Consider the following 56,525-nt stretch of genomic DNA (forward strand, 5'->3'; position numbering starts at 1 on the left):
ATGATGCCCTTTTCGGCTGCCCGTTTTACATCCATACCGTCATAACCGACGCCGAAGCTGGCGATCACCTCGACGTCAGGCAGCTGGTCCATCCAGGCGCCGGGAAAAGCGCCGGAGACGGCGACGCCGCGGATGCGGCCGGCTGTCTCGCCGTCGAGTGCCAGCTTCTCCTCGCGGGCGACGGCAATGATCTCAAAACGATCCTTCAGCCTTTCGAGAACACGCTCGTGTATCTTCCCAGGAACGAGAATGGCGATGCGGGACATGGCTTTTCCTCTTGGACGGGGTCTGGTTCAGGCGCGTGGCCGATGGGGACTGGTCGACTGGCGGATGCGCATTTCCGGCTTGATGAGATGCATGCCGTCAGGTTCGTGGCTGCCGGCGAGACGATCGAGAAGCGCGCGCGCAGCCAGACGGCCGACTTCGGTCTGGCCGTTCCAGACGGTCGTCAGCGCCGGTGTGGCGATCGAAGCTTCCTCGAGATCGTCATAACCGGTGACGGAAATGTCGCGCCCCGGCACCAGTCCGGCACGGGCAATGCCGTTCATCAGGCCGATGGCGACGAGATCGTTCCAGCAGACGGCCGCCGTCGGCTTCTGCGGCAGCGAGAGGAAATGCACCGCGGCCTCGAAACCGCCCTGCTTCGAGCGCGGACCGGGAATACGCAGGTTCGGATCGACCTCGATGCCGGCCTTGCGCAGCGCATTGACATAACCCTGGTAGCGGTCGCGGCCGGTGGACGTCTGGTCCGTGCCGCCGATCATCGCGATCGAGCGGTGACCGAGGCCGATCAGGTGGTTGGTGGCAAGAGAAATGCCGTAACTGTCGTCACCGCGATAGGTCGGCAGTTCCAGACCGTCCATCGAGCGGGCGACAAGGATTGCCGGCATGCCGTTTTCCTCCGCCAGCTGCAGATCTTCCGGCGGCGTGCCGATCGCCGGCGACATGATGACGCCGTCGCCGCCGAGCTGCAGGAGCGTTTCGATGAAGGTGCGCTGCTTTTCGACATTGTCGTAATGGTTGGAAAGGATGAAGGTGTGGCGGCTGCGATCGAGCTCGCTTTCGATCGCCTTCAGGATCTCGCCGTAGAAGGGGTTCATGATGTCGTGCACGACGACGCCGATGATGCCGGAGCGCGAGGTGCGCAGGCTGGCGGCACGGCGATTGTAGATGTAGCCGAGCGCGCGCGCCTGTTCCTTGATCTTCTCCCGCGTATTGCCGGCAACCAGCGGACTGTCGCGCAAGGCGAGCGATACGGTCGCCGTTGAAATGCCGAGCGTTTCGGCGATTGTCGAAAGCTTGATCTTCTGGACCACGTGTCCTCCTCCAGGCAGCACGCAAGACAGCAGACCGCGTCGGAAAACCGGCGCGGTCCCTTAAAATGTTTAATTAAAAGATTTAACAGGCGGAAGCAATTCGTCTTTTCAGCGAAATTTCAGTCTTCATCAGGTTCTTCCAAAGGAAGCGCTTCGGCCTGCAGATTGGCGTCGATCGCCTTCAGCAGACGCACGAGATTGCGGATTTCCTTTTCTGAAAATTCCAGCGTCGCCAGCCGGTCGCAGGCCGAGGCCGCCATCTCGATCGCCCGCACGCTGTCACGGCCGAGCGCCGTGAGATAGACCTTGGTCAGGCGCGCATCCTCGGCATCGGGCTTGCGCTCGAGGAAGCCCTGCGCCTCCATGCGGCCGATCGTGCGGGTCATCGTCGGCGCCTTGACGCCGAGCTTTTGGGCAAGGCCGCCCGCCGTCATGCCGTCGCTCTCGGCGAGCGAGAGAATGACGCCGTCCTGGCCGGCATAGAGGCCGCTTTCGAACAGGTTGCGCGACAGCACCGTACGCATGGAACGAGCCGCCTGGGTCAGCGCCGGCGAGAGATCGACGAGCGTATACTCCGTCTGGTCCTTCTTCTTGGACTTGCTCTTCTTGCCGTCCTTATGCTTCTTTCCCATAGCCATCCCTTTGATCTTTAAGCCCCGACGCCGCTGCGATATGACATTGCCCAGGATCTCGTCATAAACAAGAGGCAACGACCGGATGATGACGCCTTCGCCCCGCTTCGACGAAAGCCGCCCGGCCTCGACCCCTGCCCCGCGCCGCCCGATCGCCGTGCTGCCGCTTGGTGCTCATGAGCAGCACGGCCCTCACCTGCCCTTCGAAACCGACACGCTGATTGCCGAAGGCATCGCCCAACGATTGAAGGCGGCCCTGCCCGCCGGTCTGCCGGTCACCTTCCTGCCCGCCGAATCGGTCGGCTACTCCATAGAGCATATGGATGTTGAAGGAACAAAGACGCGCGCCTTCGACGAGGCGGTCCACCGCTGGCTCGGCATTGCCGAAGGCCTGGCCAAGCAGGGTACCCGCAAATTGGTGATGCTGAACGCCCATGGCGGCAACTCGCCCCTGATGACCATCGTCGCAACCGAGGCGCGGGTCCGCTTTGCTATGCTGGCCGTGGCGACGAGCTGGACCCGCTTCGGCCTGCCGGACGGGGTGATCCCGCCGGGGGAAAAGGCGATCGGCATTCATGGCGGCGACATCGAGACCTCGGTCATGCTGGCGCTTCATCCTGACAGGGTTGATATGGCGAAGGCCGCAGATTTCCCTTCGCGACAGACGGAATTTGCCGAACGCTTCAAACATCTGCGCGCCTACGGGCCGCACGCCTTCGGCTGGAAGATGTCGGATCTCAATGCCGAAGGCGTGGCAGGCAATGCCATGGCGGCGACGGCTGAAAAGGGCGAGGCGCTGATTGCCCATGCGGTAAGGGGCCTGGTGGAACTGCTGGAAGATGTCGATGCCTTCGACGTCGGCGAGTTCCGGTGAAGACGGATCCGCACCGGCAGATGATGTGATCTTATAACATTATAAAACCCTTTGAACTGCCGCGCCCATGCCATTATATGAGACCAACCGTTTAAGCAGCCGATCCAAAACGCTCGGCCCACGCCTAATCCTAGAGGTTCTCATGACCGACGCGACAGCCACCCTGAAGCCCATTCCCGTCACCGTGCTCACCGGTTATCTCGGTGCCGGCAAGACGACGTTGCTCAACCGCATCCTGTCGGAAAATCACGGCAAGAAATATGCGGTCATCGTCAATGAATTCGGCGAGATCGGCATCGACAACGACCTGATCGTCGAGTCGGATGAAGAGATCTACGAGATGAACAATGGCTGCGTCTGTTGCACGGTGCGCGGCGACCTGATCCGCGTCGTCGAAGGCCTGATGCGCCGTCCCGGCCGCTTCGACGGCATCATCGTCGAAACGACGGGCCTTGCCGATCCGGTGCCGGTCGCCCAGACCTTCTTCATGGATGACGACGTGCGCGCCAAGACCGAGCTCGACGCCGTCATCGCTCTCGTCGACGCCAAGCACCTGCCGCTGCGCCTGAAGGACAGTCGCGAGGCCGAAGATCAGATCGCCTTCGCCGACGTCGTCGTCATCAACAAGAGTGACCTGGTGACCACCGAAGAACTTGACGTGATCGAAGACATCGTCCGCGCCATCAACCCGGCCGCCCGCGTTTACAAGACCAGCCGCTCGGGCGTCGACCTCGCCCGTGTGCTCGACCAGGGCGCCTTCAACCTGGAGCGTGCGCTCGAAAACGATCCGCATTTCCTCGAGCACGGCCATGACGATCATGTCTGCGGCCCGGATTGCGATCATCATCACCATGATCACGATCATCAGCATGATGATCACGACCACCACCATCACGACCATGAGCATCACCATCATGGCGCGATGTCGGCGATTCACGATGTCACGGTGCAGTCGGTGTCGCTGCGCGGCGGCGAGATGAACCCGGAGCGCTTCTTCCCCTGGATCCAGAAGGTCACCCAGATTCAAGGCCCGAACATCCTGCGCCTCAAGGGCATCATCGCCTTCAAGGACGACCCCGAGCGTTACGTCGTTCAGGGCGTGCACATGATCATCGAGGGCGATCATCAGCGGCCGTGGAAGGACGGCGAGAAGCATGAAAGCCGTCTCGTCTTCATCGGCCGCGATCTCGACCGTGAAAAGCTCGAGGCCTCCTTCAAGGCATGCGAGGCAGCCGCCTGATGCCGACAGTTGCACCGCTTGATCTCGACGGCCACGTTCTGGCCGTCGAATTTTTAGGTGACATCCCCTTCTTCGCAAACGCAAACGGCACGTTTCATCGGCTGGACGGCGGCGAGAGGGTTTGCGAGGCCCATCAGGGCATGCTCACCGCCATCCGCGATCCCTATAGCGACAGCCTGATCTCGGGCGGCGAGGACGGCAAGGTGCTGCGCATTGCCGCCGACGGCAGCGTCAGCGAACTCGCGACGGCGCCGCGCAAGTGGATCTCGCAGGTCGCGGCCGGCCCGCAGGGCGCCGTCGCCTATTCTCATGGCAAGAGCTCGCTCGTTCGCCTCGCTGACGGCACCACCAAGGAATTCCCGGAGGAACGCACCGTCGAAGGCATCGCCTTCGCGCCGAAAGGCCTGCGCATCGCCGCCGCCCGTTACAATGGCGTGTCGCTGCATTGGGTCGGCACGAGCGCCAAACCGGTCGATCTCGAATGGAAGGGCGCCCATACCGGCGTCACCTTCTCGCCTGACGGCAATTTTCTCGTCACTTCGATGCAGGAAAATGCCTTGCACGGCTGGAAGCTCGACAGCAAACCCGGCGCCGAGGCCCGGCACATGCGCATGACCGGCTATCCCGCCAAGGTGAAATCGCTGTCCTGGTCGGTGAAGGGCAAATGGCTCGCCTCATCGGGCGCGCCCGCAGCCATCGTCTGGCCCTTCCAGGGCAAGGACGGGCCGATGGGCAAGGCGCCGCTCGAACTCGGCACCCGCGCCAATATCATGGCGACCTCGGTCAGGTTCCATCCGCTGGAGGACATCCTTGCCATCGGCTTCATCGACGGCATGATTCTGGCCGTACGCATCGCCGACAGCAAGGAAGCGTTGCTGCGCCGCCCCGGCAAGGGCGCGATCACGGCGATGAGCTGGAGCGCAAATGGCAAGCTGCTCGCTTTCGCCTCCGAAGCCGGCGATTGCGGCGTCATCGATATTTCGGCGTGAGTTCCTGTTACCGGCAATGGGCGACGCCGTGACCGAACCGGAGATCGTGGCGCTTGGCGCCGAGCATATGCGGGCGGCGGCGGCAATCAGGCGCGTCGCCCTGTGGCGGCGATTGCCTTGGCTGCCGGATCTGCATACGCCTGAGGAAGAAGAGCAGTACTGGCGCACGCATCTCCTGCCGAATTGCACCATCCTCGGCGCCGAGATCGGAAACCGGCTGGTCGGCGTTATCGCCTATGGTGACGGCTGGATCGAACAGCTTTACGTTCTCCCTGATTTCCAGAATATCGGCATCGGCTCGTTGCTGCTCGGCTGCGCCCGGGAGGAGATGGATGAAATCAGGCTCTGGACGTTCCAGCGCAACAGCGGCGCCCGCGCTTTCTACGAGCGGCACGGTTTTTCCGTCGAGGAAAAGACCGATGGTCTCGACAACGAGGAAAAGGAGCCCGACGTGCTCTATCACTGGCGCCGGCTTCCGGAGCTGACGCCTGGCCTACAGCCGTCTGATCCAGGGCCGTAGAACATCGGACTTGCCAAATGCCCTAGAACAGGATGATTTTAGGCCCGGTCGGCCTAAAATCATCCTGTTCTAAATTAAAGAGTTAGAGCATGATGTCGTCCGAAAACCGCTCACACTTTTCGGCATCATGCTCTAGCCAGGCGAAACATGAACCGCGCGCAGCAAGTGGCTGCGCTGTCGCTGACAGAGGAAACGGGAATGCCGAAATCGACCGGCCTCGGTTTGGCCGAACAACAGCCGCCGTCCCCGGACAATGCCTCCGTCTGGGCGGTGATCCGCGCCGAGGCGGCCGAACTTGCCGTGCGCGAGCCGATCTTGCGACGGCTGCTGGCCACAGAGGTAACGGATGCCATCGGCAACAATGAAATCATCGCCCGGGTGCTGGCGGCGCGGCTTTCGGTAACGCAGGTGGAAACAGGCAATCTGTTCGATCTTATCCTCTCCACCCTCACCGACGATATCATGCGGAAGATCGAGGCCGATCTCGCAGCCGTGCGCGAGCGCGACCCGGCCTGCACGACGTTCCTGCACGCGCTCCTCAACCTTAAGGGTTTTCATGCGCTGCAGACGCACCGCATCGCCCACGCGCTCTGGAATGCCGGCCGGCCGGAAATCGCCACCTGGCTCGCCAATCTTGCCTCGCTGGTCTTCGGCCCGGATATCCATCCGGCCGCACGGATCGGCGCTTCCATCATGCTCGATCATGGCTCGGGCATTGTCATCGGCGAAACCGCAGTGATCGAGGACGAAGTATCGATCCTGCAGAATGTGACGCTCGGCGGCACCGGCAAGGAAACCGGGGACCGCCACCCGAAGATCCGCCACGGCGTGATGATCGGCGCCGGCGCCAAGATTCTCGGCAATATCGAAATCGGCGCTTTCAGCAAGATCGCCGCCGGCAGCGTCGTGCTGAAGCCGGTTCCCGAACATTGCACGGTCGCCGGCGTGCCGGCCACGGTCGTGCGCATTCACCGCGCCGATGAAATCCCGGCCGAAACGATGGATCAGAATATCTAGATGTTTCGCTACGCCGCCTGCTGACTTTCCCAGAAGGCTTCGACGCGGTTGCGGCCTTCGCGCTTCGAGCGATAGAGCGCTTCATCCGCCTTGTGGACCAACCGCTCGAAATCCCCGTCGCTTTGTGCGCGCGTGGCGACACCGATGCTCAGCGTCGGAAAGACGGCCAGATCCGGCTGTTGCATGACGGCGGCTGCGAAAGTGAGACGAATGCGCTCGGCGATCGCTACCGCCTCTTCTTGGGAAGCCTTTTTCAGCACCGCCAGGAACTCATCGCCGCCTTGCCGGGCGAGCAGATCATGGGGCTGCATGATGTTTCTCGAAACATTGACAAAGAGCCGCAGGATCTCGTCGCCGGCGGCGTGGCCGTGCCTATCGTTCAGCTGTTTGAAATGGTCGATATCGATGATCAGCAGCGAAACCGGCTGAGAGCCGAGAGCGGGCAAACGCCGGGCAAGTCCCCCGCGATTGAGGGCACCGGTCAGCGGATCGTGATGGGCGAGTTCGGTCAGCTGATTTCGGCTACGCTCGGCCGCCATCAGCACCATCGCCATGCTGCGCAGCATGATGAAGGCGACGGCCGACACCGCCATCCAGCTATGAGCCGCGCTGGCGCCGAAAGGATCCGGCCCGCCGATCTCGCCGGTTGCCGCAAGAATGCTGCGCGCGGCAAAAATCATCGCTGTGCAAATGTAAAGACCGACAAGCAGGGCTGCCGAATACAGCCTTTCGCGCCGGACGATGCTGACGGCTTCCCTCGCAATGGCAAGATCGCAGAGGCAGCAGATGACGGAGACATAGAGGAGCCTTGCCGATACCGCGGTGGGGTCGCTGACGATAAGCACGACAGGCACGCTGACGAGGAGGATCGCAAGCCAGAAATAGCGTTGGTCGAGACCCCGTCCGGAAAAGATGCGCACGGCAAAGAACATCAGCATGTAGCCAGCGATGGTGACGATATTGCCGCCGTCGACCGAAACCGAATAGGGAACGATACCGCGCAGCGCGACGAGGAAGGATCCGACGCCGACAAGCAGGTTGCTTAAACCCCAGCAGAGCGGCCACCTGTCGAAGCGGCCAGTGGCATAGGCTGCAAGCTGGAGAATGCCCAGCACGAAACAGCTCACGGCAACAATAAAATAGATCGTCCTGAGATCCAGCAGCATGACGCTTTCCCGAAATTCTCGCGGACCCTACAGGAAGCCTTTTGCGGTTTGATTGGAGGCTTTGCTAAAAATTTATCGATCACCGTTTTTTCAAGCGGCCCGCACCGCGCCGATGATATCCGCCAGCAGGCCGTGCAGCAGATCCCTGTAGCCGTTTCGCGCCGAGGGGCCGCTCTCCTCGGAAGTCATGACGACCGTCAGGTCGAGCGACGGCACGATATAGAGCATCTGACCGCCGTAACCCCAGGCAAAATGCACCTGCTCGCCGCCGATCTGCCGGGTGAACCAGCCATAGCCGTATTCATCGCCGGAGAAGCGTGAGTTGGTCCGATGCTGCCATGACTGGGAAATCCAGTCCCCGGGGACGACCTGGCGGCCTTCGGCGGTCTTGCCGCCGTTGCGATAGAGTTCGCCGAAGGCAAGCAAGGAGCGCGCGCTCATCGCCATCTGATTGCCGCCGAGATAGATGCCCTGCGGATCCTGCTCCCATGCACCGATGCGAAAACCCTCGACCGGGCCGAGCCAATCGCGCGCCAACGCCAGCGTCGAGCGGCGGCCGACCCTGGTGAGAATGGCCGAAAGCAGATGCGTGGATGCGGTGGAATAGAGCATTTCGCCGCCGGGCCGGTCGACGAAAGGCTGCGAAAGCGCAAAACGAACCCAGTTGCGCGAGGAGACCCAGCGGCCGTAATTCGGTCCGGACATGCGATCGAGCCCCGTCTGCATGGAGAGAAGATTGCCGATGGTGATGTCGTTGAGACGCGGATCCGGTGATTCAGGCAGATCGGCTTTCAGGATCGGCGCGATCTTCTGATCGGGGCCCTCAAGCAGGCCTTTGCCGATAGCGATGCCGACAAGCGCCGAAACGATCGCTTTCGAAGCGGATTTGATATTGGCCGATTCCGCCGGAGAATGTCCGCGGAAGCCGCGTTCGGCAAGCACGCGTCCGCCGCGCGCGACGATCACCGTTTTGAGCGGCCGCATCGCCGGGTCGCTGGCCGCCCGATCGAGACGTGGACCAAGCCCGGTGACGGCGCGGGCCGTGCTCTGGGCGGCAGCCGGCGCCGCTGCGGCAAGCGACAGAAAAAAGAAAAACAGCAGCGAGAGAGCGCGGACCATGCGGGGCAAGATAAGGTATTGCCGCGACAGGGTCGCGGGCCGACCGCATTTTTCACGCGATTGTGTTGCCAGTGCACCGGTGGCTGCGGTGCCCGCTTCGCCCACGCCGCCGTGCGGTAAGACAATCCGCGCCGCGACCACGCCAGGCCCGCCTGCCTGCATGGTCAAGCGGCGCGGATATTGCCGGCCGGAGGAAGGATGTCCGACCCCGGCCAGCCGATGGGCTAGGCGGCGCGGCGAACCGGCGCGCCGGTCAGCAGGCGCCCGGACGGGACGATCATGCCGGCCGCGCCGTCAAGCCAGCCTTCCGTAAGCTCGAGCGCAAGAAAGCGCGAGCGTTCGAACGGACCCGGCATGACGAGATGGCGAGCCTTTTCGGCAAAGAAGCCGAAACGCTCGTAATAGGCGGCGTCGCCGACGAGCAGGACGGCGCCATGGCCGCGGTTCTTTGCTTCGAGGATCGCTGCACGCATCAGCGCCGCGCCGATGCCCTTGCCGCCGTGACGGGAATCGACGGCGAGCGGACCGAGCAGCAGCGCGTTGATCGGCGTGCCTGCATCGTTGACGCCGGCCTCGACGTTCCAGAGCCGCACCGTGCCGATGACATGACCGTCGCGGTCACGCGCGACCAGCGCCAGGCCCTCGGCCGGAACACGGTTGCGGCGGATCTTCTCCGACGACTTCTTGCGGCGATCCGGCCCCATGACGCGGTCGAGCAGGTTTTCACGGGCAACGACATCCGACGGATTTTCGGCGTCGATGGCGAAGGTGGTGGGCGCAAAGAATGCGCGGACAGAATCAAGAACAGCGGCCATCTTGGCCTCCCGTACCCAATACCGTTATCAGCGGCGATGAAGGAAAATTGTGAAGTTGCCGCCCCGGCTGGTTACGGGGCCGGCGGAAACGACCTTAGATGACGTAGGCCTTCAGCGGCTCGAAACCGTTGAAAGCGACCGCCGAATAGGTCGTCGTATAGGCGCCGGTGCCTTCGATCAGGACCTCGTCGCCGATCGAAAGGGAGATCGGCAGCGGATAGAGGTTCTTCTCGTAGAGCACGTCGGCCGAATCGCAGGTCGGGCCGGCGATGACGCAGGGCTCCATCTCGTCGCCGTCGTGCTCCGTGCGGATCGGATAGCGGATGGCTTCGTCCATCGTCTCGGCGAGACCGCCGAACTTGCCGATGTCGAGGAAGACCCAGCGGGCATCGTCATTGTCCGACTTCTTCGAAATCAGAACGACTTCAGCCTTGATGACGCCGGCATTGCCGACCATGCCGCGGCCCGGCTCGATGATCGTCTGCGGGATCTGGTTGCCGAAATGCGTGCGCAGCGCCTGGTAGATCGACTTGCCGTAAGCTTCTGCGGACGGAACGTCGCGCAGATACTTGGTCGGGAAGCCACCGCCCATGTTGACCATCTGCAGGTGGATGCCCTGCTTGGCAAGCGAGACGAAGACGCGCTTGGCATCGGCAAGTGCCGAATCCCAGGCATCGACCTTGGTCATCTGCGAACCGACATGGAACGAGACACCGTAGGACTGCAGGCCGAGCTGATGGGCGTAGACGAGAACGTCGACGGCCATCTGCGGAACGCAGCCGAACTTGCGCGACAGCGGCCATTCGGCGCCTTCGCCATCGGTCAGCACGCGGCAGAAGACGCGGGCGCCGGGAGCGGCGCGCGAGATCTTCTCGACTTCCTCGTGGCTGTCGACCGCAAAGAGGCTGACGCCAAGCGCATGCGCGCGGGCGACGTCGCGTTCCTTCTTGATCGTGTTGCCGAAGGAGATGCGGGCAGCGGTCGCGCCGGCTTCGAGCGCCATTTCGATTTCGGCAACGGATGCGCAATCGAAATTGGAGCCGAGGCCTGCGAGCAGCTTCAGCACCTCAGGAGCCGGGTTGGCCTTGACGGCGTAGTAGATGGCGCTGTCCGGCATCGCGTGACGGAAGGCGTGGAAATTGTCGCGAACGACGTCGAGGTCGACCACGAGGCAGGGACCGTCGGGACGTCGGGTTGCGAGAAAGTCGCGGATGCGCTGGGTGGTCATATCGATTCCCTCTTCCAATTCCAGAGCTCCGGCATGAACCGGAGGACAAAGGGCATACGAGAACTCGCATTGGAACCAGCCGGTGGAGACCCCGGAACCATAGCAAGCGCTCGATGCGCGGATAGTGAACCAACGCCGCGGACGCGGTGTAAGTTCGGCTTTGTCTGCCATGGATTGGAGGGAGAATCCCAACCGCACTTCCGGCAATGATGGTGTGCCTCTTCAGTAACCCCCGCTGATGGAAAGCAGGGAGAGAACAAAAAGGCCCGCACCGTCGTTGCTTCAGGCGTCCTCGCATTTTCCGGTTGGCCGGAATAGCGACTGGAGGGGTTAATTCCAGGTACCTTACCGATTTCCTCACCAATTCGAGGGTTCGGCGGACACCCATGGGCACGTGCGACTTTGGGCTGAGGTGGAAATAAGAATATTCGCCTTCACAATCAAGCGTTTTTTTGATCTGGAGGTCAAAAAAATAATTGAACAGGTCGGGCCAATTTGTTCAATGTTTCGAAACAGCTTGGGGAAGCGCCATGGACACTCTGACCCGCATACGCGCCTTCATCGATGTCGTCGAGGCCGAAGGCTTTTCCGCCGCCGCACGGCGCACCGGCCGCTCGAAGGCGCTGCTTTCCAAATATGTGCGCGAACTGGAAGACGAACTCGGCGCTCTGCTGCTCGACCGCACCACCCGGCAGTTCTCGATGACCGAAGCCGGCCACACCTATTACCGCAGCGCCTCCGATATTCTGAAGGAGATCGACAATCTTGCCGATCTCGTGCGCGAAAACAACGCCCAGTTGAAGGGACGGCTGCGCATCTCGGTGCCCCGCACCTTCGTCGACGCCGACGTCGGCCAGTCGCTGATCGATTTTGCCGCCGAGAACCCGGACCTTTCGCTGGAGATCGCCGCCGATGACCGATTCGTCGACCTGATCGAGGAAGGCTTCGACGTGGCGATCCGGATTTCCAAGCTCGAAGATTCCGGCATGATCGCCCGCAAGATCTCCGATTTCCGCGTCCATCTCTGCGCCACCCCGGATTTTATCGAGCGCCATCCCGATCTTGAGCATCCGAGCGACATCTCCAATGTCCCCTTCATCGTCGATACCAATTCGCGCACCCAGGGGAGCATTCGCTTCTACAACCCCGATAACACAACCTTCACCGTCGCCGTCTCCGGGCCGATAGAGGTCAACAGTCCGCATGCGACATTGCGCGCCGCCCTCGCCGGCATCGGCATCGCTCTCATCCCCGATTTCGTCGCCCGCAAGCCGATCGAGAGCGGCGAACTGCTGACGCTGTTTAACGATTACATCCCGACCGACCGCGGCATCTATGCCGTCTACCCGCACCGGCGCTACCTGCCGGCCAAGGTGAGGATCTTCGTCGACTACCTGCACAACTGGTTCAAGAAGCATCCGTGAGGCTGGGCCGAAAGAACCCGCCCGACTGGGCGATCGGACGTCGACGATCGGCATCGGCCGCAAGCCGGTCCCAATTCCGTCCCAATTTCTGGCAAGAACTCGGGTCGAGCGAATAAGGCAGCGGGACGCATGAAAAAATCCATACCATTGATAGCCGCGCTTCTTTCGCTGGCGCCGGCCGCCGCCCTTGCGCATCCGCATATCTTCGTGGAGGCGCGGCTCGAAGTCGTCGCCGGCGCCGACGGCAGCATCGAGGAACTGCGTAATGTCTGGCGCTTCGACGAGGTCTTCTCCTCCTCGGTCGTCATGGATTTCGACAAGAACACCGATCTGAAGCTGGAGCCGAACGAACTCGCGCAGGTCGGGAAAACGGTGAAGCAGTCGCTTGCCGATTACGACTACTACATGAATCTGACGGTCAACGGGAAGAACGTCACCGTCCAGCAGCCTGACATCATCCATGTCGATTATAAGAACGGCCAGCTCCTGATGTTCTTCGCGGTCAAGCCGGCGGAGAAGATGCCACTCAAGGGCAGGCTCACTTTCGGCGTCTACGACCCGACGCTCTATACGTCGATCGACTTTCCGACCGACAACGAACTCTCCACGGTCGGCGACAACTTCAAGGCCTGCAAACACCAGGTGGTGAGACCGGATGCCGACGAGGTGATCTCGCAAAACAAGCAGTCGCTGACGGATGCCTTCTTCAACGATCCGACCGGCACCAACATGTCCAAGCTCTTCGCCACGCGGCTGGAGATCACATGTTGATGAAACGCCCCCTCATCCTTTCCGCAGCACTGCTTGCGCTCGTGACGGCGGCAAGCCTTGCCCACGCGCAATCGCCGCTCGGCATCGGTACGGCCGAACCGAGTTTTCAACCGACCGGCGGGCCGTTCGCACCGCTTCTGCTCTATGTGAACTATGAGCAGCAGGCCTTCTACCGGGCGCTGACGGATGCCTTGAAGGGCATGCGCGAGGATCCGTGGCAGCTGACATCGCTGATCGGTCTTTCCTTCGCCTACGGCGTCTTCCATGCCGCCGGCCCCGGCCACGGCAAGGCGGTCATCTCCTCCTACATGATCGCCAACGAGGTCGAGCTGAAGCGCGGCGTGGTGATTTCCTTCATTTCGGCCTTCATCCAGGGGGTCGTCGCCGTCGCCCTGGTCGGCGGCGCCTGGCTGGTGCTGCGCGGCACCGGCATCACGCTGACGGCCGCGACCCATGCGATGGAAATCGCAAGCTTCGTCATGGTCATCCTCTTCGGCGGCTGGCTGCTGTTTCGCAAACTGCGCTCGATGGCGGGCAATTTGCCGCGCCGCCGGCTGATGGCCACCTCCGCCGGTCCGGTCAGCATGATGCTCGATTGGAAGGACAACGCCGCCGAACGCCAGGCCTATGCCTTCAATGGCAAGGCGCAGGCCGTGGACGCCGGCCACACCTTCGTTCCGGGCATGGTCTGCGAGACCTGCGGCAATGCACATGTGCCGGATCCGGCCCTGCTCGCCGGCGACAAGTTCAGCGTCCGCGAAGCCTGGTCGGCGATCGTGGCCGTCGGCCTCCGCCCGTGCTCCGGTGCGCTTCTGGTCATGACCTTTTCGCTGCTGAACGGTCTCTATCTCGGCGGCATGCTGTCGGTCGCCGCCATGTCGCTCGGCACGGCAATCACCGTGTCGCTGCTTGCCACTCTCGCCGTCACCGCCAAGGGTGCTGCCATCCGCCTCTCCGGGCGCGGCTCGACCGCCTCGGTCTGGATCGGCAACGCCATCGAAATCCTCGGCGCCCTGCTGGTCATCCTGATGGGCGTCCTGCTGCTCGGCGCCTCCCTGCAAGGCTGACCTTATTTTTCTCGGCCGCGCTGGTAACGCGCCCTGAGCCAGAAGACCGCGAAAAACGCCATGATCAGGCAGACGCCGACGGCAATTCCCAGCACCGGCGAGAAATTGCCGATCCATAAAACGATGGTCGGCAGAAAATAGATGACGAGGCCGGCGCCGAGCAGGATGATGGCGGCGGCAGTCGCCTGCGAGCGGCTCTCGGGGGTCACGCGAGCCTTTCCTTCTCCAGATCGGCACGAATGTCGTGCAGGCGTCGGATCTGTTTGCCGGCGACGTCGAAATTATCGGGCGAAAGCCAGGCCTCGAAAGCATCGTTGATCAGCGGCCAATCGGCATCGATCATCGAGAACCAGGCGGTGTCGCGGTTGCGATGCTTGGAGATCATGTGCTGACGGAACACCCCTTCGAAGCTGAAGCCGTACCGCACCGCCGTCGTCTTGCTCGCCTCGTTGTTATTGTCGCATTTCCATTCGTAGCGGCGGTAGCCGAGATCTTCGAAGACATGTTTGGCCATCAGGTAGTGCGCCTCGGTGGACAGCGGCGAACGGCTCATATCGGACCCATGCGCCACGCCGCCGATCTCGACGACACCATTTGCCGGGTCGGCGCGCATATAGTTCGCCATGCCGACAATCTTGCCGCTGGCGTTGTCGCGGAAGATATGAGTGAGCCAGCCCGACTTGGTGTGGACGGCCTCCAGCCAGTTGGCGAAATCTTCGATACCGGAGAAATCGTCCTGCGCGAAATAAAGCAGCAGCGGGTTGATGCCCATGCCGCCGAGCCCGTCCCACAACGCCTCGAGATGTTCCGCGCGCCGATAGGGCTCGACAGTGACGAAACGGCCCTTCAGCGTGACCGGCTTCGGCGCCGGGCAGCCCTTGAAATTTGCAAGATCGCGCATGTTTCACTCCCCTTGTCTAGGAGTGGATAGGCCAGCCGCCCGACAAAGGCAACCGGCCGAGATGTTACTGTGACAAGGTGGTCTTGGCGGACGACACCGTCGCCTCGATATGGTCGACCAGCTGGTCGGCGAGACCGAGCCGGCCGGCAAGCAGATCGAGGTAGCCGCGTTCGGCGCGCGAATCCGGATCGATGGTGAGCCGCGAGGCGGTGTAGAGCTCGACGCGCTGCTCTTCCGTGACCGCCGCGGCGACGAGCGCATCGATATCCGTCGGCGACGCGAGTTCGCGCTCGATGAAGGCGGCGGCCTCGCCACTGACGTCGGCGGCGCTGATCTTGTCCATGATGAGCGCACGTTCGGCGGCGTCGATATGGCCGTCCGCTTTGGCGGCGGCGATCATCGCGCGGATCAGGACCAGCACAAATTCGTTGCTGCCGGCCGGTGAGGCCGGTCCGAAACCGGATTCGGCCGGCGGCGGCAGAAGTACCGGATTGTTTGCCGAGGGTGCATCCGAGGGGGCTGCGGGCGCCTGCCCCGCCTGATAATTCTTGTAGGCCTGGTAACCAAGGCCGGCAATGGCGGCAAGACCGCCGATCGCCAGGGCATTGCCGGCAATACTGCGGCCGGTCTTGGTGCCGAGAAGCGCGGCGGCGATCGCACCGGTCTTCATCGGATTGTTCTTTGCCGTCTGGACGGCATCGCCGGCCCTGTCGCGGACCGAACCACCGAGACCCGGCACCTGCGAACCCAAGAACTGGTCGAGAAGCTTCTTTGCGTCGAACATTCCTCGTCATCTCCCTGTTTGAAGCTGGAGGAGTACATAGGTTTGCGACGGTTGAAATACAAATGTGAGGGCTCGCCGAGAGGCGCACCCCCTCTGCCCTGCCGTGCAACTCCCCCACAAGGAGGGAGATTGGCTGGGCGTGAGGGCTTCCCCAAACAACTGACAGCCACGATGGGGAGGAAAGGCTAACCTCCTGCCGATCTCACCCCTTGTGGGGGAGATGTCCGGCAGGACAGAGGGGGGTTCACACCCACCCTAAGAAAATACGATCTCAGGCCTTCAGCGCCGCTGCTTCCGCCGCGAGCTTGGTAATGCCTGCCCAATCGCCGGCAGCGACCAGTTCCTTCGGCGCCACCCAGGAACCGCCGACGCAGATGACGTTCGGCAGCGACAGGTAATCATTGGCGTTCTTCAGCGAAATGCCGCCGGTCGGGCAAAACAGCGTGCCGGCAAGGGGTGAGGAAAGCGCCTTGAGGAAGGCGGCGCCGCCGGCCTGCTCGGCAGGGAAGAACTTCAGCACCTGGTAACCTTCTTCGCGCAGCGCCATGACTTCGCTGGCAGTCGCAGCGCCCGGAAGCAGCGGCACATCGGAATCGGCGGCAGCATCGAGCAGCTCCTGCGTCGTGCCCGGGCTGACGATGAACTTCGAACCGGCCTCGACGGCGGCCTGCCAATGGGCGGCATTCAGGATCGTGCCGGCGCCGACTTCAGCGCCCTCGACCTCGGCAGCGACGGCCCGCACCGCCTCAAGGGCCGCCGGCGTGCGCATGGTGATCTCGATTGCCTTCAGGCCGCCGGCGACGAGCGCGCGGGCCAGCGGCACTGCCGACTTGGCATCATCGACGATCAGGACGGGGACGACCGGCTGGAGTTTCAGGATGGAAAGGAGTTTTTCTGTTTTCTCGCCCATGGTCGCGCGACCTCCTTGAAACGATTGAAATTGCATCCCGAATAACGCCCCCGCCGACCCTTGTCGAGATAAAACCCGGTCGCATGAGAAGATGGGTAGGAAATGCGTGGAAATTGGTCTACCGTGCGACGATCGTCACAAAAGGTTCACTGACATGGCGAAAGAGATCGAGCGGAAGTTTCTGGTACGCAGCGATGGATGGCGATCCGCCGTCGAGACGAAATCCGTGCTCAAGCAGGGTTACATCGCCTCAATGGACGACCGCTCCGTCCGGGTGCGCACGCTCGACGGCCGGAAGGCGAAGCTGACGATCAAGATTGGCCGCAGCGCCATCACCCGCGACGAATTCGAATTTGACATCCCGATTGCCGATGCCGAAGAACTGTTGGAAAATGCGATCGGCATCGTCATCGAAAAAACGCGTTACCGCGTTCCGCATCAAGGTTTCGTCTGGGAGGTCGACGTCTTTGCCGGCGAGCATCGCGGATTGGTGATCGCCGAGGTCGAAATGACGTCGGAAACCGACGACCCGACCCTGCCCAGCTGGCTTGGCCGCGAAGTGACTGGCGATTTCCGCTATTCCAACCAGGCCCTCGCCACAGAATACGGGCATGACAGGCATGGCCTATCGCATTCGGCCTAACGCCGATTTCACCGAGGCGTTCCGCGACGTCGCGACCGAGCAGCTGGAAAGCGCTATCGCGGTCCTTGAGGAGCGGCCGGACGGCGCGCATGAGGCGATCCACTCCTTCCGCAAGAATCTGAAGCGGTTGCGCTCGCTCTACCGGCTCGTCGCGCGCGACGTGCCGGATTTTCAGGACCGCGAAAATGCAAGGCTGCGCGATGCCGCAGGCTCGCTGTCGGCAATCCGCGACGCCGCCGCCCTCATCGGCACGGCGCAATATCTGCAGCATTCAGCCCGCGGAAAAGAAGAGGGGGAAGCGCTCGGACGGATCGTCACCGTTCTCGAAGGCCGCCGTGACTGGATGGCGGAGGCCGAAAGCGGCCTGGAGCAGCGGCTCGCGGAAACCTCGGACGTTCTGAAGGAAGCGATCGCCGCACTCGATACAGTCTCATTTGATAGCGGTCATCGCAAGAATGCCCGCATGCTGGCGAAGAGCTGGCGCCGCACCGCGCGAAAGGCCGGGACCGCGCTGGCCGCCTGCCACGGCGAGGCGTCGGCCGACGATTTCCATGTTCTGCGCAAACGCACCTACGATTATCGACTCTATCACGCCCTGTTGCGCGATATCTGGCCGGGCGCGATGAAGGCCAAACGCGATGCGGCCAAGGAGCTCGTCGAGGATCTCGGCCATATTCACGACCTGGCAGTGCTCTGCGAACTGGTGGAAGCCGAGCCGCAACTCTTCACCCGCAATGACGATCTGGCGCATCTGCTCGACGCCATCATCTTCCGCCAGCAGGAAGACCGGCGGCAGGCGCTTGTCAAAGCCGAAGCCGTTTTCGCCGATGATCCTGATGACGAAGCGCAGCGCATCGAACTGCTCTGGCTGACGGCCGCAAATTGAGCGGCGGCGTCATTATTTCGATTGCGCCAGCGCCTCTGAAATGTCGAAAGAAGCCCATTGACCTCAACCAGACTTGAGGTCCTACCCTCCGGCAGTCGCGACCAAGCAGACCTGACCGCGAGGAAAAAATGATTTGCCGTAAATGCTGCAATGCCAAAGCTGCTCGGGCTCTACGAGACCCATCTGACCGTTGCCGACCTCAACACGTCCACGGATTTCTACCGGGATGTCGTCGGGCTCGAACCGGCGGCGTCATTCGAGGAGCGCAAAGTCGCTTTCCTCTGGGTGGACGACAGGAAGACCGGCATGCTCGGCCTTTGGGAAACCGGAACCGGACCCCTGAGGATGCGGCTGCACATTGCCTTCCGCATGACTGTCGAAGGCGTGCTGCAGGCGCTCGCCGCTCTCAAGGCAAAGGGTGTCGAACCTCTCGGCTTCACCGGCGAACCGGCGGCGGAGCCGGTGGTTCTCGGCTGGATGCCGGCCCTGTCGATCTATTTCAAGGATCCGGATGGGCACTCGATCGAGTTCATCAGCATTCTCGACGACACTCCCGACCGAAGCTTCGGCGTGCGGCCGTTTTCGGAATGGAAGGCGAAAGCATAATCGGTAATCGTCAAAGCCGCTACCGGCGAAGGCAATTGCGCGAGCCGCCGATTTTCTGTATTTCCCGCGCATGACCGACAGCCTGACACACCCCGGCCCGTTCCTCGTAGCGGCGCTCTACCATTTCGTTTCCGTACCGCGCTTTGCCAGCCTGCAAGCGCCGCTGCAGACGCTTTGCGAAGAGAACGGCGTCAAGGGAACGCTGCTTCTGGCGCATGAGGGCATCAACGGGACGATCGCGGGACCGGATGCCGGCATTGGCGCCGTGCTCGCCTTCCTGCATGCCCAGCCGGAATTTTCGAGCCTGGAGCACAAGGAAAGCCGCGCGTCGAAGATGCCTTTCCTGCGCCTGAAGGTGAAGCTGAAAAAGGAAATCGTCACCATGGGCGTCGAAGACATCGACCCCAACAAGGTGGTCGGCACCTATGTGGCGCCTCAGGACTGGAACGCGCTGATTTCCGATCCCGATACGATCGTCATCGATACCCGCAACGATTACGAGACGGCGATCGGCACCTTTCGCGGCGCACTCGACCCGAAGACGAAGACGTTCCGCGAATTTCCGGATTGGGTGCGTCAGAATACCGGCCTGCACAACAAGCCGAAGATCGCCATGTACTGCACCGGCGGCATACGCTGCGAGAAGGCCACGGCCTTCATGAAGGCTGAGGGCTTCGACGAGGTCTACCATCTGAAGGGCGGCATCCTGAAATATCTGGAGGACGTGCCGCCGGAGGAAAGCCTCTGGGACGGCGCCTGCTTCGTCTTCGATGAGCGTGTGTCCGTCGAACACGGCCTGAAAGAAGGTGAGCACCGGCTGTGCCACGCCTGCCGCAACCCGATCACTTCAGAGGAAATCACCTCGCCGCTCTACGAAGAAGGCGTTTCCTGCAGCCACTGCTATCACACGCGCACGGAGGAAGACCGGCTGCGCTACCGTCAGCGGCAGCATCAGATCGCGCTGGCAAAAAAACGCGGCCAGCGGCATATCGGCAGCTGACCCGTTGCCGTTGGACGGGCTTGCTATCCGCAAATGTCGTCGTCAGGCCGCGCCGAGACGGCGCTGGGCCGATGGCTCCGCGGCGCGCAGCTCGTTGAGCATGTCGGTAATTCGCTCGGCCACCATCGGCTTTCCGAACAGATAACCTTGCAGACAGTCGCAGCCGAACAGGCGCATGGCGACTGCCTGCCCCTCGGTCTCGATGCCTTCGGCCGTCACCGGAATATCGAGCGAGCGGGCAAGCGCCACCGTCGCCTGCAGCATTTCGCGCTGGCGTTTGTCCTCGTTGACGCCCATGACCAGCGAGCGGTCGATCTTGATGCGGTCGAAGCCGAACTGCCTGAGATAACCGATCGAGGAGAAGCCGGAACCGAAGTCGTCGAGCGCCACTTTGACCCCCAGCCCCTTCAGCCGTTCGATCGACTGGCGGGTCCGCTGCGGATTCTGGATCATGTAACCTTCGGTGATCTCCAGCGTGATGCGGCTGGCCTCGATCTCCGTCTGTTTCAACACGTAGCGCACATAGTCGGTGAAGGCGGGATTACGGAACTGTCCGGGCGAGACGTTGACCGAGACATTGAGTTCCGGCCATTGCTTGGCCGTCTCGCAGGCTTTGCGCAGCACAAACAGGCCGAGCGATTCGATGAGGCCGCTGGTCTCGGCGATCGGAATGAATACCTCGGGCGAAACAGGGCCGTGGCCCGGACGGTTCCAGCGCACCAGCGCCTCGACGCCGGTCAGCGCCTGCGTGGCTGCATCGACCAGTGGCTGATAGGCAAGCGTCAGGTCGCCGCTTTCGATGGCGATTCTGAGATCGAGCTCCAGCGCATTGCGCTGCTCGCGGTCCGCATCCATCGACGGATCGTAGAGCGTCATGCGTGCGCGACCGGCCTCCTTGGCCTTATACATGGCAAGATCGGAGCGGCGCACCAGCTCTTCGCGGTCGATTGCGCCGGCAGGCGACATGGCGATGCCGATGCTGGCGCCGACGACGACGACGCGGCGACCGATCTCCAGCGGATCGACCAGAAAATCGAGGATCTGCTCGGAAAGCTGCAGCGCGGCGGCATTCTCGCCGTCGGAGAGAAAGGCGATCGCAAATTCATCGCCGCCGATGCGGGCGAGAACCGCGCCTTGCGGGATCAACACCTTGAGCCCGGCCGCGACCGCGCGGATCAACTGGTCGCCGGTGCCGTGTCCATAGCTGTCATTGACTTCCTTGAAACCGTCGAGGTCGAGATAGAGGAGGAGCACATTGCGCTTGCTCTGGCGGGCTTCGGCGACGAAACGGTCGACGGCCAGCCCGAGACCGTCGCGATTGGAGAGCCCGCTCAGCCTGTCGCGCAGCGCCTCCTCGCGGGCGCTGTTCTCCTCCGCCTTCAGGCGGCGGCCGGCGAGCCAGCCGATGGCCAGCAGCACCACGAAAAACAAGCCGACCAGACCGAGAGCCTCGATGACCATCGGGCGCACCTGCGCATAGGCGATATTCCCCGGTGCGCGCGAGGTCCAGACGAGCTTGCCGAGCGTTGCCCCCATCGGATCGACGATAGGCACGAGATACTCGGCTTCGAAGGTCGGTGGCGCCAGCCGCAGGCCGCCGATGACATAGGTCTGACCGAGCGCGCTCACCCTGTCGTCATCGAGATGCCGGGCGAAAATAAGATAGCGATGTTGACCGGCCGGCACATCGAGTGCCCCGGATTTTTGCCGCACCAGCGCCACGCCGGCAGCGGCAATCCCCCGTTTGGTGCGAACGAAACTAACGGCCTGAGGCCTATCGGCCGGGCCGGCCGCCTTCACCGTGTCGAGCAGCTTCCAGAGAGACGGCGCGAAGAAATCTGCGAGCGGCTCCTCCATCGGCTTGCCGTCGCGATAGGCTATGATCGACTTCTTCGCGTCATCGATGACGATCGCCATATCGAAAAGCGAGCTATTGACCGACATCTCGCCGTAGTTGCTGACCGTCCACGCCATTCCATCGGCTGCATAGACGTTGGCGGCGGCATCGTCCCAGGCGGCATAATCGTCGAGCGTCGCACCGAGCTGATCCTCGAAGGTCTTCAACGCGCCGATCGTCGTTTCACGCGAGCGCGCGTCATCAAGGACATTGGCATTTTCAGCCACGCGTTCGATTGCCGTCAGCACCATGATGGTGGCAACCGCAACGATGAAAGCAAAGGAGAAGAGGACAGCCGTGACGGTGATGTGACGGCCTATTCCCGATCCCTTACCCTGCAACCTTCCGAGTATCTGCATTACCGCTCCCTGACCATCGGACTTTGCCAGCCAAGGGTTCAGAAACGTTTAAGCAACCGCCTGTTGCAGATTTTGTCGGTCTATTTTTTTGCCCGCCGCCGGTAGAATTCGCGCTTAGACAGACCGCTGACCCGGCCTGTGGTTTCCTTTCGGAAATTGCCCCGCGAGGTCGCGATACCATCTGCCGCTCTTCTTCACCGTGCGCAGCTGCGTTTCGTAATCGACATGGACGAGACCGAAGCGCATGCGGTAGCCTTCCGCCCATTCGAAATTGTCCATCAGGCTCCAGGCGAAATAGCCGCGCATGGGATAGCCGTCCTTGATGAGATCGGCCACAACGTCGAGATGGTCGCCGAGATAGTCGAGGCGCATCGTGTCGTCGACCTCGCCATCGGCGACATCGGTATTGTCGCAGGCACCGTTCTCCGTGATGTAGCACTCCGGCAGCTCGTAGCGGCGATAAAGGTCCTCGACCAGGAGCTTCAGGCCCGGCGCATAGATTTCCCAACCGATGTCGGTCTTGACGTCGCTTGCCGGCGGCGCTTTCACGGTCCAGGGAAAATCGCCCTTGCGGTCGGCATCGTCGGCGACGCGCTCGGGCGTGTAATAATTCAGACCCCACCAATCGAGCTTCTGGCTGATGAGCTTCAGGTCGCCGTCCTCGACGACGGGCATGCGGTCACCGAGCGCCTCGACGAATGCCTTTGGATATTCGCCCTTGAAGACCGGATCGAAGAAGGCGCCGTTGTGGAACTGATGCGCGCGCTCGGCGGCAGCAAGATCGGCCGGCCTAGCGGAGCCCGGGATGATCGAGACGGCGTTCAGCACAAGCCCGACGGGCACGTTCGGGGCCTCCGAACGGATCGCTTCGACGCCGAGGCCGTGGGCGAGGTTCATGGTGTGCATGGCGTGAAGGGCGGCCTGCATGTTGCGCTCGCCCGGCGCATGGATGCCGTAGAGGTGGCTAAGCCAGACGATGCACCAGGGTTCGTTGAAGGTCGCGACGGCGTCGAGACGATCGCCAAGCCGGCTCATCACCGTCTTGGCATAGCGCTGATAGGCGTAGGCGGTCGAACGCGCCGTCCAGCCGCCGTCACCGGCAAGCAGCAGCGGCAGATCCCAATGGTAGAGCGTCGCGAAGGTCTTGATCCCGCGCGCCTTGCAGCCGTCGACGAGCCGATCGTAGAAATCGAGGCCGGCCTCATTCACCGGACCCGTGCCGTCGGGAATGATGCGCGGCCATGCGATCGAGAAGCGATAGGCCTCGACGCCCATCTCCTTGATGAGATCGAGGTCCTGCTCCAGCCGGTTATAGTGATCGCAGGCAACATCGCCATTATCGCGATTGTGGACGCGCCCGGGCATGTTGCAGAAAGCGTCCCAGATGGACGGCTTGCGGCCGTCGGCCTTGCTCGCACCCTCGATCTGGAAGGCGGCGGTGGCGACGCCAAAGGTGAAATCGCCGGGAAAGCGGTCTGCAAGCGTCTTCGCATCGATCATCTGTAACTCCCGTCTCTCAGCGTGTGAATGAATCGTTTCGGCTCGGACTTAATACATGTCGCCCATTGGCGATCGCTTCTTTGATCAGCGGCACAGCGGAGCCTCCCGGCGGTCTTCTGATTGATGCCGTGCGCTTCGAAAGCGTCCTCAGGCTCTCTTGACTATGTTGTATCGCTCGCCGGACTGCCTCCGTCGTCGTGGCGCTCCCATGAAAAACCTGGCCTATAACGCATCCTTTGATTCGGAAGACAAGGATGCCCCATCAAAGCCTGGGATCAAACATCTAGCGACCACGACAACTTCAATCGCTTCGTGCCGGGCGTAGCCGCCGATCAAGCTGCTTCCCATTCGCTCTGCGGGTGGCGATCATTCTCAACGAACTTAAGGATTTGAAGCAGCTCGAAACTCATTGTATTTGTCGTGTCGACAAGAGGAGTTTTTATGTCCAATATTGACCCTAGCTCTCTCCCGGAACGCAAACGTGGCTCCGGCGTGAAAATGGTCTACGACCTGCTGCGCGATGAGATACTCGACCTGAAGCTCGCCCCCGGCAGCCCCATCGATGAGGTGCAGTTGGCGGAGCGGTTCAAGATGTCGCGCACACCGATCCGCGAGGCGCTGGTCCGCCTGGTCGGTGACGGGCTGATAGAAACGTTGCCGAACCGCTCGACCATGGTGTCGAACATCGATTTTCTCAATCTCAGCACGTTCTTCGACGCCCTCGTTCTCATGTATCGGGTAACGACGCGCTTGGCAGCGCAGAACCATCGCCTTGAGGACCTGCCCTCTATCCGTCGCTTCCATGAGGAATATTCGGCGGCGATCGATGCGCGCGACACGCTGGCGATGATCGCGACCAACGCCGCCTTCCACGCCGCCATCGCCGAGGCCGGACGCAACCCTTATTTCACCGGGCTTTTTCGACGGCTGCTCGATGAAGGCCGGCGCATTCTCCGCCTTTACTACCAGTCCTACGACGAACATTTTCCCCAGCAGTTCGTCGATGAACATGCGGAGATAATTGCCGCGATCGAGGCCCGGGATGTCGAGAAGGCCGATCGTCTGGGCAAAATTCACGCCGAACAGATTGTCGCCCAGGTGCAGAAGCTTTTCAGCCGCAATGGCAAGCTCGACATAGCGCTATAGGTCTTGTATTTTTCTTGTCGACAAATAGAACACAAGATGTTATCTCCATCATCGAACGGGTTGGCGACCTCTGCTGGTCGGCCTTCTCGCCGAGCCGCTGAAGGAGATCGACATGAAGGCAAAAATTTTTTCCGGCGTCATTCCCGCCCTGATGACGCCCTGCAGGGACGACCGCACGCCAGACTTCGACGCGCTGGTGCGCAAGGGCAAGGAACTGATCGAAAAGGGCATGTCCGCCGTCGTCTATTGCGGCTCGATGGGTGACTGGCCGCTGCTGACGGACGAACAGCGCATGCAGGGCGTTGAGCGACTGGTCAACGCCGGCATTCCGGTCATCGTCGGCACGGGCGCCGTCAACACCGCTTCGGCTGTCGCGCATGCTGCGCATGCCCAGAAGGTGGGCGCCCAGGGTCTGATGGTGATCCCGCGCGTCCTGTCGCGGGGCACGGTCGTCGCCGCCCAGAAGAACCACTTCAAAGCGATCCTTTCGGCCGCTCCGAACCTGCCGGCCGTCATCTACAACAGCCCCTATTACGGCTTTGCCACCCGCGCCGACCTGTTCTTCGCGCTGCGCCAGGATCACAAGAACCTCGTCGGCTTCAAGGAATTCGGCGGCGCGGCCGACATGCGCTATGCGGCCGAAAACATCACCAGCCGCGACGATGACGTTTCGCTGATGATCGGCGTCGACACCTGCGTCTTCCACGGCTTCGTCAACTGCGGCGCTGTCGGCGCGATCACCGGCATCGGCTGCGTGCTGCCGAAGGAAGTCATCCACATGTGCAAGCTCGCCGAGGCTGCGGCTGCCGGCGATCCGGATGCCCGCCAGCGCGCGCTGGAACTGGAATCGGCGCTTGCGGTGCTCTCCTCCTTCGACGAGGGCCCGGACCTGGTTCTCTACTTCAAGCACATGATGGTGCTGAAGGGCGACCAGGAATACACACTGCACTTCAACGAGACAGACGTGCTTTCCGAAAGCCAGCGCGGCTATGTCGAAGCCCAGCTGAAGCTGTTTGACACCTGGTACGCCGAGTGGAGCAAGCTGCCGGGCGCCGTGCAAAAGTATAAAGCCGCTGCATAATCCATCGATCTAAGCTGAAGGCCCTCCTCGCGGAGGGCCTTTTGTTTGTAAACCGGTGCAAAAGACGACGTCGTCACGAGACCGCTTCGAGACCTTTTTCGAAAAGACGGTCAAGCAGCTCCAACTCGGCGGCCGTCAGTACGACACCTTCCGTCTCGGATTTCTGGCGGGCGACGAAACGGCGCTGCGAAGGCAGGCGGGCGCCGCTGCCGACGATCGCCTCGAAAAGTACCTCGGCGCGGGCGAAGGGATCGCCGGGGCGGCCGGCGGCGAAGGCTTGCGGCGACATCGCGATGATGAGTTCGCCGTGGAAGGGGGCAAGTGTCGTCGTGCCGAGATAGTCGAGCACCTCGGGGCTCGTGAGATCACCGATCATGATGCCGGCGAGCAGTTCGATCATCGTGCCGATGGCCGATCCCTTGTGTCCGCCGAAGGGCAGCATGGCGCCGGCAAGGGCGGCTTCCGGATCAGTCGTCGGATTGCCGTCGGCATCGATCGCCCAGCCCTCGGGAAGCTGCTTGCCGGCGCGGCGGTGCAGCTCGATTTCTCCGCGGGCGGCGACGGAGGTCGCAAAGTCGAAAACGTATGGCGACGTGTCCTTGCGCGGCCAGCCGAAGGCGAAGGGGTTCGTGCCGAGCAGCGGCTTGTTTCCGCCAGCGGGCGCGACGGTCGCATAACTCGGGCACATGACGAGGCCGGCAAGGCCCTCTTTGGTCACCGCCTCCACCTCCGGCCAAAGCGCGGAGAAGTGGCTGCAATCGTTGATGACGAGGGCGGCAATGCCGAGTTTGCGTGTGCGTTCGGCCAGCGCCGGCACGCCGAGCTCGAAGGCCGCATTGGCAAAGCCGCCATTGGCATTGACCTTGACGATGGCCGACCCGTCGTTGAGGTCCAGTTCCGGCATCGCGTCCGGCTTCACCTTGCCTGATTTGACGGTGCGCAGCGCGCCCTCGATGCGGTAGATGCCGTGCGATTTGCAGGCGTCGCGCTCACCGGCGACGATGACGCGGGCAAGCGCCCCGGCCTGCACGGCATTGAGGCCGGCCTTGCGAAAGATGGCGTCGACACGGCCATGCAGGTCGGCAATCGTCAGGGTGGTGTTCGTCATGCTGCGTTTCTCCTCGCCGCAGTTTCATCGAAGGTTGATTTACTCTGCATACATATAGTATGCAAGATTTCAACTTTAGCAGTTCGCCCATTGGCAGTTTGGCAGGGCACTCCAGTTCCGCGAGAAAGGGTACGTCGAATGGCTTTCACTCCCAAGGGTAAACATCTGGTCGCCGGTGCATGGTTGCAAGGTGACGGCACCTTCACCTCGGCGCCCGCCATAGGCCCGGCACATGCCTTCGCTGTTGGCACGGTAGCGCTTGTAAACCGCGCCGCGGAAGCCGCGGAAGAAGCCTTCCTCAGCTACGGCTATTCCTCCCGTGCGACCCGCGCCGCGTTCCTGCGCGCCATCGCCGACGAGATAGAGGCCCGTCGGGACGCCATCACCGAAATCGGCACGCAGGAGACCGGCCTGCCGGTCGCGCGCCTGGAGGGCGAGCGCGGCCGCACGACCGGTCAGCTTCGCCTCTTCGCCGACCATATCGAGAAAGGCGACTATCTCGACCGCCGCTTTGACGCCGCCCTCCCCGACCGCCAGCCGCTGCCGCGCCCAGAAATCCGACTGGTCCAGCGGCCGATCGGCCCGGTCGCCGTGTTCGGCGCCTCGAACTTTCCCCTCGCCTTTTCGACGGCAGGCGGCGACACGGCAGCTGCGCTTGCGGCCGGCTGCCCCGTCGTGGTGAAGGGTCACTCCGCCCATCCGGGCACGGGTGAGATCATTGCCGACGCCATCGAGGCCGCGATCGGCAAAACCGGCGTGCATCCGGGCGTCTTCGCCCTCATCCAAGGCGGCAACCGCCAGGTCGGCGAGGCGCTGGTGCAGCATCCGCTGATCAAGGCCGTCGGCTTCACCGGGTCGCTCGCCGGCGGCCGCGCCCTCTTCAACCTTTGCGCCGCGCGTGCGGAACCGATCCCCTTCTTCGGTGAACTCGGCTCGGTCAATCCGATGTTCCTGCTGCCCGAAGCCATGAAGGCCCGCGCCGAAGGCCTCGGCCAGGGCTGGGCGGGCTCGCTCACCATGGGCGCCGGCCAGTTCTGCACCAATCCGGGCATTGCCGTCATCACGGACGGCGCCGACGCCGACCGCTTCACCGCCGCTGCCGTGGAAGCACTCGGCAAGGTCGGTCCGCAGACCATGCTGACCGACGGCATCGCGAAGGCCTATCAGAACGGCCAGGCGCGCTTTGAGAGCCGCAACACGGTAAAGCCGCTGCTGACGACCGAATCCAGCGGCCGCAATGCGCTGCCGAACCTCTTCGAGATCTCCGGTGAGCAATTCCTCGCCGACCATGCGCTGTCGGAAGAAGTCTTCGGCCCGCTCGGCCTCGTTGTGCGCGTCGGCTCGGTCAGCGAGATGGAAACCCTGGCCCGCAACTTCGAGGGCCAGCTCACCGCGACCATCCATATGGATGCCGGCGACCTTGCCGATGCCAGGCGCCTGCGCCCCATCCTTGAACGCAAGGCCGGGCGCCTGCTCGTCAACGGCTTTCCGACGGGCGTGGAGGTGGTGGACTCCATGGTGCATGGCGGCCCCTACCCGGCCTCGACGAACTTCGGCGCCACGAGCGTCGGCACGATGTCGATCCGCCGCTTCCTGCGACCGGTTTCCTATCAGAACATGCCTGAAGGCCTGTTGCCTGACGAACTCCTCGACTAAACTCAGGGCTCTAAAACATGGTCGAGGCTGAGATTGAACACAGCACCGTCGTAATCGGCGCCGGTATCATCGGCCTTTCGGCCGCGATCGCCGCACAGTCTCGAGGCCTTCGGGTCATCGTGCTCGAACGGGAAGCGCCGGCGGCGGGCGCTTCTGCAGGCAACGCCGGCGCTTTCGCCTTTACCGACATATACCGGCCGCATCCACGCTAGCCGCCAAACGGCAATGGGTGCCTATATGGCGAGGGTCGTATTGCCCTGTACGAGTTCGAGCCGGGCTTGCCAAAAATCCGGCATGGGCTCTGCCTCCGTCATCTGCAACAGCGCCTGTGCGGCCTTCTCTCCGATTTCCGTGCGGGGCACATCGATCGTGGTGAGCCGCGTTCGGACCGCATTGGCGAGCGATGTGCCGTTGAAGCCGACCGCGGAAATCCGCTCGGGCACCGGAAGCCCGGCTTGATGCAGATAGGAAAGCCCGCCCAGCGCCATAGCGTCGTTGAGGAAATGGATGCCATCGATTTCAGGATGCATCCGCATGAGTTGCTCCGTCAGGAAGCGTCCGGTGGCTGCTTGCCGCGGCCTGTCTTCGCAGGTCACGCTGACGAGATCGATGCCGGCGGCCGCAAGCGATGATTTCAACGCGAGATGACGCCGGCGGGCGCTGAGGTCCTTGTCGAGTTCGGCGCCTACATAGGCGATACGCCTCAGGCCGCGATCGAGGAAATGTTTGGCAACCAGGCGCCCCGCGTTCTCATGCGATGGACCGGCACTGAAATCCAGCGCATGCCTGTCGCAATCCCAAAGCTGGATCGCCGGGCAATTCCGTCGCGCCAGAAGCGCTTCCGCATCAACACTCCTTGCCATGCCGCCGTTCAGCAACAGCCCGGCCGGCTGGAACGACAGCATTGCCCGGATCAGGTCCGCTTCGACGGAGGGATCAAATTGCGACTCTCCGATGAATGTCTGGAACCCCCTTGGCCTGAGTATGGCGTTGACCCCGCTGAGGACTTCCGCATAGACGATGTCGCTGATCGAGGGGATGATGACCGCCACGATCCGGCTTCTGCGTGAACTCAGTGTACCGGCGAGGCTGTTGGGCAGGTATCCAAGCTCGTGCGCCGCCTGCCTCACCCTCTGCCGTGTTTCCTCCGAAATGTTGCCTACCTCCCGCAACACCTTCGAGACAGTCATTTTGCTCACCCCCGCCTTGGCGGCCACTTCAGCTAGGGTGACGGTCTTGGGGCGCTCTGAAGCCACGATTTTCTCCCGCTCTTCGATACTTATGAATTCGCTTGACGCAGCATTATGTTATCGATAACTTTGCGCAAGGTTAGCGATAACCTTAAAGCTGGCAGCATGCAATCTCAAGTCCTTCCGAAAGCCGCCCGGTCGGCGCAATGGAAGGCTCTTATGCTGGCGATGGGAGGTACGGCACAGGGGTTCGCAAGGCTTCGAAGCAGAAGCGAGCGAAAGCTTGACCGTTTGAAATCATCCAGAGGAGGAAGGTCAATGAAGTTTTCAAATAGCATCCGAACCGCACTCGCCGCGATCGGGATCGTCGCGGCCGGCTTGGCGTCTGCTGTCGAGGCGCATGCCGTCACGCTGAACGATATCATCTCGCGCGGCACCGTCCGTATCGGCGTCCTGACCGGCGCGCCGCCCATGGGAATGGTCGATGAAAAGGGCAACCCCACCGGCTACGATGTCGACGTCGCGAACCTGATCGGGGGCTATCTGTCGCTGCCGGTCGAGCTTGTGCCGTTAACGCCGCCGGCCCGCATTCCTGCCTTGCAGACCGGTAAGGTCGACTTCCTCGTCGCCACCCTGGCGCCGACGGGAGAGCGCGCCAAGACCGTGATGTTCACACAACCCTACAGCGCCTTCAACATGGACATTATTTCCGGTCCCGACCAGAAATTTGCCAAGCTTGCCGATCTCGAAGGCAAGCGCGTTGCCGCCAACCGGGGTTCGTCGCAGGAAACAGCGCTCCGCAAGGCTGCGATCCCAGGTCTGGAAATCGTTGTTTACGAAGATGATTCCACAAGCGCGCAGGCGCTGATCGCCGGCCAGGTTGATGCCGTCGCGCTGCCCTCGACGGTTGGCGATGCGATAATCAAGCAGCGCCCGGATGCCGGCCTGCAGGTCGGCTTCACTTTCTTCCAGCAGGGAAACTCGATGGCCACCAAGCTGGACGATTTCGAGCTGCGCCAATGGCTCAACACCGCTATCTACCTGATGAAGATCTCCGGCGATCTCGACAAGATTGCGACCAAGTGGACCGGCCGGCCGATGCCGACGCTGCCGACGTTCTGACCGCAGTTCTCGAGGATCCGCCGGCCAATGCTCCGGCGGATTTCCCATAACCACGGAGTCCTCATGTCCTACACATTTCAGTTCGGCGTGCTGGCCCAATACCAGGAGCAGATCTTCAGCGGTATCTGGCTGACGATCAAACTGTCGGTGCTGTCGATCATTCTCGGCTGCGCTGCCGGCATCGCGCTTGCCTCGGTACGCTCCATCTGGGGCGGTGTGGTCCGCCTTCTCGTCGATGCCTATGTCGAGATCATCCGCAATACGCCCTTCTTGGTCCAGCTGTTCATCGTTTATTTCGGCCTGCCGGGCCTCGGCCTGCGCGTCGGCGCCGATACGGCTGCGCTGATCGGCATGACAATCAACCTTGCCGCCTATTCGACGGAGATCATTCGGGCCGGCATCGAGGCAGTCCACAAGTCGCAGATCGAGGCCGGCGAGGCCTTGGGGCTTACGCGCTTCCAAATCTATCGCCATGTCATCATCGTGCCGGCGATCGCCAAGGTCTATCCGGCACTGTGCAGCCAATTCGTGCTGATGATGCTGGCCTCCAGCATTTGCTCAGCCATCTCGACCCAGGAACTCGCCGCCTCGGCTGCCTTCATCGAATCGCAGACCTACCGGTCCTTCGAAATCTATATTGCGGTCACGCTGATCTATCTTGCCCTGGCGCTGGCACTACGCGCCGCCCTCGCCTTGATCGGCATGTGGCTTTTCGGCCGTCGTGTCGCCCGGCGAGCGATGACGGCGCTTCCGGAGGTGCAGGCATGACCCTCACGACCTTTGGTGCCGATCAGTTCGGCTTTCTTCTTCTATCGCTGCAATGGACGCTCCTGCTGACGGTTATCGCGCTGATCGGCGGCGGTCTGCTGGGCTTTGCCGTTGCGCTGGCCCGGACGGCACAGCCAAAACCCGTGCGAATTGCGGCAGCCACCTACATCCAGATCATCCAGGGCATTCCGGTGCTGATGATACTGTTCCTCTCTTATTACGGTCTCAGCCTCGCCGGCTTGGAACTGCCGCCCCTCTTCGCGGCAGGAGCGTCTATGACGATTTACGCCTCCGGCTATCTTGCGGAAATCTGGCGGGGCTGCATCCAGGCGGTGCCGAAGCCGCAATGGGAGGCTTCGGAATCCCTCGCCATGACCAGATTGCAGCAATACCGCTATGTGATCCTGCCGCAGGCCATGCGCATCTCCTTGCCGCCGACAGTCGGTTTTGCCGTCCAGGTGGTGAAGAATACCTCGATCGCCTCGATCATCGGCTTCGTCGAGCTTGCCCGCGCCGGGCAGCTCATCAACAACGCGACGTTCCAGCCATTCCGCGTCTTCCTCGTGGTCGCCGCGCTTTATTTCGTCGTCTGTTATCCATTGTCCCAGCTCTCGCGCTTGCTGGAAAGGAGGCTTCATGCCGGAAGTAGTCGTTGAAAACGTCCACAAGAGCTTTGGTGCTCTCGAAGTCCTCAAGGGAGTATCTCTGACGGTCGGCCGCGGGGAAGTCTTTGCGCTGATCGGCCGTTCGGGCTCGGGCAAAAGTACGCTTCTGCGCTGCATGAACGGCCTGGAAAAGATCAATTCCGGCCGCATCGAAATTGCCGGCCATACACTCGGGCACGACGCAAAGGCGCTTCGCAAGCTCCGCACCGATGTCGGCATCGTCTTCCAGAGCTACAATCTCTTTCCGCATTTGACGGTGGGCGAGAACATCATGCTGGCGCCGAGGATCGTCAAGGACGTTGCGAAGGCGAAGGCCCGCGAGGTTGCCCACGAGGTACTTAAGCTCGTCGGCTTGTCAGAAAAGTTCGACTCCTACCCGGACCAGCTTTCCGGCGGCCAGCAGCAACGCGTCGCCATCGCCCGCTCGCTCGCGATGCGGCCGAAGGTCATGCTCTTCGACGAAGTGACATCGGCGCTCGATCCGGAGCTCACCGAAGAAGTGCTCACGGTGATGGAACAGCTCGCCCGCGATGGCATGACAATGATCCTCGTGACGCATGAAATGGCTTTTGCCCGGCGCGTCGCGACGCAGACGATCTTCATGCACAAGGGAAAAATCTGGGAACAGGGACCGTCTGCAGCGCTCTTCGCCGATCCACAGACACCGGAACTGCGGCAGTTCGTAAAATCCGACGTCAAATAACGGATTTTGCACCTTGTCGTCCGGCCATGAGTTGCGGCGACGCCTGTTTACGTGGCAGGCATCGCCAACCGGCGTGCGGGCGGGATAAAAGCCTGCGATGACGGGCGCGGAGGAACGGGCCTGGGATCCAAGGAGAATATTCAATGCACTCCCGCAGAGAGTTCCTGATCATGGCCGCCGGTGCCGGCGCACTTGTGTCGGTCGACGTTCCCGCGTTCGCGCAAGAGGATACAGAACATGTGAAGCGGGCAACGGCGATTACGCAGGTCTTCGGCGACGGCGCCAGGCTGACGGCGGTAGCTGTCGAATATGATGCAGCCGTCGATGGAAGGAGCCTGTCTCCCGACACTTTCCGGGTCGAGGGCCGCACGGTGACCGGCGTCTTCACGAGCGCCTCCGCCGATCCGGCCGGCCGGGCGGATGCCGGCCGTTTCGTGATCGTCACGCTCTCACCTGATGATGCGAAGGCCGGTCTGGCCACGAAGATCGTAGCCCGCTCTTGATGCCGTACCGTTCGGTACCGTGCCAGTCGTGTAGCCGGAAAACAAAGTGGAAAAACCGCAACGTTACAGCAGTCTGTGAAGCGGCGCGTCTGCAGCATCCTGTCGCCGTGACCCGCCGGACTCTCCGACGCTGACCGCTCTCATAACGTGAACGTCAGAAGTCGTGACTTGCCGCCGCGCCCGCGATCACCGACACAGCCAAGACATCGCAAACATGAAAGGAATCCGATGCTGTCTTCGATCCATTTGCTGCAGCCGCATCTGCTGAGCCTGCTGCGCGTCGTCTCGTCACTGGTGCTGTTCAGCTACGGAACGCAGAAGATCCTGCATTTTCCGGCTGCGGCAAGCGTGCCGCCGATGGGCTCGCTCTCCTGGATTGCCGGGCTGATCGAACTCACCCTCGGCTTCCTCGTCCTGGTCGGATTCCAGACCCGCATCGCAGCCTTCGTGCTTTCGGGCCTGATGGCCTTCGCCTATTTCATCGGCCATGCGGGAAAGAGCTTTTATCCCGCGCAGAATGGCGGCGTCGCAGCGATCCTGTTCTGCTTCGTATTTCTCTATCTGGTGGCGGCAGGTGCCGGGCCGCTCAGCGTCGATAGCCTGATGAAGCGCAACCGCGCTGCGGCCTGACGAATGACGGACAAGCCGAGGCGGCCATTGGCCGCCTCGGCATTTTCCCGGGCTCCGCGCCATTCCAGGCGCGGATCGCCAAGCTCAGAGCTTGACCCAGGCGCCGTTTTTCTTGGACGAGGCGACACAGGCCTCGACGAAGGCGACACCCTTCACGCCATCGTCGACCGTGGGATAGACCACCGCCTTGTCGACCGCCTTGCCCTTCTTGCGGGCATTGATCGCATGCGCGGCTTCCGTATAGATCGTCGCAAACGCCTCGAGATAACCTTCCGGGTGCCCTGACGGCACGCGCGTAACGCGGCCGGCGGCCGCTCCGGCGCCGGCGCCGCCGCGGGTGATCAGCCGCTTCGGCTCGCCGAAGGGCGTGTACCAAAGATAATTCGGATCCTTCTGCGTCCATTCCAGCCCGCCCTTCGTGCCGTAGACGCGCACCATCAGGCCGTTCTCATGGCCGGGCGCAACCTGGCTGCACCAGAGCATGCCCTTGGCCGGCTTCTCCGAGCCCTTCGCCTTGAAGCGCAGCATGACATGGGCATTGTCGTCCAGCCGCCGGCCGGGCACGAAACTGTCGAGATCGGCGGCCAGGCTGTCGAGTTCCAGGCCAGTGATGAAGGAGGCGAGATTATAGGCATGCGTGCCGATATCGCCTGTGGAGCCGCCAACGCCGGACTGGGCCGGATCAGTGCGCCAGGCGGCCTGTTTCTGGCCGGTCTGCTCGACCGCCTCGGTCAGCCAGTCCTGCGGATATTCGGCCTGGACGACTCTGATATCGCCGAGTTCGCCGTTGGCGATCATCTCGCGCGCCTGGCGGACCATCGGATAACCCGTATAATTATGCGTCAGCACGAAGAGCGCGCCGTTTTCGTCGGCGACCTTTTTCAGCTTCTTGGCATCGGCAAGGTTCGACGTCAGCGGCTTGTCGCAGATGACGTGAATGCCGCGCTTCAGGAATTCCTTGGCTGCGTCGTAATGCACATGGTTCGGCGTGACGATCGCCACCGCCTCAATGCCGTTCTTCAGCTTCGCCTCGCGGATCGCCATCTCGCGGTAGCTGGAATAGGTCCTGGACGGATCGAGGCCGAGATCGCGGCCCGACTGTACCGCCTTGTCAGGCGTCGACGACAGCGCCCCGGCGATAAGATCGTACTGATCGTCGATGCGCGCCGCGATGCGGTGCACCGCACCGATGAACGCGCCGGCGCCGCCGCCCACCATGCCGAGCCGGATGCGCGGCTCGCGGGTCTGTTCGGATGATGCTTCGATTGCCATTCTTGTCCTCCTGGAATTTAAACTCATGCGGATGCGCCCCTCCTCCGGCTGCCGCCACCTTCTCCCCGCCCGCGGGGAGCAGGGGATTTGCCGCACCGTCTCCGTCCCGCTCCAACATTTCGTGGGGCAAGTCCCCTCTCCCCGTCCGAACGGGGAGAGGGTTAGGGTGAGGGGCAACCTCCCGGCATGCCCGATGTCTCAGAGCCCCAGCATCCGCCGGTTCGCCGCCTGATCGGTGCCGCTGCCGGCAAAATCGTCGAAAGCTTTTTCGGTGACGCGGATGATATGGGCGGCGACGAATTCGGCTCCTTCGCGGGCGCCGTCCTCCGGATGTTTCAGCGCGCACTCCCATTCGACAACGGCCCAGCCGTCGAAATTATTGGCCGTCATCTTCGAGAACACCGCGCCGAAATCGACCTGGCCGTCGCCGAGCGAGCGGAAGCGTCCGGCGCGCTCCACCCAGCCCTGATAGCCGCCATAGACGCCCTGGCGCCCGGTCGGATTGAACTCCGCATCCTTGACGTGGAACATCTTGATGCGGTCCTTGTAGATGTCGATGTTGTCGAGATAATCGAGGCACTGCAGGACATAATGCGAGGGATCGTAAAGCATGTTGGCGCGCGGATGGTTCTTCACGCGCTCCAGGAACATCTCGAAAGTGATGCCGTCATGCAGGTCTTCACCGGGATGGATCTCGTAGCAGACGTCGATGCCGTTTGCGTCGGCATGATTGAGGATCGGCGTCCAGCGGCGGGCGAGTTCGTCGAAGGCTGTTTCGACCAGGCCGGCGGGACGCTGCGGCCAGGGATAGATGAAGGGCCAGGCGAGCGCGCCTGAGAAGGTCGCATGCGCCTTGAGGCCGAGGTTTTTCGATGCCATCAGCGCCATCTTGACCTGCTCGACCGCCCATTCCTGGCGCGCCTTGGGATTGCCGCGCACCTCCGGAGCTGCAAACCCGTCGAAGGCTTCGTCATAGGCCGGGTGAACGGCAACGAGCTGGCCCTGCAGATGGGTGGAGAGTTCGGTGATCTCGATACCGTTTTCGCGGGCCTTGCCGGCGAATTCGTCGCAATAATCCTTGGAGGTCGCAGCCTTCTTCAGATCGATCAGCTGGCTCGCCCAAGTCGGCACCTGGACGCCTTTGTAACCGATGTCGGCCGCCCATTTGGTGATCGCGTCCCAGGAATTGAAAGGCGCGGCATCGCCCGCGAACTGGCCAAGGAAAAGGCCGGGGCCCTTGATCGTCTTCATGTCAGATTCCTCCCTGAATATCGACCGTAAACGTTTCTGAAATGTTGTAGCACGCAATTTTGCGGGCGCAAGGCGCCTTTTCACCCTCGCTCGCGGATCTGGCGTGAGCCCGGATGCGATATGGCTGCGAGCTAATCATGATGGGCTTTGGCGGGCAAGAGGTACGTGCAGCATTTTCAGGCTGCATGCCGATGGAAAGACAGAAAGGCGCCCATTCTTTCGAATGGGCGCACGTCTCCGATCGCGATCAGAACGGCGAATCGGGGAAGTAGAAGTTCTTGGCATTCTCCTTGGTGACGAGCGTCGCATCGAGGATGTAGTTGCCATGAACGGGGACCTGATCGTAGAGCGCGGCGGCCGTCAGCTCCATCGCCGTGCCGACCATTGCCGGCGGATAGAGAACGTCGACCGGGATCAGCTTGTCGCCGTCCATGACCTTCTTGATCATGTCCTTGGAGCCGGCGCCGGCAACGACATACTGGATGTCGGTGCGCTTGGCCTGCTCGATCGCCTGCAGAACGCCGACCGCCATATCGTCGTCCTGGCACCAGACGACGTCGATCTTCGGGTACTTGGTCAGATAGTCCTGCATCACCTTGAAAGCGTCGTCGCGGTTCCAGTTGCCGTACTGGCGGTCAAGAACCTTGACCTTGGAGCCGGCGATACCCTTGTCGAAGCCGTCCTGGCGCTGCTGGTCGATCGGGATCGGCAGGCCGCGGATGACGACGACTTCAGCCTCCGGCGTCTTTTCGGCAATGTACTTGCCGGCGACTTCGCCGAGCGCCGGATTGTTGCCGGCGACATAGAGGTCGCGCACGGAGTTGTCGTTGTTGGACGGTGCGCGGTCGACCAGCGCCACGAACTTGCCCTTGTCCTTGACTTCCTTGATGGCGTTGACGAGCGGATCCGGATCCGATGGCAGGATGACGAGGGCGTCGATGCCCTGCGTATCAAGGTCCTGCACGGCGTTGGCCTGCGTCGCGGCATCCGGCGAAGTCTTGACGATGACGTTCAGGCCCGGATGTTCGGCCATCAGCTTCTTGGCAACGCGCTCGGCGTGGAACACGACCCCGGAAGTCCACCCGTGGTCGGCGGCCGGAATGGATACGCCGATCGTGTAGTTCTTGTCCTGGGCGTAGGCTGCGCCGGCAAAAGCCACCCCCGCAACCGCCAGACCCAACATGAGCTTGCGCATGCTATTTCCTCCCAAAAATATCAGGGACTTGTCCAATTCGAGCCGGGTGCCCTGTAAAGCCCGACCAATTCCAGAAGCCGGCTTGCCTTACGATTTGCGCACCAGTGACCGCTGCACCAGCATGGCGATGATGATGATCGCACCCTGGATCGCGCCGATCAGATATTCGCTGATGAAATTCGAAAGCAGCATGATGTTGCCGACGAGTTCGAGAATGAAGGCGCCGCAGATCGTGCCCCAGACGCGGCCGGCGCCACCCTTGAGGGCCGTGCCGCCGACGACGACGGCGGTAATGGCCTGCAACTCCCACAAGATGCCGGTCGTTGCCGAGGTGGAGCCGAGACGCGGCACGTAGAGCAGCACGGCGATCGCCACGCAGAGGCCCTGGATGACAAAGGCAATGGTGCGCACGCGATTGACCGCAATGCCGGAATAGCGCGCGACGTCGCTGTTCGAACCGACAGCGACGACATGACGGCCGTAACGCGTGCGGTACAGGATGAAGGCCGCAATCGCAGTCACGACGAGGATCACCACGATCGGAACCGGAAGACCGAGGATATTGCCGAAATAGGCCGGACGATAGAGCGTCTGGATGTCGCTCGAGCGCAAGGTGATTGCGCCGCCCTGCGACAGCCAGGTCGTCAGGCCGCGATAAATGCCCATGGTGCCGAGCGTGGCGATGAAGGGCTCGATCTTGCCGACGGTGGTGATGAGGCCGTTGGCGAGGCCGCAAAGAGCCCCGGCAATGACGGTGAACAGCACGGCAGCCGTCAGCATCAGCACCGGATCGGCAATGACCCCCGAATTGATGAGCAGGATCATCAGACTGGCGACGAAGGCCACCATCGAGCCGACGGAAAGATCGAGGTCTCCGGCCGAGATGACGAATGTTGCGCCGACGGCGATAATGGCGATGAAGGCGCAGCGCGTCGCGACGTTGGCCAGATTGGTGATGCCGATGAAATTCGGATTGACCAATGCGCCAACGATGAGAAGCAAGGCCAGGGCGGCAAAGGGTGCAACCGCGCGCAGATCGACGTCACGCCAGGATCTGCGCCGGATTTCCCTGGTCTCTTCGTTAACACTCATATCCAAAACCAACCTCCCGCCCCAGACTCTGGGTACGTTATCTATTGCCCGCTTCGCCGAAGTCCCGCTCCGCCTTCACGCGGCCGCCTTCTTTTTCAGCCCGGCGGCGTAGCGCATGATCTCCTGCTCGGAGATCTCATCTCCCTCGAGCACGCCGACGATATGCCCTTCGCGCATCACCGCCACCCGCGTGCAGAGACCGATGACCTCCGGCATCTCCGAGGAAACGACGATGATCGACCGACCGTCCCGGGCAAGCGCCGAGATGAAATGATAGATCTGCTGCTTGGTGCCGACGTCGATGCCGCGCGTCGGCTCGTCGATGATGACGATGTCGGGATCGGTCTCCATGACCTTGGCAAGCAGCAGCTTCTGCTGGTTCCCGCCCGACATGCGGCCGGCGATGATATTGCCGTCACGAACCCTGATGTCGAAGCGTCGCTTGGCCTTCGCCAGCGCCGCCGCTTCGCTGCTCGGGCTGAGATAGCCATGGCGAGAATGCCGCCCGAGCGATTGCAGCGTCAGATTGGCCATCATGCCGGAGCGCAGCAGCAGGCCCTTCGACTTGCGGTCCTTGGTCATGTAGGCAAGCCCGCAGCGATTGGCGGCATGCACGTCGCCGGAGGGAACGTTTTGCCCCTTGATGACCACTTCACCCTCAAGCCGGGTTCGCAATCCGGCGATCGCCTCCATCAATTCGGTGCGGCCGGAGCCGATCATCCCGGAGAAGCCGATAATCTCGCCCTTGCGCACCTCAAAGCTCGCATCCCTGATATAACCGGTCGACACCGAGGAAACTCTGAGGACGACCTCCTCGTCGACATCGGGCTCGACCTTGGCGGGATAGAGGCTGGAAAGCTCGCGGCCGACCATCAGCTGCGCGATCGATTCCCCGTCGAGGATTGATGTCGGCGACGTCTTGATCCACTGGCCGTCGCGCAGCACCGTCACCCGATCCGTCAATTCCATCACTTCATCGAGCTTATGGGAGACGAAGACGAAGCTGGTGCCCTGGTCGCGCAGCTTGCGCACCTGCTTGAAGAGCATGCTTGTCTCTTCCCGCGACAAGACGGCCGTCGGCTCGTCCATGAACACGACGCGCGCATCGCGGCTGATCGCCTTGGCGATCTCGACCATCTGCTTGTCGGCGATGGAAAGCGTGCTGATCAGCGCATTCTCATCGACATGCGAACCGAGCACGTCGAGAACCTTGCGTGTCTCGGCGCGCATATATTTGCGGTCGAGCACACCGAAACGCGTGACCTCACGCCCGAGGAACAGGCTTTCCGTCACCGTCAGATGTTCGGCGAGATTGAATTCCTGGTGGATGATGACGATACCGAGCGCTTCCGCCGCGCCATTGGGCGGCAGGATAACGGGCTGGCCGTCGAGCAGAATCTCGCCGGAGCTCGGCTGTTCAAAGCCGGACAATACTTTGACGAGGGTGGACTTGCCGGCGCCGTTTTCACCCATCAGCGCATGGATTTCGCCGGCACGGAGATCGAAATTGACGCTGAAGAGCACCTGCACGCCGCTGAAGGATTTGCATATGCGCCTGGCGGACAGCACCACGGGTGCGGTGTCGGCGATCTCCACGGTCATCATGCCCTCCCCCAAGAGCGCCTTGCATCCGGCAGAACGCACCGACGCCGCTCCATCACCTTGAACTAGCGCACATTTCCATTCTGAAAACCGCTCTCGATCCTCAGAGCTCTGCGCTTGCGGCTCCCGACCGCTTTGAGCCTTATGTAAACCTTTACATCAGGCATGTAAAGGTTTACATCGTGGATTTACACAGATCCGCTGAAGCTTGCCTTTGACCTCTCGGCGAGTCTGTGTAGTGTCGCGGCGAAGACAGCCCCAAGGCAGAACGCAGTGTCGAATTCCACGCCCGCAACAATCGAAGACGTCGCCCGGATCGCCGAGGTCTCCATCGCGACGGTTTCGCGGGCGATCCACACCCCGGAGAAGGTCGCCAACTCGACGCGGCTTAAAGTCAATCAGGCGATCGCCGTCACCGGCTACACCACCAATGCCATGGCGCGCAGCCTGAGGCTCGGTCGCTCCAACATGATCCTGGTGGTGGCGCCTGACATCGGCGATCCCAATTTCTCCAATATTCTCGTCGGCCTGGAGAACGAGGCGCGCGCCCACGGCTACGGCATCCTGATCGGCCACACCCAGAACGACGCCCAGCGTGGCCTGGAATATCTGAAATTCTTCAACTCCAACCAGGCCGCCGGGCTGATCCTGTTCACCGGCATCCTGCCCTTCGGCCATCAGACGATGACCGCCCGGCTGCCGCCGAGCGTCGGGGTTTTCGAACCGGTCTTCAACGGCGGCATTCCCTATGTCGGCGTCGACGATACCGAGGGGGCGCGAAAGGCGGTGGATCTGCTGCTGGCCGAAGGCCATCGCAAGATCGCCTTCATCGGCGATTCGCGCACCCGCCTTGCCTATGTCAGGCGCCGCATGGGTTACGATGCCGGCCTCGACGCCGCCGGCGTCCCGCCGGATCTCAGGATCGTGCTCGAGGGCGACGGCACGATCGAAAGCGGCCGGCATGCGGTCGAACAGCTCTTCATGCGCGACACGCTCCCAACCGCCTTCATGTGCGTGAACGACCAGACGGCAATCGGCGTGATGATCGGGCTCGGCGCGCGGGGCTATGATATTCCGCGGGATTTCTCGGTGACCGGTTTCGACGACGTGCCGCAGGCCGTCTTCATCTCCCCGGCGCTGACGACGATCCGCCAGCCGCGAACGGCGATCGGCAAACAGGCGATGGCGCTGCTGTTGGAACTCTTGTCCGATGGTCGGCCGGCCGAGACGGAAATCCTGCTGCGGCCGGATCTGGTGGTTCGAAACTCCGTCTCCGCACCGTCGCGCCAATGGTTGAAGCGCTGACGACGCTATAATAGCCGGCTACAAAGAGCTGCGCCGGCGACCGCTGGCCGCCGGCGCACCTTATCAGACGTAACGGTTGACGACGTTCTCGAGCAGTTCCTGCTGACCGGATCTCGGCTGCGGGTTGACGTCCTTGGTCTCGACCCAGTTGGTGATCTCATCCAGCGAGTATTCGCCGCGGAAGAGCTTCTGCGCCTCGGCGGTTTCCCAGCCGGCATAACGATCGGCGAGCGGCTGCGACAGGGCCTTGTCCTCGATCATCTTGGCGGCGGCCTTCAGGCCGCGGGCGCAGCAATCCATGCCGCCGATATGGCCGATCAAAAGGTCTGCCGGATCGAGCGACTGGCGGCGCAGCTTGGCATCGAAGTTGGTGCCGCCGGTCTTGAAGCCGCCGGCTGCCAGAACGTGGTAATAGGCAAGCGCCATTTCCGGAACATTGTTCGGGAACTGATCGGTGTCCCAGCCGGACTGATAGTCGTTGCGGTTCATATCGATCGAGCCGAAGATGCCGAGCGCATTGGCGAGCGCCAGCTCGTGCTCGAAGGAATGGCCGGCCAGGATCGCATGGCCCTGCTCGATATTGACCTTCACCTCGTTTTCCAGGCCGTGCTTCTTGAGGAAGCCGTAAACGGTCGCGACGTCATAGTCATACTGGTGCTTGGTCGGCTCCTGCGGCTTCGGCTCGATCAGGATCGTGCCCTTGAAGCCGATCTTGTGCTTGTATTCGACGACGAGGTTGAGGAAGCGGCCGAGCTGGTCGAGCTCGCGCTTGAGGTCGGTGTTGAGCAGCGTCTCGTAACCTTCGCGTCCGCCCCAGAGCACGTAGTTCTCACCACCGAGCTTCTGCGTGGCGTCGATGCAGGTCTTCACCGTCGCGGCGGCGAAAGCGAAGACATCGGGATCCGGGTTGGTCGCAGCACCCGACATGTAGCGCCGGTTGGAGAAGAGGTTGGCCGTGCCCCACAACAGCTTGGTGCCGGTCGCAGCCTGCTTCTCGGCGAAATAATCGACGATCTCGTTGAGGTTCCTGGTGTTCTCGGCGAAATTCTTGCCTTCAGGCCGCACATCGGCGTCATGGAAGCAGTAATAGGGCGCGCCGAGCAGCGAGAAGAATTCGAAAGCGACGTCGGCCTTGAGCTTGGCAGCCTTCATCGTGTCTTCGAACCACGGGCGCAGGAAGGTCTGGCCGCCGAAGGGATCGCCGCCCGGCCAGGTGAAGGTGTGCCAATAGGCCACCGCGAAGCGCAGATGGTCTTCCATGCGCTTGCCCATGACGATCTCGTCCGGCTGGTAATGACGGAAGGCCAGCGGATTGGTGCTGTCAGGGCCTTCATATTTGATCTTCTGGATATCGCCGAAAAATCCGGTGCTCATGTCAGGTCTCCTTGGGTTCTCGTAGTTCAGTCTGATCGTTCATGCCGTTCAGCCCCCTCATCCGACCCTTCGGGCCACCTTCTCCCCCAGGGGAGAAGGGGAACGAGGCGCCGCCGCGAATCTCTTCTCCCCAGCGGGGAGAAGGTGCCGGCAGGCGGATGAGGGGGCCGCTGGCTCCAGTTTCAACGCGCCAGCGATTTGATCGCCGGATAAAGCGCCCGGTAACGCGTATAGACCTCCTCGTAAGCGCCGCTCAGCGCCGACACCGGTTCGATCGTGCCTGATGTCACCGGCGGCGTGCAGACGGCAATCGGATCGGCACCCGTCGCGGCAATCAGGCCGAGGCGGGCTGCGCCGAAGGCTGCGCCGAAATCGCCGTCGGCGGGCAAATCGACCGGAACGCCGAGGGCAGTGGCGATCGACGCCAGCCAGTAGCGCGAGCGCGAACCGCCGCCGATCGCCGTGACGCGGGAGATGCCGGTGCCGGCCGACCGCAGCGCTTCGAGATTGTCGCGGATGGCGAAGGCGACACCTTCGAGCACGGCCTGGGTCAGCACGGCGCGGCTGCTTTCATGTTCCAGCCCGATGAAGGCGCCGCGGATGACGGCATCATTGTGCGGCGTACGCTCGCCGGAGAGATAGGGCAGGAAGGTGACGCCGGTCGGCGCCTTCAGCGTCTCGCCGAGTTCGCCGGTGAGATCGGCGGCCGACTTGCCGGTCACGCCGGAATGCCAATTGAGCGCATCGGTCGCCGACAGGATGACGCCCATCTGGTGCCAGGTATTCGGCAGCGCGTGGCAGAAGGCATGCACGGCGCTTTCCGGCTTCGGCAGATAGGAGCCGTTGGCGGCAAAAAGCACGCCGGAGGTGCCGAGCGAGACGAAGGCGGCGCCATCGCTGACGGTCCCCATGCCGCAGGCCGACGCGGCATTGTCGCCCGCGCCGCCGGCAACGACGACATTGCCCGATATGCCCCACTGTGCCGCGAGTTCGGACCGCAGCATACCGGCCTGCTGGGTGCCTTCGACAAGCGTCGGCATCTGCTCCTCGGAAAGGTGAGTGGCGGCGAGCAGATCGGGCGACCAGGCGCGCTTGCCGGTGTCGAGCCAGGAGGTGCCCGCCGAATCCGACATTTCGGAAATATATTCGCCGGTCAACCACAGACGCAGATAGTCCTTCGGCAGCAGCACCTTGGCGATCTTCGCGAAAATGTCCGGCTCATGCTGCCTGATCCAGGCGAGCTTCGGCGCCGTGAAGCCGGGGAAGACGATATTGCCGGTCAGCGCACGGAAGCGCGGATCGGCGTCGAGGGCGGCGGCCTCGACATGACTGCGCGTGTCGTTCCAGAGAATACAGGGGCGCAGCACCTTGTCGGCGGCGTCGATCAGCGTCGCGCCGTGCATCTGGCCGGAAAGGCCGATACCCCTCACCGCGGCAAGCTCTTTCGGGTGTTTCGCCATAAGACCGGCGACGGCCTCTTGCGTGGCGCGCACCCAATGGGCCGGCTCCTGCTCCGACCAGCCGGAATGCGGACGCGAAACGTCGAGCGAACCATTAGCCGAGCCGACGATCGTCTGATCGCCATCGATCAGCATCGCCTTGACGCCGGAGGTTCCGAGATCGAGACCGAGATACATGGGGTTGCTCCTTTGCCGTTACGGCAGATTGTCTTTCAGGAATATGTCGAGACGGATGCGCTCCTGCGCGTCGATGACCGGGAGCCCGTCCGCCTTGGCTTTCAGCACGCGGATCGCGCTGCGCACTTCGTGGCCGGCGTCCTGATTGAGGATCGCATCGATCGTATTGTCGATCAGCGCCGCCCGCGTATAGGTGGTCAGTTCATGGGCGATGACGGTCAGCGTCCGGTCGACGGCCTTTTCCTTCAGCGCCCGGATGAGGCCGCGATTGCCGGCGCCGAGGCTGTAGACGCCGACAATGCCGGCATTCCTGGCAAGCGCGCCGGCGACGAGCATATGGGCGATCTCCGGATCGTCACGGCCTTCGAGCACCGGCAGGATCGCCAGGTCGGGAAACTCCTCGGCCATGACTGCGGTGAAGCCCTCCAGCCGCTCGCGATGGTCGCGCACCAGCATGGATCCGGCTAGCACGGCGATCTCGCCCTTTCGCGGCCCGAGAAAGCGGCCGAGCAGTCGTGCGGCCGTGCGGCCGGCCGCGATATTGTCGACGCCGGCATAATGGTGGCGCAGCGAGCCCGTCAGGTCGGACACCAGGGTGACGATGGGAAAACCCGCATGCACCAGCCGGTCGACGGTGGCGCGCACCTCAGGTGCATCGGTCGCGACCATGGCAACGCCGCAAGGCTTTTCCCGAGAGAGCTCTTCGAGCACAGCGACGAGAGCGGCCGGATCGAAGGCCGACACCTCGACGGTGCGAATATCGGTGCGCTCGGCAGCCGAACGGAGGATCGCTTGCCGGATTTCCCCATTGAGCCCGTGCATGAAGGAATTGTCGCTGGCCGGCAGGATGAACACCAGCGGATAGGTGCGGCCCTTGGCGAGATTGGCCGCAGCCACGTCCCTGATATAACCGAGCTCGCGGATCGCGGTCTCGACCTTTTCGCGCGTAACATGGCGCACACCCGGACGCCGGTTGAGAACCCGGTCGACGGTTGCGAGACTGACCCCGGCAGCGGCAGCGATATCGTGAACTGTTGGCCTCATCATTCCTCCTGATGAGACCATTAACGCCAATTTTGATGTACGTAAATCAAAAAAACGAACGGGTGACTCGCGCATCGCGTTTCCCGCATCGCCGCCGGCCTGGAGCCGGTCAGCAGGTCGATTATTGGCTGATCGCATAGAGGCTGGAAAACTGCAAACAAAAAGGTCCTCCGGAGAGGACCTTTTCATGGGGCGGCAGGCCGGAGGTCAGTGGCCGCCACCGCCTCCCCCGCCTTGCGGCGCGGGTTTCTGGATCATCGCGACTCCAAGGATCATCGCGACGAAAAGTGCGGTCAGGATCAGGAAGACATCGCTGAAAGAGAGGATGACCGCCTGTTTGGTGGCAAGCCCGACCATCTGCTTGATCGCGACCGAGGCGCCGTCCATGCCGTAGCTGTTGAAATTGGCGGCCATGTTGTTCATCTGGTCGATCGCCGTCGGATTGCCCCAGTCGATATTTTCCCGCAGCCGCTCGTAATGCGCGTCCTGCCGGTTGGTGAGCACGGTATTGATGACGGCAAGACCGACTGCGCCGCCGAGGTTTCTGGTCAGGTTGAACAGGCCGGACGCGCCGCGAATGCGCGAAGGCGGCATCGTACCGAGCGCGATGTTGTTGATCGGCACCATGCACATCATCAGCCCGAAGCCGCGCAGGATCTGCGGGATGAAGAGCTCGTAGAAATCCCAGTCCGCCGTCAGATGGATCATGATGTAGGTGCCGGCGGCGAAGCTGACGAAGCCGATCACCATCATCAGGCGCAGGTCCATCTTGGTCGACAGCCGGCCGGCGATCGGCGCGGTGACGAACATCGCAAGGCCGGAGACGAACATCGTCTCGCCGATATCCAGCGAATCGTAGCCGCGGATGCGCTCGAGATAGACAGGATAGATATAGGTGAGGCCATAAAGACCGATACCCATGACGAAGGAAAACACCGAGCCGAAGGAGAAATTCCGGTTGGCAAAGGCCTTGAGGTCGACGACGGGGAAATCCACCGTGAAGGCGCGATAGAAGAAGACGATGGCCGCAGCTCCGGAGGCGACGGCGGCAATCGCGATGGAACTGTCGTTGAACCAGTCGTTCGAATTGCCCTCTTCCAGCACATATTCCAACGTGCCGAGGAAGAGGCCCATCGACACCAGTCCCCACCAATCGAACTTTTTGAACAGCGACAGTTCCGGCTTGTCGAAATCGATGAAGTTCCAGGTGACGATGGTGACGATGATGCCGGGAATGATGTTGACCAGGAACAGCCAGTGCCAGGAGAAGGCGTGGCTGAGATAGCCGCCGACCGTCGGGCCGATCGTCGGCGCCAGCGTCGCGATCAGGCCGATGATCGGCGAGACGATGCTGCGCTTCGACGGCGGGAAGATCGTGAAGGCAGCCGCGAAGACCGATGGGATCATGCCGCCGCCGATGAAGCCCTGAATGACGCGATAGACGATCATCTGGTCGATATTCGTCGCCGTTGCCGCAAGCGCGCTCGCCATGGTGAAACCGGCCGCCGAGATCGCGAAGAGATAACGCGTCGAGATGATGCGCGCCAGCGTGCCCGACAGCGGGATCATGATCACTTCAGCGATCAGATAGGCCGTCTGCACCCAGCCGATCTCGTCCGAGCCGGCCGAAAGGCCGGCCTGGATTTCCGCAAGCGAGGCCGAGACGATCTGGATGTCGAGGATCGACATGAACATGCCGAGCACCATCGCGAGGAAGGCGATGAGCTTCCTCGGATCCATGCGATCCTCAGCATGGGCAGGTAACGCCGGAATCGTCCCCGCTGTTGCTGTCGCGCTTCCGGCCATCGGACCACCTCCGCCTTGTCTAAAGGCTTACTTGCTCGGCGCCGTGCGGGTATCGACGTCGACGACGACGCTGAGGCCCGCGCGCAGACGCCCGCTGTCGAGCGCCTCCTGCGGCAGCGCGATGCGCACCGGCACGCGCTGGATCACCTTGGTGAAGTTGCCCGTCGCATTTTCCGGCGGCAGCAGCGAGAAGACCGAGCCGGACGCCGGCGAGATCGATTCAACGGTGCCGACGATCGGATGGTCGTCATAGGCGTCGACATGGACGTTGACCTTCGAGCCGGCAACGAGATGCTGGATCTGCGTTTCCTTGAAGTTGGCGTCGATATAGAGCTCACGAACCGGAACCAGCGCCATCAGCCGCTGGCCGGGCGAGACGAGATCGCCTTCCTGGACCGAGCGATTGCCGACGATGCCGTCGTAAGGCGCCTTGAGGACGGTGAAGGAGAGATCGCGGGTGGCCTTGTCGCGCGAGATTTCCAGCGCCCGAACCGAGCCTTCGGCTTCCTTGCGCTGGGCCTGAAGAATGGTGATATTGGCTTGTGCAGCGGTGATGTTGGCGTCGCCGCCGGCAAGATTGGCCTTGGCCTGGTCGAGCGCGATATTGGCGTTGTCGAGATCGGCAGCGGTGCCGACCGACTTCGCCTGGAGCTCGCTCTGGCGTTTCTGGGTGATTTCGGCACCACGAACGGCCGCTTCGAGTGCCACCTTCTGCGCCCGCGCCTGCGCAAGGCTTGCATTGGCGCCTTCGATCTGCGCGTCGATACGCTGCAGCGAAAGCTGTTCGGTGGCGATCTGGGCCTGCGCCTGATCGAGGGCGTTCTGATAATCGCCGTTATCAAGCGTGGCAAGCACGTCACCCGCTTTGACTTCCTGGTTGGCGACCACATTCACCTTCGCGACGTAGCCCGTGACCTTTGGCGAAATCGTTGCGATATCGCCCTCGATATAGGCGTCGTCGGTCGACACCATGAAGCGGCCGTTCGTCCACCATTCGTAACCATACCAGCCGCCGCCCGCCAGAAGAGCGAGCACGACGATCGGCAGCACCGGACTGCGGCGCTTCTTCGCAGCCGCGGGTGCTGCGACCGAAGCGGGCGCCGACGGCGCGGGGGCGGACGGCTTTTCCAGGGCTTCCGCCGTCGGAGCCTCTACAACAGTCGCGACCTCGGCCTTGACCTCTTCGGCTTCGGCGTTTTCGCTGACGATGCGCGCGACGTTGCTTTTCTGGTTGCTCGACATGGCCACTTACCGATCTTGGAGTAATTGATCGAACTGAACGGTTCGGTTCAGTTGACATAAACCTGTTTTACCGTCATATCAAGATGCATAGAACCAATCGGTTCGATTTCTTTTAAGCAAAGGGCGAAACCGTAAACACGGTTAAGGAGACATGACGCTGAAACCCGAGAATGCCGCCGTATTCAGCCCTCCTCCTGCTGGAGGCCGATTTGCCGCGGGCGAAGATCCGGCCAAGCGCCAGCAGATCCTCGACGGCGCCAAGCGCGTCTTCATGAAAATGGGTTTCGATGCGGCCAGCATGAACGATGTGACGCGTGAGGCCGGTGTTTCGAAGGGGACGCTCTACGTCTACTTCACCAACAAGGAAGAACTGTTTTCGGCGATGGTCGAAACCGAGCGTGCCGCCTTCGTCGCCGCTGTCCGCACGGCGCTTGCCGAACACGACGACCCCGAATCCGGGCTGTACGAATTCGGGATAAGCTTCGTCACCCATATGACCGACGAAAAGGTCATCACCGCGATGCGCACCGTGCTCGGCGTTCGAGACCGCATGCCCGCGCTCTGTCAACGCTTCTTCAAGGGCCCGGTCAATCTGCGCACCATAATGCGCGATTTTCTCGAACGCCACATCGCTGCAGGCACGCTCGAGATCGATGACATCGATCTCGCCGCCGGCCAGTTTCTCGATCTTGCCAGCGGCAGCTTCTTCAAGCTGCGTCTGTTCGGCAGCATGGAAGAACCGCCGAGCCGCGAAGAAATCGACCGCGTCATCCGCGGTGCGATCAAGGTCTTCATGGCGGCCTATGGCGCGCGTCGGCACGACACCGCCTGATACGCTTTCTTGACTGCTCGCTTGCATCGGCCAAAACTCCGCAAGAACGATCAAACCCCGCTTTCGACTTTTCTCTAAGGAAGAAGCCGCAACCAGGGGAGTGAAAATGAGCGCCATCGCACGGGCGATCTGGTTCATAGAGAGCCATTTCGAAAGCGATATATCGCTGGACGAGATATCGGAAGCAGCCGGATTGTCGCGCTACCATCTGTCGCGCGTCTTCGGGCTGGTCACCGGCCACTCGATCAGCGGCTATATCAGGGGGCGGCGCCTCAGCCGCGCCGTACCCGCGTTGGTCAGCGGCTCATCCACCATCCTCGAGGTTGCGCTTTGCGCGGGCTACGGCTCCCACGAAGCTTTCACCCGTGCCTTTCGCGACCAGTTCGGCATGACGCCGGATGCGGTGCGCAGACAGGGGCACACGCGTAACCTTGTCTTACTGGAGCCGATCAGAATGGGCCCCGCCCACCTCAGCGACCTCGAAGCACCCCGCTTCGAAACCCTGCAGCCGATGCTTCTTGCCGGCCTGGAGGAGATCTACGCCCATGGCGGCGATGCCGCCATCCCTTCACTCTGGCAGAAGTTCAATGGCCATTTCGGCCATATCTCCGGCCAGAAAGGCAATGTCGCCTACGGCGTCTGCACCCATATCGACGGCGAAGCGGAGAAATTCCGCTACATGGCCGCCGTGGAGATTTCCGATACCGGCGATCTGCCCGCCGATTTTGCGACGCTCAAGCTTCCCGGCCAGCGCTACGTCGTCTTCACCCATCGCGGCCATGTCTCCGGCATTTCTCTCACAATCAACCGGATTTTCGGCGCGTGGTGGCCGTCCTCCGGTCTGGAGCACGGCGAGACGCCGGACATGTTCGAACGCTACGACGAGCGCTTCGACCCCTATACCGGCATGGGCGTCACCGAAATCTGGTTGCCGATCAGAGCATGATGCCGAAAAGTGCGAGCGGTTTTCAGGCGAAATCATGCTCTAACTCTTTAATTTAGAACAGGATTCAAATTTAAGGCTGACCCGGCCTTAAATCCTCCTGTTCTAAGGAATAAAAGTCACATCGATTTCGTATATCCCCTTGCGGCGCTTGCGCGGCAAGCCGCCGACACTACATTGCGGGGCGTCATCGTTCATGTGACGCAAAGGGGATATACGCTGATGCAGGAAATTGTGACGCTCATTCAGGATCCGGCCGCCTGGGTGGCGCTCATCACGCTGGTGGTGATGGAAGTCGTTCTCGGGATCGACAACCTGATCTTTATTTCCATTCTGACCAACAAACTGCCGCCCGAACACCGGGAAAGAGCCCGCAAGATCGGCATCGGCCTTGCGCTGATCATGCGCCTTGCTCTGCTCGGCACCATCGCCTGGATCGTGCAGCTGACCGAACCGCTGTTCGAAGCCTTCGGACACGGTTTCTCCTGGAAGGATCTGATCCTGATCGCCGGCGGCCTGTTCCTCGTCTGGAAGGCCACCAAGGAAATTCACCACAGCGTCGATCCGATCGACCATCAGGAGGATTTCATCGCGACGTCGGCAACGACCGGCTTTGCATCGGCGATCGGCCAGATCCTGCTGCTCGACCTCGTCTTCTCGGTCGACAGCATCATCACCGCCGTCGGCATGACGCCGCATCTGCCGATCATGGTGATCGCCGTCATCGCCGCCGTCACCGTCATGCTGGTCGCCGCCACCCCGCTTGCCAACTTCATCGAGCGGAATCCGACGATCGTCATGCTGGCGCTCGCCTTCCTGCTGATGATCGGCACGACGCTGATCGCCGAAGGCATGGGTTTCCACGTGCCGAAGGGCTATGTCTATGCCGCCATGGCCTTCTCGGCGCTGGTCGAGGTGCTGAACATGTTCGCGCGCAACGCCCGCAAGCGCAAACGCGAAGGCGCTCACTGAGACTGAAGCAAGGGCGCGTCGCAGCCGGCGCGCCCTGCACCAGCATCGTCAGGCCCTTTGCAGGCGTGGTTTTTCTTGACGCGCCGGATTGAATATGGCCTAAGGCCAGCCGAACGGACGATCGGCGGATGGTGCGGGCGCATGCCCTTTTTCCGGCCGGTTTGCCGAAGATATCTGCATCCTTCCGGCCGAACGTCGCTTTCCCGCGAAAACCGTCCGGCATTCATTGACGGGCACACACAATGACAGTTTCCGGCACAGCTACCGGCGTTCGCGTCCGCATCGCTCCCTCGCCGACCGGCGAGCCGCATGTCGGCACCGCTTATATCGCTCTCTTCAACTATCTCTTCGCCAAGAAGCATGGCGGCGAATTCATCCTGCGCATCGAAGATACCGACGCGACGCGCTCGACCCCTGAATTCGAGACGAAGGTGCTGGACGCGCTGAAATGGTGCGGGCTGGAATGGAAGGAAGGCCCCGATATCGGCGGCCCCTATGGCCCTTATCGCCAGTCCGACCGCAAGCCGATGTACCAGCCTTATGCGCAGGAGTTGCTGGACAAGGGCCACGCCTTCCGCTGTTTCTGCACGCCCGCGCGGCTGGAGCAGATGCGCGAGGCGCAGCGCGCCGCCGGCAAGCCGCCGAAATATGACGGCCTCTGCCTCAGCCTGTCCGCCGAGGAAGTGACCTCGCGCACCGCCGCCGGCGAAGCCTCGGTCATCCGCATGAAGATCCCGGCCGAAGGCTCCTGCGATTTCACCGACGGCGTCTACGGCGATGTCTCCATCCCCTGGGATTCCGTCGACATGCAGGTGCTGATCAAGGCCGATGGCATGCCGACCTATCACATGGCCAACGTCATCGACGACCATCTGATGAAGATCACCCATGTGGCCCGCGGCGAGGAATGGCTGGCTTCGGTGCCGAAGCACATCCTGCTTTATCGCTATTTCGGCTGGGACCAGCCGGTCTTCATGCATCTGTCGCTGATGCGCAATGCCGACAAGTCGAAGCTGTCGAAGCGCAAGAACCCGACCTCGATCTCCTATTATTCCGCGCTCGGCTATATCCCCGAAGCGCTGATGAACTTCCTCGGCCTGTTCTTCATCCAGATCGCCGAAGGCGAGGAACTGTTGACGATGGATGAGCTGTCGGAAAAGTTCGATCCCGACAACCTCTCCAAGGCCGGCGCCATCTTCGATATCCAGAAGCTCGACTGGCTGAACGGCCGCTGGATTCGCGAAAAGCTCTCCGAAGAGGAGTTCCAGGCGCGCGTGCTGACCTGGGCAATGGAAAACGATCGCCTGAAGGAAGGTCTGCGCCTGTCGCAGACCCGCATTTCCAAGCTCGGCGAACTGCCCGATCTCGCCGGCTTCCTGCTGAAATCCGATCTCGGCCTGCAGCCGTCAGACTTCGCCAAGATCAAATCGCCGCCGGAGGAGATTCTCGAGATCCTCAACACCGTTCAGCCGGATCTCGAAAAGATCTTGGAATGGAATGTCGAGACGATCGAGGCGGAGCTGCGCGCCATCGCCGACCGCATGGGCAAGAAGCTGAAGGTCGTGGTCTCGCCGCTCTTCGTCGCCGTCTCCGGCTCGTCGCGCTCGCTGCCGCTCTTCGATTCCATGGCGATCCTCGGCCGCTCGGTCGTGCGCCAGCGCCTGAAGCTTGCCGCGCAGGCGGTCGCCGCCCTCGTCGGCTCGAAATGACAGTGGAGCCCCTCCCCCTTGTGGGGAGGGGTTGGGGAGGGGTTTTCTTTCAAAAAAAGACCCCTCCCCTCCGCTTCGCTTCGACCCTCCCCACAAGGGGGAGGGTTAGCCGAGCCAGACGCCGCGCTTCGAGCCAACGAACATTGATTTTAGAATTCATGCCGCATCGATGAGGCAAATGACATGAACGACAAGACCGAAAACACTCTTTCCTCCGACGCGACTGAGGTGCGCGCCCAGAAGCTGAAGCTGCTGCGCGAGCAGATCGGCAACGTCTATCCGGCGCATTTCCACCGGACGCTGACCAACGCCGAGCTCAGCGCCAAATACGAATCCCTGGAACCGGATGTCGAGACGCAGGATGTCGTCACCGTGGCCGGCCGCGTCTATTCCTCGCGCAATTCGGGCATGTTCATGGATATCCATGACGCCTCCGGCAAGATCCAGATCTTCTCGCATAAGGACGTCACCGGCGAGGAAGCCCGCGCCCTGCTGCCGATGATCGACATCGGCGACATCATCGGCGTTACCGGCATCGTGCGCCGCACCAAGCGCGGCGAACTGACGATCAACGCCCAGAAGATCGAAATGCTGACCAAGTCGCTGCTGCCGATGCCCGAGAAGTGGCATGGGCTCTCCGATATCGAGCTGCGTTATCGCAAGCGCCATCTCGACATCATGACCAACGAGGATTCGAAGCTTCGCTTCCAGCAGCGCTCGAAGATCGTCTCCGGCATCCGCCGCTTCATGGAGAATGACGGCTTCATGGAAGTCGAGACGCCGATGCTGCAATCGATCTATGGCGGCGCCACCGCCGAGCCGTTCAAGACGCATCACAACACGCTGAAGCTCGACATGTATCTGCGCATCGCGCCGGAACTGTTCCTGAAGCGCACGCTGGTCTCAGGCCTCACCGACAAGGTCTTCGAGATCAACCGCAACTTCCGCAACGAAGGCGTCTCCACCCGGCACAATCCCGAATTCACCATGATGGAGTGCTACTGGGCCTATGCCGATTACGAGGACATGATGGACCTCGTCGAGCGGCTGTTCGAGAGCTTGGCGCTTGCCATTCACGGTACGACGGAGTTCCCCTTCGGCGACAAGACCATGTCCTTCAAGGGGCCGTTCAAGCGCGTGCCGATGCCCGATGCCGTCAAGCAAGCGACCGGCATCGATTTCCTCGCGATCAAGACCGATGAGGAAGCGCGCGCTGCTGCCAAGGCTGCCGGCTTTGCCGTCGAGAAGGATTGGACCTGGGGTGAATGCCTCGCATTCATCTTCGAGGAGAAGGTCGAAGCGACGCTGATCCAGCCGTCCCATGTCACGCATTTCCCGAAGGACATCTCGCCCTTCGCCAAGGAAGTGCCGGGCGAGCCGCGCCTGGTCGAGCGCTTCGAGACCTATTGCAACGCCTGGGAACTCGGCAACGCCTTTTCGGAACTCAACGATCCCGAGGAGCAGCGCCGCCGCATGGTCGAGCAGCTCGAACAGGCGCATGCCCGCGGCGAAAAGGAAAAGCAGCTGGACGAGGAATTCCTCGACGCGATCGACCAGGGCATGCCGCCGGCCGGCGGCCTCGGCATCGGTGTCGACCGTCTGATCATGCTGCTGACCAATGCGCCGTCGATCCGCGACGTCATCCTCTTCCCGGCCCGCCGCAGCAAAGCCGACTGACAGGAAGAGACGTAGGAAAAACGAAAGCGGAGTGCCTCGGCGCTCCGCTTTTTTATGATGTTCAGTGGGTCTTGGCGGCCTCTGCCGGCGGCTCTTCGGCCGGCGCCTCCGCTACAACATCGGCGCTGACGCCCTCGGGGGCCGGCGCCGCTTCGCTTTCGGCCGCCGGGGCCGCGCCATGTGCGCCGCCCGCGGGGCTCTTTTCCTTGCCTTTTGCCCCGTTAGTCGTGGAGCCAACCGCGACCGGGTCGACGCAATCCTCGGGATCCTTGAACGAGGCGCTGATCATGGCGATCTCATCAGCCGGCAAGTCGATGCGCTCGCCGAAGAACAGCCCGTTTTCGCTGGCCTTGCCGTCATAGTAGCGCGCCGTATAGGGCTTGTCGTCGAGACCGGGAACCGCCTTGTCGGGATGCGGGATGTAAACGACGTCGGCGCCGATTGCCCGGCCGCGAATATCGGCGCGCAGCGTCGGGCCGTTCTCGTCGAGCACCACCACCTGCACCAGATCCGGTTTCTGTGCGGCATAAACAGCCTGGGCGACACGCAGTGCGGTCCTGACACGCGTCATGCCGTCGGTCGGTTCGGTCTTGATGTATTTCCGCACCCAGACGTGATCCTGCTTCTTGATCGTCACCAGGTTGACGTCGGAGCATTCGAGCCCGGAACCGCCGCCGGAGACACCGATCAACCTGTCCTTGCCGACATAAAGCGCCGCACCACCGGAAACGCCCGCCAGAAGCGAGACGCCGCCGATGATGATTGCCAATTTCCGGGAGGGCCGGAATATGCGCAGTAAGGCCTTCACGCCAACTGCTCCGCCATCTCAAACTCCAACGCAGGACAGGTGCTGGGAATGCTAGAGAAATGACGTTTCCGAAAGTTTAAGTGAGCATGCCAAGCCTGTTCCATTTTGAAAAAACACCAAAAAAGGTCCGCCTTTTTCAGCCGCTTGCCACCACACATTCCGCCATGCTCTAAACGCTGATGGCCTTCACGCTTCGCCAGATCCAATATTTTGTCGCCATCGCCGAACAAGGTTCGGTGACACGTGCCGCGCAGAACCTTTCGATCTCGCAATCCTCGGTGACGGAAGCGCTGAAGGAGCTCGAAACCGATCTCGGCGTCGAGCTCTTCGAGCGCCATCCGCGCGGCCTGACGATCACCCACAACGGACACCAGTTCCTCCGTCACGCGACCAGGATTCTCGCCTCCGTTTCCGATGCGCGCACCAGCTTCTCCGGCCGGCAGAGCGCCCTTTCCGGCACGCTGAACATCGGCGTCACCTCGCTCGTCGCCGGCTACGTTCTCTCCGACCTGCTGGCGCGATACCGGC

General features: G+C 62.1%; 54 protein-coding genes and 2 pseudogenes (2 of these 56 running past the window's edge). 29 read left to right on the top strand and 27 right to left on the bottom strand.

The features are described from left to right. From CO655_RS06930 to CO655_RS06940, 3 genes are all read right to left on the bottom strand, one after another. A protein-coding gene (locus CO655_RS06930) for a 2-hydroxyacid dehydrogenase (RefSeq protein ID WP_097603901.1) crosses the window boundary here: on the bottom strand, positions 1–266 show its start. Its footprint begins 691 nt before the window's first position; only the first 266 of its 957 coding nucleotides appear in the window; its start codon is at positions 264–266; its stop codon lies beyond the left edge, outside the window. 27 nt (positions 267–293) lie between these two features. After that, complete coding sequence (locus CO655_RS06935; protein ID WP_020922290.1) at positions 294–1,316, bottom strand: LacI family DNA-binding transcriptional regulator; 1,023 nt, start codon at positions 1,314–1,316, stop codon at positions 294–296. 119 nt (positions 1,317–1,435) lie between these two features. Continuing rightward, on the bottom strand, positions 1,436–1,948 hold the full coding sequence (locus CO655_RS06940) for a MarR family winged helix-turn-helix transcriptional regulator (protein ID WP_041683777.1): 513 nt from the start codon (positions 1,946–1,948) through the stop codon (positions 1,436–1,438). Between the two features lie 85 nt (positions 1,949–2,033). Between CO655_RS06940 and CO655_RS06945 the strand changes: the two genes are divergently transcribed. From CO655_RS06945 to cysE, 5 genes are all read left to right on the top strand, one after another. Then, positions 2,034–2,822: a creatininase family protein gene (locus CO655_RS06945; RefSeq protein ID WP_097603900.1), complete on the top strand. Its 789-nt coding sequence runs from the start codon at positions 2,034–2,036 to the stop codon at positions 2,820–2,822. A gap of 142 nt (positions 2,823–2,964) precedes the next feature. Next, the gene (locus CO655_RS06950; RefSeq protein WP_097603899.1) at positions 2,965–4,062 is read left to right on the top strand and encodes a GTP-binding protein; all 1,098 of its coding nucleotides are present in this window, start codon (positions 2,965–2,967) and stop codon (positions 4,060–4,062) included. After that, complete coding sequence (locus tag CO655_RS06955) at positions 4,062–5,051, top strand: WD40 repeat domain-containing protein (RefSeq protein ID WP_097604074.1); 990 nt, start codon at positions 4,062–4,064, stop codon at positions 5,049–5,051. Before CO655_RS06950 ends, CO655_RS06955 begins: the two co-directional genes overlap by 1 nt. A 16-nt stretch (positions 5,052–5,067) precedes the next feature. Beyond that, positions 5,068–5,571: a GNAT family N-acetyltransferase gene (locus CO655_RS06960; protein ID WP_097664191.1), complete on the top strand. Its 504-nt coding sequence runs from the start codon at positions 5,068–5,070 to the stop codon at positions 5,569–5,571. A 198-nt stretch (positions 5,572–5,769) separates the two neighbouring features. After that, complete coding sequence (gene cysE, locus CO655_RS06965; RefSeq protein WP_097664249.1) at positions 5,770–6,588, top strand: serine O-acetyltransferase; 819 nt, start codon at positions 5,770–5,772, stop codon at positions 6,586–6,588. Positions 6,589–6,596: 8 nt separating this feature from the next. On the opposite strand, the gene CO655_RS06970 is transcribed toward cysE, so the two are convergent. From CO655_RS06970 to odc2, 4 genes are all read right to left on the bottom strand, one after another. Further along, positions 6,597–7,754, bottom strand: coding sequence for a GGDEF domain-containing protein (locus CO655_RS06970; RefSeq protein ID WP_097664192.1), 1,158 nt, complete (start codon positions 7,752–7,754; stop codon positions 6,597–6,599). Between the two features lie 90 nt (positions 7,755–7,844). Then, a complete protein-coding gene (locus CO655_RS06975; RefSeq protein ID WP_097664193.1) occupies positions 7,845–8,873 on the bottom strand; it encodes a serine hydrolase in 1,029 nt (342 codons plus the stop codon). Positions 8,874–9,097: 224 nt separating this feature from the next. Then, the gene (locus CO655_RS06980; RefSeq protein WP_097664194.1) at positions 9,098–9,688 is read right to left on the bottom strand and encodes an N-acetyltransferase; all 591 of its coding nucleotides are present in this window, start codon (positions 9,686–9,688) and stop codon (positions 9,098–9,100) included. Positions 9,689–9,782: 94 nt separating this feature from the next. Next, entirely contained in the window at positions 9,783–10,916 is a 1,134-nt protein-coding gene (odc2, locus tag CO655_RS06985) for an ornithine/lysine decarboxylase (protein ID WP_038691369.1), read from the bottom strand. Between the two features lie 530 nt (positions 10,917–11,446). Here odc2 and CO655_RS06990 point away from each other — a divergent pair. The 3 genes from CO655_RS06990 to CO655_RS07000 all read left to right on the top strand — a co-directional run bounded on the left by CO655_RS06990 (position 11,447) and on the right by CO655_RS07000 (position 14,178). Then, entirely contained in the window at positions 11,447–12,340 is an 894-nt protein-coding gene (locus CO655_RS06990; RefSeq protein ID WP_097664195.1) for a LysR family transcriptional regulator, read from the top strand. Between the two features lie 129 nt (positions 12,341–12,469). Beyond that, a complete protein-coding gene (locus CO655_RS06995; protein ID WP_097603894.1) occupies positions 12,470–13,111 on the top strand; it encodes a DUF1007 family protein in 642 nt (213 codons plus the stop codon). Continuing rightward, on the top strand, positions 13,105–14,178 hold the full coding sequence (locus CO655_RS07000; RefSeq protein WP_097664196.1) for a nickel/cobalt transporter: 1,074 nt from the start codon (positions 13,105–13,107) through the stop codon (positions 14,176–14,178). The genes CO655_RS06995 and CO655_RS07000 overlap by 7 nt, the downstream gene beginning before the upstream one ends. Positions 14,179–14,180: 2 nt before the next feature. On the opposite strand, the gene CO655_RS07005 is transcribed toward CO655_RS07000, so the two are convergent. The 4 genes from CO655_RS07005 to CO655_RS07020 form a co-directional block, all read right to left on the bottom strand. Further along, a complete protein-coding gene (locus CO655_RS07005) occupies positions 14,181–14,387 on the bottom strand; it encodes a hypothetical protein (protein WP_010029726.1) in 207 nt (68 codons plus the stop codon). Continuing rightward, positions 14,384–15,079 (bottom strand): GNAT family protein, encoded by a 696-nt coding sequence (locus tag CO655_RS07010; protein WP_097603891.1) that lies wholly within the window; start codon positions 15,077–15,079, stop codon positions 14,384–14,386. Before CO655_RS07010 ends, CO655_RS07005 begins: the two co-directional genes overlap by 4 nt. A gap of 64 nt (positions 15,080–15,143) precedes the next feature. After that, positions 15,144–15,863, bottom strand: coding sequence for a tellurite resistance TerB family protein (locus tag CO655_RS07015; RefSeq protein ID WP_097664197.1), 720 nt, complete (start codon positions 15,861–15,863; stop codon positions 15,144–15,146). Positions 15,864–16,134: 271 nt separating this feature from the next. Next, a complete protein-coding gene (locus CO655_RS07020; protein WP_097580438.1) occupies positions 16,135–16,773 on the bottom strand; it encodes a 2-dehydro-3-deoxy-phosphogluconate aldolase in 639 nt (212 codons plus the stop codon). 154 nt (positions 16,774–16,927) lie between these two features. Here CO655_RS07020 and CO655_RS07025 point away from each other — a divergent pair, with 154 nt between their 5' ends. From CO655_RS07025 to CO655_RS07040, 4 genes are all read left to right on the top strand, one after another. Further along, positions 16,928–17,416 (top strand): CYTH domain-containing protein, encoded by a 489-nt coding sequence (locus CO655_RS07025; RefSeq protein ID WP_097603889.1) that lies wholly within the window; start codon positions 16,928–16,930, stop codon positions 17,414–17,416. Next, positions 17,394–18,302, top strand: coding sequence for a CHAD domain-containing protein (locus CO655_RS07030; protein WP_097603888.1), 909 nt, complete (start codon positions 17,394–17,396; stop codon positions 18,300–18,302). The genes CO655_RS07025 and CO655_RS07030 overlap by 23 nt, the downstream gene beginning before the upstream one ends. Before the next feature lie 150 nt (positions 18,303–18,452). Continuing rightward, positions 18,453–18,908 (top strand): VOC family protein, encoded by a 456-nt coding sequence (locus tag CO655_RS07035; RefSeq protein ID WP_097664198.1) that lies wholly within the window; start codon positions 18,453–18,455, stop codon positions 18,906–18,908. A gap of 70 nt (positions 18,909–18,978) precedes the next feature. Further along, entirely contained in the window at positions 18,979–19,908 is a 930-nt protein-coding gene (locus tag CO655_RS07040) for a rhodanese-related sulfurtransferase (protein WP_097664199.1), read from the top strand. A gap of 42 nt (positions 19,909–19,950) precedes the next feature. On the opposite strand, the gene CO655_RS07045 is transcribed toward CO655_RS07040, so the two are convergent. The 3 genes and pseudogenes from CO655_RS07045 to CO655_RS07055 all read right to left on the bottom strand — a co-directional run. Then, positions 19,951–22,164 (bottom strand): EAL domain-containing protein, encoded by a 2,214-nt coding sequence (locus CO655_RS07045; protein ID WP_097664200.1) that lies wholly within the window; start codon positions 22,162–22,164, stop codon positions 19,951–19,953. Positions 22,165–22,278: 114 nt separating this feature from the next. Beyond that, positions 22,279–23,664: a GH1 family beta-glucosidase gene (locus CO655_RS07050; RefSeq protein ID WP_097664201.1), complete on the bottom strand. Its 1,386-nt coding sequence runs from the start codon at positions 23,662–23,664 to the stop codon at positions 22,279–22,281. A gap of 110 nt (positions 23,665–23,774) precedes the next feature. Further along, positions 23,775–23,890: pseudogene (locus tag CO655_RS07055) on the bottom strand (IS481 family transposase); the annotation flags it as partial. Between the two features lie 215 nt (positions 23,891–24,105). Here CO655_RS07055 and CO655_RS07060 point away from each other — a divergent pair. Together CO655_RS07060 and CO655_RS07065 are read left to right on the top strand one after the other, a co-directional pair. Continuing rightward, positions 24,106–24,810 carry a GntR family transcriptional regulator gene (locus CO655_RS07060; protein WP_097664202.1) on the top strand — a complete coding sequence of 235 codons (705 nt, stop codon included), beginning with the start codon at positions 24,106–24,108 and terminating at the stop codon, positions 24,808–24,810. Positions 24,811–24,922: 112 nt separating this feature from the next. After that, positions 24,923–25,891 carry a dihydrodipicolinate synthase family protein gene (locus CO655_RS07065; protein WP_010030470.1) on the top strand — a complete coding sequence of 323 codons (969 nt, stop codon included), beginning with the start codon at positions 24,923–24,925 and terminating at the stop codon, positions 25,889–25,891. Positions 25,892–25,964: 73 nt separating this feature from the next. Here CO655_RS07065 and CO655_RS07070 read toward each other — a convergent pair whose 3' ends face one another. Continuing rightward, positions 25,965–26,999, bottom strand: a complete 1,035-nt coding sequence (locus tag CO655_RS07070) for an Ldh family oxidoreductase (protein ID WP_097664203.1) — start codon at positions 26,997–26,999, stop codon at positions 25,965–25,967. Positions 27,000–27,137: 138 nt separating this feature from the next. Here CO655_RS07070 and CO655_RS07075 point away from each other — a divergent pair, with 138 nt between their 5' ends. Together CO655_RS07075 and CO655_RS07080 are read left to right on the top strand one after the other, a co-directional pair. Next, positions 27,138–28,655, top strand: coding sequence for an aldehyde dehydrogenase (NADP(+)) (locus tag CO655_RS07075; protein WP_097664204.1), 1,518 nt, complete (start codon positions 27,138–27,140; stop codon positions 28,653–28,655). 17 nt (positions 28,656–28,672) lie between these two features. Further along, positions 28,673–28,846: pseudogene (locus CO655_RS07080) on the top strand (FAD-dependent oxidoreductase); the annotation flags it as partial. Between the two features lie 42 nt (positions 28,847–28,888). Here CO655_RS07080 and CO655_RS07085 read toward each other — a convergent pair. Further along, positions 28,889–29,911 (bottom strand): LacI family DNA-binding transcriptional regulator, encoded by a 1,023-nt coding sequence (locus CO655_RS07085; RefSeq protein ID WP_097603880.1) that lies wholly within the window; start codon positions 29,909–29,911, stop codon positions 28,889–28,891. 252 nt (positions 29,912–30,163) lie between these two features. On the opposite strand from CO655_RS07085, the gene CO655_RS07090 reads away from it, so the two are divergent. The 6 genes from CO655_RS07090 to CO655_RS07115 all read left to right on the top strand — a co-directional run bounded on the left by CO655_RS07090 (position 30,164) and on the right by CO655_RS07115 (position 34,236). Continuing rightward, positions 30,164–30,967: a transporter substrate-binding domain-containing protein gene (locus CO655_RS07090; RefSeq protein ID WP_097603879.1), complete on the top strand. Its 804-nt coding sequence runs from the start codon at positions 30,164–30,166 to the stop codon at positions 30,965–30,967. Positions 30,968–31,030: 63 nt separating this feature from the next. Beyond that, positions 31,031–31,735 carry an amino acid ABC transporter permease gene (locus tag CO655_RS07095; RefSeq protein ID WP_097603878.1) on the top strand — a complete coding sequence of 235 codons (705 nt, stop codon included), beginning with the start codon at positions 31,031–31,033 and terminating at the stop codon, positions 31,733–31,735. Next, entirely contained in the window at positions 31,732–32,391 is a 660-nt protein-coding gene (locus tag CO655_RS07100) for an amino acid ABC transporter permease (protein ID WP_097603877.1), read from the top strand. Before CO655_RS07095 ends, CO655_RS07100 begins: the two co-directional genes overlap by 4 nt. Next, positions 32,372–33,103, top strand: a complete 732-nt coding sequence (locus tag CO655_RS07105) for an amino acid ABC transporter ATP-binding protein (RefSeq protein ID WP_097664205.1) — start codon at positions 32,372–32,374, stop codon at positions 33,101–33,103. Before CO655_RS07100 ends, CO655_RS07105 begins: the two co-directional genes overlap by 20 nt. 143 nt (positions 33,104–33,246) lie before the next feature. Further along, entirely contained in the window at positions 33,247–33,606 is a 360-nt protein-coding gene (locus tag CO655_RS07110; protein WP_097664206.1) for a hypothetical protein, read from the top strand. Positions 33,607–33,834: 228 nt separating this feature from the next. Continuing rightward, positions 33,835–34,236, top strand: a complete 402-nt coding sequence (locus tag CO655_RS07115; protein WP_097664207.1) for a DoxX family protein — start codon at positions 33,835–33,837, stop codon at positions 34,234–34,236. Positions 34,237–34,320: 84 nt separating this feature from the next. Here CO655_RS07115 and CO655_RS07120 read toward each other — a convergent pair whose 3' ends face one another. From CO655_RS07120 to CO655_RS07145, 5 genes are all read right to left on the bottom strand, one after another. Beyond that, entirely contained in the window at positions 34,321–35,508 is a 1,188-nt protein-coding gene (locus CO655_RS07120) for a Gfo/Idh/MocA family oxidoreductase (RefSeq protein WP_097603873.1), read from the bottom strand. Between the two features lie 198 nt (positions 35,509–35,706). After that, positions 35,707–36,759 carry a sugar phosphate isomerase/epimerase gene (locus CO655_RS07130; protein ID WP_097664208.1) on the bottom strand — a complete coding sequence of 351 codons (1,053 nt, stop codon included), beginning with the start codon at positions 36,757–36,759 and terminating at the stop codon, positions 35,707–35,709. 247 nt (positions 36,760–37,006) lie between these two features. Next, positions 37,007–37,954 (bottom strand): substrate-binding domain-containing protein, encoded by a 948-nt coding sequence (locus CO655_RS07135; protein WP_097580447.1) that lies wholly within the window; start codon positions 37,952–37,954, stop codon positions 37,007–37,009. A gap of 87 nt (positions 37,955–38,041) precedes the next feature. After that, complete coding sequence (locus CO655_RS07140) at positions 38,042–39,046, bottom strand: ABC transporter permease (RefSeq protein ID WP_097603872.1); 1,005 nt, start codon at positions 39,044–39,046, stop codon at positions 38,042–38,044. Positions 39,047–39,121: 75 nt separating this feature from the next. Then, positions 39,122–40,648, bottom strand: a complete 1,527-nt coding sequence (locus tag CO655_RS07145; RefSeq protein ID WP_097664209.1) for a sugar ABC transporter ATP-binding protein — start codon at positions 40,646–40,648, stop codon at positions 39,122–39,124. A 273-nt stretch (positions 40,649–40,921) separates the two neighbouring features. Between CO655_RS07145 and CO655_RS07150 the strand changes: the two genes are divergently transcribed. Continuing rightward, positions 40,922–41,953: a LacI family DNA-binding transcriptional regulator gene (locus CO655_RS07150; protein WP_097664210.1), complete on the top strand. Its 1,032-nt coding sequence runs from the start codon at positions 40,922–40,924 to the stop codon at positions 41,951–41,953. 63 nt (positions 41,954–42,016) lie between these two features. Here the strand turns inward: CO655_RS07150 and xylA are convergent, their stop codons facing one another. The 5 genes from xylA to CO655_RS07180 all read right to left on the bottom strand — a co-directional run bounded on the left by xylA (position 42,017) and on the right by CO655_RS07180 (position 49,056). Beyond that, positions 42,017–43,327 carry a xylose isomerase gene (xylA, locus tag CO655_RS07155; protein WP_097664211.1) on the bottom strand — a complete coding sequence of 437 codons (1,311 nt, stop codon included), beginning with the start codon at positions 43,325–43,327 and terminating at the stop codon, positions 42,017–42,019. A gap of 182 nt (positions 43,328–43,509) precedes the next feature. Then, entirely contained in the window at positions 43,510–44,964 is a 1,455-nt protein-coding gene (gene xylB, locus CO655_RS07165) for a xylulokinase (protein ID WP_097664212.1), read from the bottom strand. 18 nt (positions 44,965–44,982) lie between these two features. Beyond that, a complete protein-coding gene (locus CO655_RS07170; RefSeq protein WP_097603868.1) occupies positions 44,983–46,008 on the bottom strand; it encodes a LacI family DNA-binding transcriptional regulator in 1,026 nt (341 codons plus the stop codon). A 207-nt stretch (positions 46,009–46,215) separates the two neighbouring features. Next, positions 46,216–47,814 (bottom strand): DHA2 family efflux MFS transporter permease subunit, encoded by a 1,599-nt coding sequence (locus tag CO655_RS07175; RefSeq protein ID WP_097664213.1) that lies wholly within the window; start codon positions 47,812–47,814, stop codon positions 46,216–46,218. Between the two features lie 27 nt (positions 47,815–47,841). Next, entirely contained in the window at positions 47,842–49,056 is a 1,215-nt protein-coding gene (locus CO655_RS07180) for an HlyD family secretion protein (protein ID WP_097603866.1), read from the bottom strand. 151 nt (positions 49,057–49,207) lie between these two features. On the opposite strand from CO655_RS07180, the gene CO655_RS07185 reads away from it, so the two are divergent. The 5 genes from CO655_RS07185 to lysS all read left to right on the top strand — a co-directional run bounded on the left by CO655_RS07185 (position 49,208) and on the right by lysS (position 55,189). Beyond that, a complete protein-coding gene (locus CO655_RS07185; RefSeq protein WP_097603865.1) occupies positions 49,208–49,888 on the top strand; it encodes a TetR/AcrR family transcriptional regulator in 681 nt (226 codons plus the stop codon). A gap of 106 nt (positions 49,889–49,994) precedes the next feature. Beyond that, entirely contained in the window at positions 49,995–50,834 is an 840-nt protein-coding gene (locus CO655_RS07190; RefSeq protein ID WP_097664215.1) for an AraC family transcriptional regulator, read from the top strand. A 219-nt stretch (positions 50,835–51,053) separates the two neighbouring features. Further along, the gene (locus CO655_RS07195; RefSeq protein WP_097603863.1) at positions 51,054–51,803 is read left to right on the top strand and encodes a TerC family protein; all 750 of its coding nucleotides are present in this window, start codon (positions 51,054–51,056) and stop codon (positions 51,801–51,803) included. A 242-nt stretch (positions 51,804–52,045) separates the two neighbouring features. Continuing rightward, a complete protein-coding gene (gene gltX / locus CO655_RS07200) occupies positions 52,046–53,512 on the top strand; it encodes a glutamate--tRNA ligase (RefSeq protein WP_097664216.1) in 1,467 nt (488 codons plus the stop codon). Between the two features lie 183 nt (positions 53,513–53,695). After that, positions 53,696–55,189 (top strand): lysine--tRNA ligase, encoded by a 1,494-nt coding sequence (lysS, locus tag CO655_RS07205; protein ID WP_097664217.1) that lies wholly within the window; start codon positions 53,696–53,698, stop codon positions 55,187–55,189. Between the two features lie 61 nt (positions 55,190–55,250). Here lysS and CO655_RS07210 read toward each other — a convergent pair whose 3' ends face one another. Continuing rightward, entirely contained in the window at positions 55,251–55,997 is a 747-nt protein-coding gene (locus CO655_RS07210) for a hypothetical protein (RefSeq protein WP_097603860.1), read from the bottom strand. A 179-nt stretch (positions 55,998–56,176) separates the two neighbouring features. Here CO655_RS07210 and CO655_RS07215 point away from each other — a divergent pair, with 179 nt between their 5' ends. Next, positions 56,177–56,525 carry the start of a LysR family transcriptional regulator gene (locus CO655_RS07215; protein WP_097664218.1) on the top strand. The gene runs 560 nt beyond the window's last position, so only the first 349 of its 909 coding nucleotides appear in the window; the start codon lies at positions 56,177–56,179; the stop codon falls past the right edge of the window.

The organism is Rhizobium sp. M1, from assembly GCF_002531805.1.
GTDB lineage: Bacteria > Pseudomonadota > Alphaproteobacteria > Rhizobiales > Rhizobiaceae > Rhizobium > Rhizobium etli_C.

What these genes read in the sequence shown, in the direction of transcription:
- CO655_RS06940 (WP_041683777.1), bottom strand. Translation starts at nt 1,948, where the DNA reads ATGGGAAAGAAGCATAAGGACGGCAAGAAGAGCAAGTCCAAGAAGAAG.
- CO655_RS06945 (WP_097603900.1), top strand. Translation starts at nt 2,034, where the DNA reads ATGATGACGCCTTCGCCCCGCTTCGACGAAAGCCGCCCGGCCTCGACC.
- CO655_RS06950 (WP_097603899.1), top strand. Translation starts at nt 2,965, where the DNA reads ATGACCGACGCGACAGCCACCCTGAAGCCCATTCCCGTCACCGTGCTC.
- CO655_RS06955 (WP_097604074.1), top strand. Translation starts at nt 4,062, where the DNA reads ATGCCGACAGTTGCACCGCTTGATCTCGACGGCCACGTTCTGGCCGTC.
- CO655_RS06960 (WP_097664191.1), top strand. Translation starts at nt 5,068, where the DNA reads ATGGGCGACGCCGTGACCGAACCGGAGATCGTGGCGCTTGGCGCCGAG.
- cysE (WP_097664249.1), top strand. Translation starts at nt 5,770, where the DNA reads ATGCCGAAATCGACCGGCCTCGGTTTGGCCGAACAACAGCCGCCGTCC.
- CO655_RS06970 (WP_097664192.1), bottom strand. Translation starts at nt 7,754, where the DNA reads ATGCTGCTGGATCTCAGGACGATCTATTTTATTGTTGCCGTGAGCTGT.
- CO655_RS06975 (WP_097664193.1), bottom strand. Translation starts at nt 8,873, where the DNA reads ATGGTCCGCGCTCTCTCGCTGCTGTTTTTCTTTTTTCTGTCGCTTGCC.
- CO655_RS06980 (WP_097664194.1), bottom strand. Translation starts at nt 9,688, where the DNA reads ATGGCCGCTGTTCTTGATTCTGTCCGCGCATTCTTTGCGCCCACCACC.
- odc2 (WP_038691369.1), bottom strand. Translation starts at nt 10,916, where the DNA reads ATGACCACCCAGCGCATCCGCGACTTTCTCGCAACCCGACGTCCCGAC.
- CO655_RS06990 (WP_097664195.1), top strand. Translation starts at nt 11,447, where the DNA reads ATGGACACTCTGACCCGCATACGCGCCTTCATCGATGTCGTCGAGGCC.
- CO655_RS06995 (WP_097603894.1), top strand. Translation starts at nt 12,470, where the DNA reads ATGAAAAAATCCATACCATTGATAGCCGCGCTTCTTTCGCTGGCGCCG.
- CO655_RS07000 (WP_097664196.1), top strand. Translation starts at nt 13,105, where the DNA reads ATGTTGATGAAACGCCCCCTCATCCTTTCCGCAGCACTGCTTGCGCTC.
- CO655_RS07010 (WP_097603891.1), bottom strand. Translation starts at nt 15,079, where the DNA reads ATGCGCGATCTTGCAAATTTCAAGGGCTGCCCGGCGCCGAAGCCGGTC.
- CO655_RS07015 (WP_097664197.1), bottom strand. Translation starts at nt 15,863, where the DNA reads ATGTTCGACGCAAAGAAGCTTCTCGACCAGTTCTTGGGTTCGCAGGTG.
- CO655_RS07020 (WP_097580438.1), bottom strand. Translation starts at nt 16,773, where the DNA reads ATGGGCGAGAAAACAGAAAAACTCCTTTCCATCCTGAAACTCCAGCCG.
- CO655_RS07025 (WP_097603889.1), top strand. Translation starts at nt 16,928, where the DNA reads ATGGCGAAAGAGATCGAGCGGAAGTTTCTGGTACGCAGCGATGGATGG.
- CO655_RS07030 (WP_097603888.1), top strand. Translation starts at nt 17,394, where the DNA reads ATGGCCTATCGCATTCGGCCTAACGCCGATTTCACCGAGGCGTTCCGC.
- CO655_RS07035 (WP_097664198.1), top strand. Translation starts at nt 18,453, where the DNA reads ATGCCAAAGCTGCTCGGGCTCTACGAGACCCATCTGACCGTTGCCGAC.
- CO655_RS07040 (WP_097664199.1), top strand. Translation starts at nt 18,979, where the DNA reads ATGACCGACAGCCTGACACACCCCGGCCCGTTCCTCGTAGCGGCGCTC.
- CO655_RS07045 (WP_097664200.1), bottom strand. Translation starts at nt 22,164, where the DNA reads ATGCAGATACTCGGAAGGTTGCAGGGTAAGGGATCGGGAATAGGCCGT.
- CO655_RS07050 (WP_097664201.1), bottom strand. Translation starts at nt 23,664, where the DNA reads ATGATCGATGCGAAGACGCTTGCAGACCGCTTTCCCGGCGATTTCACC.
- CO655_RS07060 (WP_097664202.1), top strand. Translation starts at nt 24,106, where the DNA reads ATGTCCAATATTGACCCTAGCTCTCTCCCGGAACGCAAACGTGGCTCC.
- CO655_RS07065 (WP_010030470.1), top strand. Translation starts at nt 24,923, where the DNA reads ATGAAGGCAAAAATTTTTTCCGGCGTCATTCCCGCCCTGATGACGCCC.
- CO655_RS07070 (WP_097664203.1), bottom strand. Translation starts at nt 26,999, where the DNA reads ATGACGAACACCACCCTGACGATTGCCGACCTGCATGGCCGTGTCGAC.
- CO655_RS07075 (WP_097664204.1), top strand. Translation starts at nt 27,138, where the DNA reads ATGGCTTTCACTCCCAAGGGTAAACATCTGGTCGCCGGTGCATGGTTG.
- CO655_RS07090 (WP_097603879.1), top strand. Translation starts at nt 30,164, where the DNA reads ATGAAGTTTTCAAATAGCATCCGAACCGCACTCGCCGCGATCGGGATC.
- CO655_RS07095 (WP_097603878.1), top strand. Translation starts at nt 31,031, where the DNA reads ATGTCCTACACATTTCAGTTCGGCGTGCTGGCCCAATACCAGGAGCAG.
- CO655_RS07100 (WP_097603877.1), top strand. Translation starts at nt 31,732, where the DNA reads ATGACCCTCACGACCTTTGGTGCCGATCAGTTCGGCTTTCTTCTTCTA.
- CO655_RS07105 (WP_097664205.1), top strand. Translation starts at nt 32,372, where the DNA reads ATGCCGGAAGTAGTCGTTGAAAACGTCCACAAGAGCTTTGGTGCTCTC.
- CO655_RS07110 (WP_097664206.1), top strand. Translation starts at nt 33,247, where the DNA reads ATGCACTCCCGCAGAGAGTTCCTGATCATGGCCGCCGGTGCCGGCGCA.
- CO655_RS07115 (WP_097664207.1), top strand. Translation starts at nt 33,835, where the DNA reads ATGCTGTCTTCGATCCATTTGCTGCAGCCGCATCTGCTGAGCCTGCTG.
- CO655_RS07120 (WP_097603873.1), bottom strand. Translation starts at nt 35,508, where the DNA reads ATGGCAATCGAAGCATCATCCGAACAGACCCGCGAGCCGCGCATCCGG.
- CO655_RS07130 (WP_097664208.1), bottom strand. Translation starts at nt 36,759, where the DNA reads ATGAAGACGATCAAGGGCCCCGGCCTTTTCCTTGGCCAGTTCGCGGGC.
- CO655_RS07135 (WP_097580447.1), bottom strand. Translation starts at nt 37,954, where the DNA reads ATGCGCAAGCTCATGTTGGGTCTGGCGGTTGCGGGGGTGGCTTTTGCC.
- CO655_RS07140 (WP_097603872.1), bottom strand. Translation starts at nt 39,046, where the DNA reads ATGAGTGTTAACGAAGAGACCAGGGAAATCCGGCGCAGATCCTGGCGT.
- CO655_RS07145 (WP_097664209.1), bottom strand. Translation starts at nt 40,648, where the DNA reads ATGACCGTGGAGATCGCCGACACCGCACCCGTGGTGCTGTCCGCCAGG.
- xylA (WP_097664211.1), bottom strand. Translation starts at nt 43,327, where the DNA reads ATGAGCACCGGATTTTTCGGCGATATCCAGAAGATCAAATATGAAGGC.
- xylB (WP_097664212.1), bottom strand. Translation starts at nt 44,964, where the DNA reads ATGTATCTCGGTCTCGATCTCGGAACCTCCGGCGTCAAGGCGATGCTG.
- CO655_RS07170 (WP_097603868.1), bottom strand. Translation starts at nt 46,008, where the DNA reads ATGAGGCCAACAGTTCACGATATCGCTGCCGCTGCCGGGGTCAGTCTC.
- CO655_RS07175 (WP_097664213.1), bottom strand. Translation starts at nt 47,814, where the DNA reads ATGGCCGGAAGCGCGACAGCAACAGCGGGGACGATTCCGGCGTTACCT.
- CO655_RS07180 (WP_097603866.1), bottom strand. Translation starts at nt 49,056, where the DNA reads ATGTCGAGCAACCAGAAAAGCAACGTCGCGCGCATCGTCAGCGAAAAC.
- CO655_RS07185 (WP_097603865.1), top strand. Translation starts at nt 49,208, where the DNA reads ATGACGCTGAAACCCGAGAATGCCGCCGTATTCAGCCCTCCTCCTGCT.
- CO655_RS07190 (WP_097664215.1), top strand. Translation starts at nt 49,995, where the DNA reads ATGAGCGCCATCGCACGGGCGATCTGGTTCATAGAGAGCCATTTCGAA.
- CO655_RS07195 (WP_097603863.1), top strand. Translation starts at nt 51,054, where the DNA reads ATGCAGGAAATTGTGACGCTCATTCAGGATCCGGCCGCCTGGGTGGCG.
- gltX (WP_097664216.1), top strand. Translation starts at nt 52,046, where the DNA reads ATGACAGTTTCCGGCACAGCTACCGGCGTTCGCGTCCGCATCGCTCCC.
- lysS (WP_097664217.1), top strand. Translation starts at nt 53,696, where the DNA reads ATGAACGACAAGACCGAAAACACTCTTTCCTCCGACGCGACTGAGGTG.